The organism is Anaerorhabdus furcosa, assembly GCF_900167375.1.
GTDB lineage: Bacteria > Bacillota_I > Bacilli_A > Erysipelotrichales > Erysipelotrichaceae > Anaerorhabdus > Anaerorhabdus furcosa.
The window spans coordinates 1-57,671 of record NZ_FUWY01000007.1; the positions used below are offsets into that span (position 1 = coordinate 1).

The 57,671-nt window shown below is 33.9% G+C and carries 60 protein-coding genes, 1 tRNA gene, 3 rRNA genes and 1 other annotated feature (1 of these 65 running past the window's edge); of the genes, 47 read left to right on the top strand and 17 right to left on the bottom strand.

All coding sequences use genetic code 11. The features are described 5' to 3' along the window. Positions 1-109: 109 nt before the first annotated feature. The 14 genes from B5D14_RS09975 (at position 110) to B5D14_RS10040 (ending at position 14,942) form a co-directional block, all read left to right on the top strand. Positions 110-1,634: ribosomal RNA gene (locus tag B5D14_RS09975) — 16S ribosomal RNA — on the top strand. Between the two features lie 254 nt (positions 1,635-1,888). Then, positions 1,889-4,791 (top strand): 23S ribosomal RNA (locus B5D14_RS09980). A gap of 91 nt (positions 4,792-4,882) precedes the next feature. Continuing rightward, a 5S ribosomal RNA gene (gene rrf, locus B5D14_RS09985) occupies positions 4,883-4,996 on the top strand. The 16S, 23S and 5S rRNA genes sit together here, the layout of an rRNA operon. Positions 4,997-5,105: 109 nt before the next feature. Then, positions 5,106-5,378: a GNAT family N-acetyltransferase gene (locus B5D14_RS09990; protein ID WP_078712493.1), complete on the top strand. Its 273-nt coding sequence runs from the start codon at positions 5,106-5,108 to the stop codon at positions 5,376-5,378. Positions 5,379-5,420: 42 nt separating this feature from the next. Continuing rightward, positions 5,421-5,873 (top strand): tRNA (adenosine(37)-N6)-threonylcarbamoyltransferase complex ATPase subunit type 1 TsaE, encoded by a 453-nt coding sequence (gene tsaE, locus B5D14_RS09995; protein ID WP_078712494.1) that lies wholly within the window; start codon positions 5,421-5,423, stop codon positions 5,871-5,873. Next, the gene (gene tsaB, locus B5D14_RS10000; protein WP_078712495.1) at positions 5,870-6,469 is read left to right on the top strand and encodes a tRNA (adenosine(37)-N6)-threonylcarbamoyltransferase complex dimerization subunit type 1 TsaB; all 600 of its coding nucleotides are present in this window, start codon (positions 5,870-5,872) and stop codon (positions 6,467-6,469) included. The genes tsaE and tsaB overlap by 4 nt, the downstream gene beginning before the upstream one ends. Then, positions 6,470-6,919 (top strand): ribosomal protein S18-alanine N-acetyltransferase, encoded by a 450-nt coding sequence (rimI, locus tag B5D14_RS10005; RefSeq protein ID WP_078712496.1) that lies wholly within the window; start codon positions 6,470-6,472, stop codon positions 6,917-6,919. Beyond that, positions 6,912-7,919, top strand: a complete 1,008-nt coding sequence (gene tsaD / locus B5D14_RS10010) for a tRNA (adenosine(37)-N6)-threonylcarbamoyltransferase complex transferase subunit TsaD (protein WP_078712497.1) — start codon at positions 6,912-6,914, stop codon at positions 7,917-7,919. Before rimI ends, tsaD begins: the two co-directional genes overlap by 8 nt. A 57-nt stretch (positions 7,920-7,976) precedes the next feature. Beyond that, the gene (locus tag B5D14_RS10015) at positions 7,977-8,600 is read left to right on the top strand and encodes a redox-sensing transcriptional repressor Rex (protein ID WP_078712498.1); all 624 of its coding nucleotides are present in this window, start codon (positions 7,977-7,979) and stop codon (positions 8,598-8,600) included. 238 nt (positions 8,601-8,838) lie between these two features. Beyond that, positions 8,839-10,221, top strand: coding sequence for an asparagine--tRNA ligase (gene asnS / locus B5D14_RS10020; RefSeq protein WP_078712499.1), 1,383 nt, complete (start codon positions 8,839-8,841; stop codon positions 10,219-10,221). 91 nt (positions 10,222-10,312) lie between these two features. Next, a complete protein-coding gene (locus B5D14_RS10025; protein WP_078712500.1) occupies positions 10,313-11,125 on the top strand; it encodes a LicD family protein in 813 nt (270 codons plus the stop codon). A 9-nt stretch (positions 11,126-11,134) separates the two neighbouring features. Further along, positions 11,135-12,991, top strand: a complete 1,857-nt coding sequence (locus B5D14_RS10030; protein WP_078712501.1) for an ABC-F family ATP-binding cassette domain-containing protein — start codon at positions 11,135-11,137, stop codon at positions 12,989-12,991. Between the two features lie 74 nt (positions 12,992-13,065). Continuing rightward, on the top strand, positions 13,066-14,271 hold the full coding sequence (locus B5D14_RS10035) for a 6-phosphofructokinase (RefSeq protein WP_078712502.1): 1,206 nt from the start codon (positions 13,066-13,068) through the stop codon (positions 14,269-14,271). A gap of 155 nt (positions 14,272-14,426) precedes the next feature. Next, positions 14,427-14,942 (top strand): helix-turn-helix domain-containing protein, encoded by a 516-nt coding sequence (locus B5D14_RS10040; protein ID WP_078712503.1) that lies wholly within the window; start codon positions 14,427-14,429, stop codon positions 14,940-14,942. 218 nt (positions 14,943-15,160) lie between these two features. Here B5D14_RS10040 and B5D14_RS10045 read toward each other — a convergent pair whose 3' ends face one another. Further along, positions 15,161-15,595, bottom strand: a complete 435-nt coding sequence (locus tag B5D14_RS10045) for a GNAT family N-acetyltransferase (RefSeq protein WP_078712504.1) — start codon at positions 15,593-15,595, stop codon at positions 15,161-15,163. Positions 15,596-15,793: 198 nt separating this feature from the next. Here B5D14_RS10045 and B5D14_RS10050 point away from each other — a divergent pair, with 198 nt between their 5' ends. The 4 genes from B5D14_RS10050 to B5D14_RS10065 all read left to right on the top strand — a co-directional run bounded on the left by B5D14_RS10050 (position 15,794) and on the right by B5D14_RS10065 (position 18,188). Beyond that, positions 15,794-16,558, top strand: coding sequence for a helix-turn-helix domain-containing protein (locus B5D14_RS10050; protein ID WP_078712505.1), 765 nt, complete (start codon positions 15,794-15,796; stop codon positions 16,556-16,558). 67 nt (positions 16,559-16,625) lie between these two features. Next, the gene (locus B5D14_RS10055; protein ID WP_078712506.1) at positions 16,626-16,997 is read left to right on the top strand and encodes a metal-dependent transcriptional regulator; all 372 of its coding nucleotides are present in this window, start codon (positions 16,626-16,628) and stop codon (positions 16,995-16,997) included. Between the two features lie 94 nt (positions 16,998-17,091). Then, positions 17,092-17,775 (top strand): DNA alkylation repair protein, encoded by a 684-nt coding sequence (locus B5D14_RS10060; RefSeq protein WP_159443781.1) that lies wholly within the window; start codon positions 17,092-17,094, stop codon positions 17,773-17,775. Beyond that, entirely contained in the window at positions 17,772-18,188 is a 417-nt protein-coding gene (locus B5D14_RS10065; RefSeq protein ID WP_078712508.1) for a VOC family protein, read from the top strand. Before B5D14_RS10060 ends, B5D14_RS10065 begins: the two co-directional genes overlap by 4 nt. Positions 18,189-18,206: 18 nt before the next feature. Here B5D14_RS10065 and B5D14_RS10070 read toward each other — a convergent pair whose 3' ends face one another. Beyond that, positions 18,207-18,860, bottom strand: coding sequence for an HAD-IA family hydrolase (locus tag B5D14_RS10070; RefSeq protein WP_159443782.1), 654 nt, complete (start codon positions 18,858-18,860; stop codon positions 18,207-18,209). A gap of 150 nt (positions 18,861-19,010) precedes the next feature. Between B5D14_RS10070 and B5D14_RS10075 the strand changes: the two genes are divergently transcribed. Together B5D14_RS10075 and B5D14_RS10080 are read left to right on the top strand one after the other, a co-directional pair. Further along, complete coding sequence (locus B5D14_RS10075; protein WP_078712510.1) at positions 19,011-19,553, top strand: flavodoxin family protein; 543 nt, start codon at positions 19,011-19,013, stop codon at positions 19,551-19,553. 59 nt (positions 19,554-19,612) lie between these two features. Then, entirely contained in the window at positions 19,613-20,032 is a 420-nt protein-coding gene (locus B5D14_RS10080; RefSeq protein ID WP_159443783.1) for a cyclophilin-like fold protein, read from the top strand. Between the two features lie 60 nt (positions 20,033-20,092). On the opposite strand, the gene B5D14_RS10085 is transcribed toward B5D14_RS10080, so the two are convergent. From B5D14_RS10085 to B5D14_RS10115, 7 genes are all read right to left on the bottom strand, one after another. After that, positions 20,093-21,673 (bottom strand): tetratricopeptide repeat-containing diguanylate cyclase, encoded by a 1,581-nt coding sequence (locus B5D14_RS10085; RefSeq protein ID WP_159443784.1) that lies wholly within the window; start codon positions 21,671-21,673, stop codon positions 20,093-20,095. A 108-nt stretch (positions 21,674-21,781) separates the two neighbouring features. After that, on the bottom strand, positions 21,782-22,156 hold the full coding sequence (locus tag B5D14_RS10090) for a VOC family protein (protein WP_078712513.1): 375 nt from the start codon (positions 22,154-22,156) through the stop codon (positions 21,782-21,784). Then, complete coding sequence (locus B5D14_RS10095; RefSeq protein ID WP_078712514.1) at positions 22,149-23,027, bottom strand: damage-control phosphatase ARMT1 family protein; 879 nt, start codon at positions 23,025-23,027, stop codon at positions 22,149-22,151. Before B5D14_RS10095 ends, B5D14_RS10090 begins: the two co-directional genes overlap by 8 nt. A 47-nt stretch (positions 23,028-23,074) precedes the next feature. After that, complete coding sequence (locus B5D14_RS10100; RefSeq protein ID WP_078712515.1) at positions 23,075-23,599, bottom strand: GNAT family N-acetyltransferase; 525 nt, start codon at positions 23,597-23,599, stop codon at positions 23,075-23,077. A 73-nt stretch (positions 23,600-23,672) separates the two neighbouring features. Continuing rightward, positions 23,673-23,761 (bottom strand) — tRNA-Ser (locus B5D14_RS10105). A gap of 66 nt (positions 23,762-23,827) precedes the next feature. Continuing rightward, a complete protein-coding gene (locus tag B5D14_RS10110; RefSeq protein WP_078712516.1) occupies positions 23,828-25,594 on the bottom strand; it encodes an oleate hydratase in 1,767 nt (588 codons plus the stop codon). Positions 25,595-25,704: 110 nt separating this feature from the next. Further along, a complete protein-coding gene (locus tag B5D14_RS10115; RefSeq protein WP_078712517.1) occupies positions 25,705-26,247 on the bottom strand; it encodes a TetR/AcrR family transcriptional regulator in 543 nt (180 codons plus the stop codon). A 228-nt stretch (positions 26,248-26,475) separates the two neighbouring features. Here B5D14_RS10115 and B5D14_RS10120 point away from each other — a divergent pair, with 228 nt between their 5' ends. The 6 genes from B5D14_RS10120 to B5D14_RS10140 all read left to right on the top strand — a co-directional run bounded on the left by B5D14_RS10120 (position 26,476) and on the right by B5D14_RS10140 (position 32,421). After that, positions 26,476-28,131: an ABC transporter substrate-binding protein gene (locus tag B5D14_RS10120; protein ID WP_078712518.1), complete on the top strand. Its 1,656-nt coding sequence runs from the start codon at positions 26,476-26,478 to the stop codon at positions 28,129-28,131. A gap of 144 nt (positions 28,132-28,275) precedes the next feature. Next, entirely contained in the window at positions 28,276-29,241 is a 966-nt protein-coding gene (locus tag B5D14_RS10125) for an ABC transporter permease (protein WP_078712519.1), read from the top strand. After that, positions 29,238-30,416, top strand: coding sequence for an ABC transporter permease (locus B5D14_RS10130; protein ID WP_078712520.1), 1,179 nt, complete (start codon positions 29,238-29,240; stop codon positions 30,414-30,416). The genes B5D14_RS10125 and B5D14_RS10130 overlap by 4 nt, the downstream gene beginning before the upstream one ends. A 12-nt stretch (positions 30,417-30,428) precedes the next feature. After that, entirely contained in the window at positions 30,429-30,950 is a 522-nt protein-coding gene (locus B5D14_RS12380) for an ATP-binding cassette domain-containing protein (protein ID WP_342585680.1), read from the top strand. Beyond that, complete coding sequence (locus B5D14_RS12385; protein WP_342585681.1) at positions 30,910-31,467, top strand: ABC transporter ATP-binding protein; 558 nt, start codon at positions 30,910-30,912, stop codon at positions 31,465-31,467. Before B5D14_RS12380 ends, B5D14_RS12385 begins: the two co-directional genes overlap by 41 nt. A gap of 6 nt (positions 31,468-31,473) precedes the next feature. Then, positions 31,474-32,421 carry an ABC transporter ATP-binding protein gene (locus B5D14_RS10140; RefSeq protein ID WP_078712521.1) on the top strand — a complete coding sequence of 316 codons (948 nt, stop codon included), beginning with the start codon at positions 31,474-31,476 and terminating at the stop codon, positions 32,419-32,421. A gap of 121 nt (positions 32,422-32,542) precedes the next feature. On the opposite strand, the gene B5D14_RS10145 is transcribed toward B5D14_RS10140, so the two are convergent. Together B5D14_RS10145 and B5D14_RS10150 are read right to left on the bottom strand one after the other, a co-directional pair. After that, positions 32,543-32,914, bottom strand: coding sequence for a DUF3899 domain-containing protein (locus B5D14_RS10145; RefSeq protein WP_078712522.1), 372 nt, complete (start codon positions 32,912-32,914; stop codon positions 32,543-32,545). Positions 32,915-32,979: 65 nt separating this feature from the next. Next, positions 32,980-33,966: a helix-turn-helix transcriptional regulator gene (locus B5D14_RS10150; RefSeq protein WP_078712523.1), complete on the bottom strand. Its 987-nt coding sequence runs from the start codon at positions 33,964-33,966 to the stop codon at positions 32,980-32,982. A 456-nt stretch (positions 33,967-34,422) separates the two neighbouring features. On the opposite strand from B5D14_RS10150, the gene B5D14_RS10155 reads away from it, so the two are divergent. The 9 genes from B5D14_RS10155 to B5D14_RS10195 are packed head-to-tail and all read left to right on the top strand — an operon-like array spanning position 34,423 to position 42,846. Continuing rightward, positions 34,423-34,734 (top strand): hypothetical protein, encoded by a 312-nt coding sequence (locus tag B5D14_RS10155; RefSeq protein WP_078712524.1) that lies wholly within the window; start codon positions 34,423-34,425, stop codon positions 34,732-34,734. Between the two features lie 18 nt (positions 34,735-34,752). Continuing rightward, complete coding sequence (locus B5D14_RS10160; protein WP_078712525.1) at positions 34,753-35,790, top strand: V-type ATPase subunit; 1,038 nt, start codon at positions 34,753-34,755, stop codon at positions 35,788-35,790. Between the two features lie 12 nt (positions 35,791-35,802). After that, positions 35,803-37,626 carry a V-type ATP synthase subunit I gene (locus B5D14_RS10165; RefSeq protein ID WP_078712526.1) on the top strand — a complete coding sequence of 608 codons (1,824 nt, stop codon included), beginning with the start codon at positions 35,803-35,805 and terminating at the stop codon, positions 37,624-37,626. A 20-nt stretch (positions 37,627-37,646) separates the two neighbouring features. Continuing rightward, the gene (locus B5D14_RS10170) at positions 37,647-38,093 is read left to right on the top strand and encodes an ATP synthase subunit C (RefSeq protein WP_078712527.1); all 447 of its coding nucleotides are present in this window, start codon (positions 37,647-37,649) and stop codon (positions 38,091-38,093) included. An 11-nt stretch (positions 38,094-38,104) separates the two neighbouring features. Continuing rightward, complete coding sequence (locus tag B5D14_RS10175; RefSeq protein WP_078712528.1) at positions 38,105-38,413, top strand: V-type ATP synthase subunit F; 309 nt, start codon at positions 38,105-38,107, stop codon at positions 38,411-38,413. Positions 38,414-38,423: 10 nt separating this feature from the next. Then, entirely contained in the window at positions 38,424-39,008 is a 585-nt protein-coding gene (locus B5D14_RS10180; RefSeq protein WP_078712529.1) for a V-type ATP synthase subunit E, read from the top strand. Positions 39,009-39,028: 20 nt separating this feature from the next. Beyond that, complete coding sequence (locus B5D14_RS10185) at positions 39,029-40,777, top strand: V-type ATP synthase subunit A (RefSeq protein ID WP_078712530.1); 1,749 nt, start codon at positions 39,029-39,031, stop codon at positions 40,775-40,777. Between the two features lie 15 nt (positions 40,778-40,792). Further along, positions 40,793-42,211, top strand: coding sequence for a V-type ATP synthase subunit B (locus B5D14_RS10190; RefSeq protein WP_078712531.1), 1,419 nt, complete (start codon positions 40,793-40,795; stop codon positions 42,209-42,211). After that, positions 42,211-42,846 (top strand): V-type ATP synthase subunit D, encoded by a 636-nt coding sequence (locus tag B5D14_RS10195; protein WP_078712532.1) that lies wholly within the window; start codon positions 42,211-42,213, stop codon positions 42,844-42,846. The genes B5D14_RS10190 and B5D14_RS10195 overlap by 1 nt, the downstream gene beginning before the upstream one ends. A 56-nt stretch (positions 42,847-42,902) precedes the next feature. On the opposite strand, the gene B5D14_RS10200 is transcribed toward B5D14_RS10195, so the two are convergent. Further along, a complete protein-coding gene (locus B5D14_RS10200) occupies positions 42,903-43,109 on the bottom strand; it encodes a hypothetical protein (RefSeq protein ID WP_078712533.1) in 207 nt (68 codons plus the stop codon). 151 nt (positions 43,110-43,260) lie between these two features. Here B5D14_RS10200 and B5D14_RS10205 point away from each other — a divergent pair, with 151 nt between their 5' ends. The 5 genes from B5D14_RS10205 to B5D14_RS10225 all read left to right on the top strand — a co-directional run bounded on the left by B5D14_RS10205 (position 43,261) and on the right by B5D14_RS10225 (position 47,542). Continuing rightward, on the top strand, positions 43,261-44,448 hold the full coding sequence (locus B5D14_RS10205) for a helix-turn-helix domain-containing protein (RefSeq protein ID WP_078712534.1): 1,188 nt from the start codon (positions 43,261-43,263) through the stop codon (positions 44,446-44,448). A 177-nt stretch (positions 44,449-44,625) separates the two neighbouring features. Continuing rightward, a complete protein-coding gene (locus B5D14_RS10210; protein WP_078712535.1) occupies positions 44,626-45,294 on the top strand; it encodes a hypothetical protein in 669 nt (222 codons plus the stop codon). Between the two features lie 388 nt (positions 45,295-45,682). Next, on the top strand, positions 45,683-45,895 hold the full coding sequence (locus B5D14_RS10215; protein WP_078712536.1) for a hypothetical protein: 213 nt from the start codon (positions 45,683-45,685) through the stop codon (positions 45,893-45,895). 384 nt (positions 45,896-46,279) lie between these two features. Further along, positions 46,280-46,894, top strand: a complete 615-nt coding sequence (locus B5D14_RS10220) for a hypothetical protein (protein WP_078712537.1) — start codon at positions 46,280-46,282, stop codon at positions 46,892-46,894. Positions 46,895-46,981: 87 nt separating this feature from the next. Beyond that, on the top strand, positions 46,982-47,542 hold the full coding sequence (locus tag B5D14_RS10225) for a YdeI/OmpD-associated family protein (protein WP_078712538.1): 561 nt from the start codon (positions 46,982-46,984) through the stop codon (positions 47,540-47,542). 26 nt (positions 47,543-47,568) lie between these two features. Here B5D14_RS10225 and B5D14_RS10230 read toward each other — a convergent pair whose 3' ends face one another. Then, on the bottom strand, positions 47,569-48,048 hold the full coding sequence (locus tag B5D14_RS10230; RefSeq protein ID WP_078712539.1) for a GNAT family N-acetyltransferase: 480 nt from the start codon (positions 48,046-48,048) through the stop codon (positions 47,569-47,571). Positions 48,049-48,234: 186 nt separating this feature from the next. On the opposite strand from B5D14_RS10230, the gene B5D14_RS10235 reads away from it, so the two are divergent. The 5 genes from B5D14_RS10235 (at position 48,235) to B5D14_RS10255 (ending at position 53,036) form a co-directional block, all read left to right on the top strand. Next, the gene (locus B5D14_RS10235) at positions 48,235-48,642 is read left to right on the top strand and encodes a cell division protein SepF (protein WP_078712540.1); all 408 of its coding nucleotides are present in this window, start codon (positions 48,235-48,237) and stop codon (positions 48,640-48,642) included. Then, positions 48,632-49,387, top strand: a complete 756-nt coding sequence (locus B5D14_RS10240; protein WP_078712541.1) for a YlmH family RNA-binding protein — start codon at positions 48,632-48,634, stop codon at positions 49,385-49,387. Before B5D14_RS10235 ends, B5D14_RS10240 begins: the two co-directional genes overlap by 11 nt. Before the next feature lie 12 nt (positions 49,388-49,399). Continuing rightward, a complete protein-coding gene (locus B5D14_RS10245; RefSeq protein ID WP_078712542.1) occupies positions 49,400-49,879 on the top strand; it encodes a DivIVA domain-containing protein in 480 nt (159 codons plus the stop codon). Beyond that, positions 49,870-50,073, top strand: a binding site (T-box leader). It overlaps the preceding gene by 10 nt. Before the next feature lie 43 nt (positions 50,074-50,116). Then, the gene (gene ileS / locus B5D14_RS10250) at positions 50,117-52,834 is read left to right on the top strand and encodes an isoleucine--tRNA ligase (RefSeq protein ID WP_078712543.1); all 2,718 of its coding nucleotides are present in this window, start codon (positions 50,117-50,119) and stop codon (positions 52,832-52,834) included. Further along, positions 52,827-53,036: a DUF1653 domain-containing protein gene (locus B5D14_RS10255; RefSeq protein WP_078712544.1), complete on the top strand. Its 210-nt coding sequence runs from the start codon at positions 52,827-52,829 to the stop codon at positions 53,034-53,036. Before ileS ends, B5D14_RS10255 begins: the two co-directional genes overlap by 8 nt. Before the next feature lie 33 nt (positions 53,037-53,069). On the opposite strand, the gene B5D14_RS10260 is transcribed toward B5D14_RS10255, so the two are convergent. Further along, positions 53,070-53,744, bottom strand: a complete 675-nt coding sequence (locus tag B5D14_RS10260) for a Crp/Fnr family transcriptional regulator (RefSeq protein WP_078712545.1) — start codon at positions 53,742-53,744, stop codon at positions 53,070-53,072. 107 nt (positions 53,745-53,851) lie between these two features. Between B5D14_RS10260 and B5D14_RS10265 the strand changes: the two genes are divergently transcribed. Continuing rightward, positions 53,852-54,811, top strand: coding sequence for a DMT family transporter (locus B5D14_RS10265; protein WP_078712546.1), 960 nt, complete (start codon positions 53,852-53,854; stop codon positions 54,809-54,811). On the opposite strand, the gene B5D14_RS10270 is transcribed toward B5D14_RS10265, so the two are convergent. Next, the gene (locus B5D14_RS10270; protein WP_078712547.1) at positions 54,812-55,612 is read right to left on the bottom strand and encodes an endonuclease/exonuclease/phosphatase family protein; all 801 of its coding nucleotides are present in this window, start codon (positions 55,610-55,612) and stop codon (positions 54,812-54,814) included. A gap of 74 nt (positions 55,613-55,686) precedes the next feature. Between B5D14_RS10270 and B5D14_RS10275 the strand changes: the two genes are divergently transcribed. After that, positions 55,687-56,172 (top strand): PTS sugar transporter subunit IIB, encoded by a 486-nt coding sequence (locus tag B5D14_RS10275; RefSeq protein WP_078712548.1) that lies wholly within the window; start codon positions 55,687-55,689, stop codon positions 56,170-56,172. Positions 56,173-56,184: 12 nt separating this feature from the next. Here B5D14_RS10275 and B5D14_RS10280 read toward each other — a convergent pair whose 3' ends face one another. After that, entirely contained in the window at positions 56,185-56,979 is a 795-nt protein-coding gene (locus tag B5D14_RS10280) for a Cof-type HAD-IIB family hydrolase (RefSeq protein ID WP_078712549.1), read from the bottom strand. A gap of 36 nt (positions 56,980-57,015) precedes the next feature. Continuing rightward, a protein-coding gene (gene metK, locus B5D14_RS10285; RefSeq protein ID WP_078712550.1) for a methionine adenosyltransferase crosses the window boundary here: on the bottom strand, positions 57,016-57,671 show its 3' portion. Its footprint extends 430 nt past the window's final position; the window shows 656 of its 1,086 coding nt (coding positions 431-1,086); the start codon falls outside the window, past its right edge — the gene reads right to left on this strand; its stop codon occupies positions 57,016-57,018.

The following is a 57,671-nucleotide window of genomic DNA, read 5'->3' on the forward strand; positions in this document are numbered from 1 at the left end:
AGCGAACGATCTTTGAAAACTGAATAGGAAATTAAACAACGAACGTCAATTAAAAAGGAAACAAAAAGGATAAAACTGACAAAGAAGTCAGTGTCATAAATGAGCAATTCAAACGGAGAGTTTGATCCTGGCTCAGGATGAACGCTGGCGGCGTGCCTAATACATGCAAGTCGAACGAACGGAAGAGAGCTTGCTCTTGGAAGTTAGTGGCGAACGGGTGAGTAATACATAACCAACCTACCTATAAGGACTGGGATAACGTTTGGAAACGGACGCTAAAACCGGATAGGTCATTGGAAGGCATCTTCTGATGATTAAAGGTGAGAAACACAAATAGATGGGGTTATGTCGCATTAGTTAGTTGGTGAGGTAATGGCTCACCAAGACGATGATGCGTAGCCGGCCTGAGAGGGTGAACGGCCACATTGGGACTGAGACACGGCCCAAACTCCTACGGGAGGCAGCAGTAGGGAATTTTCGGCAATGGGCGAAAGCCTGACCGAGCAACGCCGCGTGAGTGAAGACGGCCTTCGGGTTGTAAAGCTCTGTTGTAAAGGAAGAACGGCCTGGATAGGATCTAGGAGTGACGGTACTTTACCAGAAAGCCACGGCTAACTACGTGCCAGCAGCCGCGGTAATACGTAGGTGGCAAGCGTTATCCGGAATTATTGGGCGTAAAGGGTGCGTAGGCGGTTGATTAAGTTTTAGGTGAAAGCGTGGGGCTCAACCCCATATAGCCTAAGAAACTGGTCGACTAGAGTACAGGAGAGGGCAATGGAATTCCATGTGTAGCGGTAAAATGCGTAGATATATGGAGGAACACCAGTGGCGAAGGCGGTTGCCTGGCCTGTAACTGACGCTGAAGCACGAAAGCGTGGGGAGCAAATAGGATTAGATACCCTAGTAGTCCACGCCGTAAACGATGAATACTAAGTGTTGGGGAAACTCAGTGCTGCAGTTAACGCAATAAGTATTCCGCCTGGGGAGTATGCACGCAAGTGTGAAACTCAAAGGAATTGACGGGGGCCCGCACAAGCGGTGGAGTATGTGGTTTAATTCGACGCAACGCGAAGAACCTTACCAGGTCTTGACATACCGGACAAGCCTATAGAGATATAGGGGAGGATGAAGGATACAGGTGGTGCATGGTTGTCGTCAGCTCGTGTCGTGAGATGTTGGGTTAAGTCCCGCAACGAGCGCAACCCTTGTCTTCAGTTACCATCATTAAGTTGGGGACTCTGGAGAGACTGCCGGTGATAAACCGGAGGAAGGTGGGGATGACGTCAAATCATCATGCCCTTTATGACCTGGGCTACACACGTACTACAATGGCAACTACAGCGTGAAGCCAGCTAGTGATAGCGAGCAAAACACACAAAGGTTGTCTCAGTTCGGATTGAAGTCTGCAATTCGACTTCATGAAGTCGGAATCGCTAGTAATCGCGGATCAGCATGCCGCGGTGAATACGTTCTCGGGCCTTGTACACACCGCCCGTCAAACCATGAGAGTTGGTAATACCCGAAGCCGGTGGCCTAACCTGTAAAGGAGGGAGCCGTCGAAGGTAGGACTGATGATTGGGGTTAAGTCGTAACAAGGTATCCCTACGGGAACGTGGGGATGGATCACCTCCTTTCTAAGGAGAAAGAAGTACAGTAATTGAGTTAAGCGTTTATTTCCTATTTAGTTTTGAGAGATCGGTGATTTCTCAGAAGTTCTTTGAAAACTGAATAACAGAGAAAGACAGATATTAAGGTCTTTCCGAAAAGTTGAAAAACTAGATTTCAAAAATCAGAACAGCAATGAAATGATTTTAGGAAAAACATAGTAAAAACAGTTCAATCTAAAAAAAGAAGTCCACGAGAAGAAATCTCAGTCTTGTGGCGAAGTGATTAAATGAAAAAGGGCGTACGGTGAATGCCTTGGCATAATGAGCAGAAGAAGGACGCAGCGAACGGCGAAACGCCTCGGGGAGTGGTAAGCACACAGAGATCCGGGGGTATCCGAATGGGGGAACCCAGCACTGGTAATGCAGTGTTATCCACAAGTGAATACATAGCTTGTGAGAAGAGAACGCAGGGAATTGAAACATCTTAGTACCTGTAGGAGAAGAAAATAAAAATGATTCCCTAAGTAGTGGCGAGCGAAAGGGGAAGAGCCCAAACCAGTCTAAGGACTGGGGTTGTAGGACCACAACGTGGTACTCAAACGGTTAGTCGAACGGCATTGAAAGGTCGGTCAAAGAAGGTGCAAACCCTGTAGACGAAAATCGAATGAGACCTAGTGGAATCCTGAGTACGGCGAGGCACGTGAAACCTTGTCGGAATTAGCCGGGACCATCCGGTAAGGCTAAATACTCCATTATGACCGATAGTGAACCAGTACCGTGAGGGAAAGGTGAAAAGAACCGCGGGAGCGGAGTGAAATAGAACCTGAAACCGTATGCTTACAAGAAGTCAGAGCCCGTTAATGGGTGATGGCGTGCCTTTTGTAGAATGAACCGGCGAGTTACCAATACGTGCGAGGTTAAGTTGAAGAAACGGAGCCGAAGCGAAAGCGAGTCTGAATAGGGCGACATAGTACGTGATGGTAGACCCGAAGCCGTGTGATCTAGCCATGATCAGGTTGAAGGTTGGGTGATACCAACTGGAGGACCGAACCGACCACCGTTGAAAAGTTGGCGGATGAATTGTGGCTAGCGGAGAAATTCCAATCGAACACGGCGATAGCTGGTTCTCCCCGAAATAGCTTTAGGGCTAGCGTCGAGGTAAGCAACCTGGAGGTAGAGCACTGAAATCATGATGGCCCCATCTAGGGGTACTGAATGGTATCAAACTCCGAATGCCAGAATTGTATACTCGGCAGTCAGACTGTGGGTGATAAGGTCCATGGTCAAAAGGGAAACAGCCCAGATCATCAGTTAAGGTCCCAAAATTTCTGCTAAGTGGAAAAGGATGTGGGGATGCACAGACAACTAGGAGGTTGGCTCAGAAGCAGCCATCCTTTAAAGAGTGCGTAACAGCTCACTAGTCGAGTGACCCTGCGCCGAAAATGTACCGGGGCTAAGCAGAATACCGAAACTATGGCAATGTCGTAAGATATTGGGTAGGGGAGCGTTCCAATCAGCGTTGAAGCCATACCGTAAGGAGTGGTGGAGCGTTTGGAAGTGAGAATGCCGGTGTGAGTAGCGAGATGTAGGTGAGAATCCTACACACCGATTGACTAAGGTTTCCAGGGGAAGGTTCGTCCTCCCTGGGTAAGTCGGGACCTAAGGCGAGGCTGACAAGCGTAGTCGATGGACAACGGGTTGATATTCCCGTACCCGCACTTGAGTGAAGGAATGACAAAGAAGGTTAGCAATACCCCTTAATGGATTGGGGATTAAGCGAAGTAGGAGACATGTAGGCAAATCCGCATGTCAATCCAAAAGCGTGACGACGAGTGAACGGGCGACCAAGTAGCGAAGTTTGTGATACCAGCTTTCAAGAAAAGTTTCTAGCGTTAATCAAGATGCGGCCCGTACCAAAACCGACACAGGTGGTCAAGGCGAGAAGCCTAAGGTGAGCGAGAGAACTGTTGCCAAGGAACTCGGCAAAATTGCCCCGTACGTTCGCAAGAAGGGGCGCTCTTGTAAAAGAGAGCCGCAGTGAAGAGGCCCAAGCAACTGTTTAACTAAAACACAGCTCTCTGCAAAGTCGCAAGACGAAGTATAGGGGGTGACGCCTGCCCGGTGCTGGAAGGTTAAGAGGATGAGTTAGTCGCAAGGCGAAGCTTTGAATTGAAGCCCCAGTGAACGGCGGCCGTAACTATAACGGTCCTAAGGTAGCGAAATTCCTTGTCAGGTAAGTTCTGACCCGCACGAAAGGCGTAATGATTTGGGCGCTGTCTCGGCAGCAGACTCGGTGAAATCTTAGTACCTGTGAAAATGCAGGTTACCCGCAACTAGACGGAAAGACCCCATGGAGCTTTACTGTAGCTTGATATTGAGTTTTGATTAACTATGTACAGAATAGGTGGGAGGCTAAGAAGTTGGGACGCTAGTTTCAATGGAGCCATCGTTGGGATACCACTCTTAGTTACTTGAAATTCTAACTTATGGCCCTGATCGGGTCAAAGGACAGTGTCAGGTGGGCAGTTTGACTGGGGCGGTCGCCTCCTAAAGAGTAACGGAGGCGCCCAAAGGTACCCTCAGATTGGTTGGAAATCAATCGTTGAGTGCAAATGCAGAAGGGTGCTTGACTGCGAGACTTACAAGTCGAGCAGGGACGAAAGTCGGGATTAGTGATCCGGCGGTGCAGTATGGAATGGCCGTCGCTTAACGGATAAAAGCTACCCTGGGGATAACAGGCTGATCTCGCCCAAGAGTTCACATCGACGGCGAGGTTTGGCACCTCGATGTCGGCTCATCGCATCCTGGAGCTGAATTCGGTTCCAAGGGTTGGGCTGTCCGCCCATTAAAGCGGTACGCGAGCTGGGTTCAGAACGTCGTGAGACAGTTCGGTCCCTATCTGTTGTGGGCGTAGGAAATTTGAGGAACGCTGTCCCTAGTACGAGAGGACCGGGATGGACGTACCGATGGTGTACCAGTTGTCACGCCAGTGGCATGGCTGGGTAGCTAAGTACGGACTGGATAAACGCTGAAGGCATCTAAGCGTGAAACCAATTCCAAGATGAGATTTCCCATTTCCTTGAGAAAGTAAGACCCCTTGAAGACGACGAGGTTGATAGGTCAGAGATGGAAGTACAGTGATGTATGGAGTTGACTGATACTAATAGGTCGAGGATTTAATCACGTCAAGAGTAAAACAAACACAACAACAATTCGGAAAGATACAAAAAATGTCTTAAACTGTTATTTAGTTTTGAGAGAATTTCTCTCACAAATCTGGTAATGATGGCGAAATGGTCACACCTGTTCCCATACCGAACACAGAAGTTAAGCATTTCAGCGGCGATTATAGCTATGCACGCCATAGTGAAACTAGCTCGTTGCCAGGTAACCTTGGATATCCCTTGCGGATATCCTTTTTTCTTGCGTTTTTGGAGCGTTTTAGTTGGAAAATAAGTGAAATAGGAATATAGTTTAGGTACACTCGGAGGTGACGGTATGCATTATGAAATGTTCAATAACCTTATTCAACTTCGAAAAGATGATCATGTACTCGCAGAAATTTCTTTTCCTGAAGTAGAACAAGGTGTTGTGGACATCAATCACACTTTTGTGGATGGATCATTAAGAGGACAGGGTGTCGCAGGTACAATGATGATGATGGTTGCGCATGAATTAAAGAATTCAAATCGCAAAGCATTGTGCTCCTGTAGCTTTGCCGTAAAATGGTTTAATGAACATCCCGAATTTAAAGCACTACTTCTAGATTAGTGCTTTTCATTTTGTGATATAATATTTTAGCGAGGATAATTTATGGAAATAAAAGTGATAACAAAATCTAAAGAGCAAACAAAAGAATTAGGATTAAAATTAGGTAAACTTGCGAAGCCACAAATGGTATTTACATTGACTGGTGATTTAGGTGCTGGAAAAACAACACTAACGCAAGGAATTGCGAAGGGTTTAAATATTGAGAAAACAGTGAGTAGCCCGACATTTACAATCTGTAAAATATATCATGGTAGAATGGATTTATTTCATTTTGATGCCTACCGTTTGGAAGGATTACATCAAGATTTAGGATTTGAAGAAATGATTCAAGGTGATGGATTAACTGTCATTGAATGGCCAATGTATATTGAAGAATTAATTGGTGATGAATACTTAGAAATTGAAATTCGTTTACTTGATGAAGATGAACGTGAATTTGTATTAAAATCAAATGGTAAACAATATGAAGAATTATTAGGAGAGTTAACAATATGATTACATTATGCATGGATACAAGTCATAAACATTTGACTTTAGCATTAATTCAAGATGATCAATTAATCAAGAAGTCAATGACCGAATGCTTCAAACAACAATCTGAAACTATTTTCCCAGAGCTAGTAAAACTTTGCGAAGAGGCAAAGATAAAACCAGATGATATTCAAGAAGTTGTTGTAACGACAGGACCTGGTAGCTATACCGGTGTTCGTATTGCGATGACAATAGCTAAAGTATTGTGTGCTACAAAAAACATACCATGTTATGCATTAAACACATTGCAACTTTATAGTGGTAATCATGCGAAGTGTTGTGTTTTACTTGATGCCCGTAGTAAACGAGCGTACTTCGCAAAATACAATCATGGAGAAGTAGTGCAAGAACCAGGCGTATTTACAATAGATGAAATACAAAATTTTATAAAGCCCGATGAAGAGATATTAGGAGATGGTTCACTTCTTGGAAAAGAAGATAACTATGTGGATTTAGCAGAGTCCTTTTTATCATTAAAACCCTATTGGGAAAAGGTGGAGAATATTCATTGCTTAGTACCTGAATACTTGAAATCATCAGAAGAATACTTGGTAAAATAAATGATTCGAGAAATGACTCATACTGATTTAAATCGTGTTTCAGAGTTGGAAAAAGAATTGTTTACACTTCCATGGGGAATTGAGGATTTTAAACACGAATTAGAGAATAATGAATTTGCACATTATTATGTATTATTAGAGGAAGATGAGATTGTTGGCTATTGTGGCTTTTGGACATTATATGAACAAGCCCAAATTACAACGATTGGCGTTACAAAAAGTGCACAAGGCAAAGGTTATGCATCCCAGCTTATGCAAGTCATTGAAGATTGTTCATGCAAAGAAGGATGCGAAACACTTTCGTTGGAAGTTAGAGTAAGCAATACTCCCGCACAAAAACTATATGAAAAATTTGGATATATCACGATTAATACAAGAAAATCATATTATAGTGATAACCATGAAGATGCTTTCTTAATGATGAAAGCGATAGGAGGTAGCAATGAGTGAGATCATATTAGCGATTGAGAGTAGTTGTGATGAGACTGCTTGTTCAATTATTAAAGATGGAAAAGAGATATGTTCCAATGTAGTTTCATCACAAATAAATGTTCACAAGAAATATGGTGGTGTTGTACCTGAAGTAGCATCAAGAATCCATGTTGAAAATATATCTGTAGTAATTGATGAAGCTCTTAAAACAGCTGGTATAACAATGAATGATGTTGATGCAATTGCCTTTACTCAAGGTCCAGGATTAATTGGATCACTACATGTGGGTGTTCAAGCAGCTAAAACATTAGCTTGGGCTTTCAACAAGCCACTTGTTCCACTACATCACATTATTGGTCATATTTACGCAAATGGGTTTGTGGATGAATTAGTGTTTCCACTACTTGCATTAGTTGTTTCAGGTGGACACACTGAACTTGTTTATATGAAAGATGAGTGGAGTTTTGATATTTTAGGAACAACTCAAGATGATGCAATAGGTGAAGCCTATGATAAAGTCGCAAGAGTTTTAGGTTTACCATATCCGGGAGGTCCAGCAATTGATAAACTTGCCAAAGAAGGGAAAGCACATTACATATTGCCTACTCCAAAAACAGAGAAAGAACTCGATTTTTCATTCTCTGGGTTAAAATCAGCTGTACTTCAATTAATTCAAAGAGAAGAAAAGAAAGGCGAAACGATAGTTCCTGCTGATCTTGCATATTGTTTCCAAGAAACAGCACTAGATACGCTAGTAAATAAAACAGAAAAGGCTGTACATGAATTTAAACCAAAGCAAGTAGTTCTTGCAGGAGGTGTTGCAGCTAACTCACGATTACGTGAAAAAATGACAGAAACGATTGGTGCAATTGAGGGAGTACACCTTACAATCCCACCACTTTGGTGTTGTACTGACAATGCTGCAATGATGGGTGCTGCAGGTTCTGTTGCTTATCGTCATAAGCTTTTTGGAGCGTTAGATTGTAGTGCGAATCCTTGTAAAGAAATTGATTGTTAAAAAAATAAATCTTTCACAAAGTATTTTCTTATGATATATTAAGGTTGGTGATGAACAATGGAAAAAAATAGAAATGTACCAAAAGCAACACTTCAACGATATCCTATTTATTTGAAGGCTTTACGCAAGTTACAAGATGATGGCATACAAAGAATCATGTCAAAAGACTTGGCTGCAAAAGTTTCAATTAAATCGACTACAATACGTCGTGACTTTTCATTTTTAGGAAATCTTGGTAAACAAGGATTTGGTTATGATGTAAGCAGTTTAATTCAAATCTTTAGTGATGAACTAGGATTAGGATTTGATGAAAAAATCATTCTTGTTGGGGCAGGTAACTTAGGAAAAGCACTTCTAAACTATAATCGTTGGAATAATGTTGTAGGTGAGATTGTTTGTGCATTTGACTTGATGCCTGAGCATGTCACTGGGGCATCTGTTCCAGTGTATCATATGAATGAATTAAAAGAAAAATTACCAGAAGGGTGTCGTATTGCGATTCTTTGTATCTCAAAGAACATTCAAGAAACAGTTGACCTCTTGATTTCTTATGGGATTACTGGTATAGTAGATTTTACTCATGAACACTTTCAAGTTCCTGAGAATATTGTAGTAAAAACAGTTGATGTTGTTTCAAGTATTCAAGAGTTAGTATTTGAAACAAATTCATTTAAAGATTAGGCGATGATAAAAAGGCGCTCTAGTGGACTTTCAAAGAGATTCTAGGATGGTGAAATCTAGAAAAAGAAAAGTAGAGATTGTAACAGTTTTTGAGCCAGGTTGGAGAATTAAGTAGACAACCTCGTTGACGGCGTTAACGTTTTAAAGGTATAACTTTCGTTATACGAAATAGGATGGCACCACGTGTTAATTACGTTCCTTGTTAGGGACGTTTTTTTTATTTAAAAGGAGAGAAACTATGTTAACATTCATGACAGTAAGAGAGCTTTATGAATTAGTTGTATCAGGGGATACAATGGAAATTGACCAAATTGAGTATGTCCAATGTGAAGGATGGATTCGCACAAATCGAAACAATGGATCTGTAGGTTTTATTGAATTGAATGATGGTACTTATTTTAAAAGTATTCAACTTGTATATTCAAGTTCATTAAAAGATTTTGATGCGATTTCTAAGTATTTAACAGGAACTGCAATTCAAGTAACTGGAAAATTTGTACTAACACCTGAGGCGAAACAACCTTTCGAATTACAAGTAACTGAAATCTTATTGGAAGGTGCTTGTGATAACGAATATCCACTACAAAAGAAACGTCATTCATTTGAATACTTGCGTGAAATTGGGCATTTACGTCCACGTACAAACACTTTTAATGCTGTATTTAGAATAAGATCAGTTCTTGCAATGGCAATTCATGAATTCTTCCAAAACCAAGGATTCGTCTATGTCAATGCACCATTAATCACTGGAAATGATGCTGAAGGAGCGGGTGAAGTATTTACTGTTACAACACGTAAAGATGATAACTATGAGGAAGATTTCTTTGGTAAACATGCAAGTTTAACAGTATCAGGACAACTTCAAGCTGAAGCATTTGCATTAGCATTTCGTGATGTTTATACATTTGGACCTACATTTAGAGCTGAAAATTCAAATACAACAACACACGCTAGTGAGTTCTGGATGATTGAACCAGAAATGGCTTTTGCAGATTTACTAGATGATATGGATTTAATTGAAGATATGGTGAAATCATGTATTGACTATGTACTTGATAACTGTCCAGAAGAAATGAAATTTTTCAATGAATTCGTCGATAAGACTTTACTAGAAAGATTAGAAAAAGTTCGTACATCTGATTTTGTACGCATGCCTTATACAGAAGCAATTGATCATCTTCTAAAAGCAGATGTAAAATTTGAAAATAAAGTTGAATGGGGTATGGATTTAAATTCTGAACATGAACGCTACATTTGCGAAAAAATAGTAAATGGTCCGGTTTTCTTAACTGATTACCCGAAAGATATTAAGGCTTTCTATATGCGTTTAAATGATGATGGTAAGACCGTAGCTGCATGTGACTTACTTGTGCCATCTGTTGGAGAATTAGTAGGTGGTTCTCAACGTGAAGAAAGACTTGATGTATTAAGACAAAGAATGAAAGAAATGGGTGTTGATGAAAAAGGACTTGATTGGTATTTGGATTTACGTCGCTATGGTGGATGTAAACATGCTGGATTTGGTCTAGGATTTGAACGTTTTATTATGTATGTTACAGGTATGCAAAATATTCGTGATGTCATCCCATTTGCAAGAACACCAAGAAACTTAAACTTTTAATTTGTAGCGATGTCTAATGACATCGCTTTTACTTTAAACAGAGCCTTTCATTTAAAGGAAATATGCATTACAATAGTAATCGAGGTGCTTTATGGAAAAATATGTATTAAAAACAAATGCAGATGGAAGCGAAATAACGGTTAGAGATGTACAAGATGTTTTGCTTGTAATGTTAAAAGACATTGATGAACTATGTAGACGCAATGATATTCCTTACTGGTTAAATGGTGGATCAGCATTAGGTGCTGTACGCCATAAGGGTTTCATTCCTTGGGATGATGATGCAGATATTGCAATGATGAAAGATGATTATATGCGTTTTATTGAAGTTCTTAAGAAAGAATTACCAGTAGAGTATACCTTTCAATGTTTTGATACAGACAAACGTTACAATGTACTAATTCCGGGAATGAAAATTAGGAAAAAAGGTACTTACTTAAAAGAAGTAAATACACTTTTGCCAAATCGTTGTACGGATAGTGATGGTTTATTCGTGGATGTTTTTGTTTATGATTACTGCACTCCTAATAAGTTTGTGGATTTACCTTTTCGCTTACTTAATCAAGCTTTAATGCCATTTTTGATTGGTATTGACATGCTTCATATCAACCCCGTGTTTTTGAAGCGCTGGTTTATGTCAAATGCAAGAATGTATGGTAATTTAAATAAGGGATCAGAGTATATTGGGTTTGATTTAACATGGACGTTTAAAACGCCATTTCATCCATTTATCTTTAAAAAAGAAGACATATTTCCTGTGCAATATGTAGATTTTGAAGATACAAAGTTACCCATTGCGAATCATCCACATGAATATTTGTGTACAGCAATAGCACCAAGTTATAATACATTACCTCCTGTTGAAAAAAGAGCACCGAAACATATTGTAGATATTGAATTATAGGAGAGAGATATGCTTTATCAAATAAATAAAGGATGTAAATATTTCGGAGCACAAACAGTCTTCGAGGACATCCAGTTTGAAATAAAGAATACTGAAAAGATAGCAATCGTTGGAAGAAATGGTTGTGGTAAATCAACTCTATTGAAATGCATGACGCATGAACTTGAATTGGATCAAGGTACAATTCATCAGCTAAGTGGTACAACAATAGGATATTTAGCACAAACAACTTTTAGTGATGAAGAAAGAACAGTTCAAGAAGAAATGAATTTAGTTTTTCAACCTATCTTTGACTGTAAGAAAGAATTAGAAGAAATAACAGAGAGAATGACAACCGATCATTCTGAGAAAATATTAGAAAAATTTGCACAAGTTCAAGAAAAGTTTGAGCAAATGAATGGTTATAACTATCAAGCAGAATTACTTCAAGTATTTACGAAGTTTGGCTTTACTAAAGAAGAATTAGATCGTAGAATCGAAACATTTTCTGGAGGACAAAGAACTCGGTTAGCTTTTGTAAAACTCTTACTTAGTAAACCAGATATCTTGTTGCTGGATGAACCAACGAACCATTTGGATTTAGAAACAATTGAATGGCTAGAAGGTTACTTGAAAAGATATGAAAAAGCAGTCGTATTAGTCAGTCATGACCGTACTTTCTTAGATCAACTTGCAGAAGTTGTGTATGAAATTGAGTATGGAGAAATGAGTAAATACATTGGTAACTATTCCTCTTATGTTGAACAGAAGAAGCTTGAATATGAGAAACAAGGTAGGGCTTATGAGCGTCAACAAAAAGAAATTGAGAGATTAGAAGCATTAATAGAAAAGTTTAGATATAAAAGAAGTAAAGCGGCTTTTGCGCAATCTAAAATTAAATACTTAGACCGTATGGAAAGAATTGATAAACCACAAGAAGGTAATACAAAGACATTCCATGCTCATTTTACTCCACATGCAAAGGGAGGTAAACGTGTACTTGAAGTAGAAGATTTAGTGATTGGTTATGACAAACCACTTAGCAAGATTAATTTAGAAGTACTATCTGGGCAACGTATTGCGATTCTAGGTGCAAATGGGACAGGCAAGTCAACTTTCTTAAAAACAATTATGTCAATTATCCCAGCTTTATCTGGTAATTATTTACTGGGGCATCAAATCGATGTGGGTTATTTTGATCAGCAATTAGCGCAATTTAACACAAGTAAAACTGTACTTGAAGAGTTATGGGATGATTATCCTGATTTAGATAGAACAACAATTCGTTCAGTATTAGGCCAGTTCTTATTTAGTTCAGACGAAGTTTTTAAAACAGTTGATGTATTAAGTGGTGGCGAAAAAGTTCGTTTATCGTTTGCTAAACTTCTCTTAAAACATTCCAATTTTTTAGTACTAGATGAGCCTACAAATCATCTAGATATTCAAGGAAAAGAAGCGCTCGAAGAATCATTAAAAGGATTTGAAGGAACCATTTTATTCGTGTCACATGACCGTTATTTTATTAAGAAGATAGCAACTTCTGTTTTGTTACTGGATGACTCAGGTGCTCATTTTTATCCTTATGGATATCAAGAATATTTAGATCATGGAAATAAACAAGAAGAAGTAAAACAAGCTCCGAAAATCAAGATTGAAGCAGAAAAACCAAAAATAAAACCAATTAATGCAAAACGAGAAATAGCGAAAATCGAAGGTTTAATTAGTGAAAAAGAAGAATTATTGGAAGCAAAAAGAGAACTACGATTTGACCCTGAATACTATCATGATTATGAAAAAATGAATGATTTAGATGAAGAAATCGACCAAATTCACAATGAGCTAAATCAATTGATGGAAAAATGGGAAGAGTTGAGTGAGTTTTCGTGAAAGGTTTAACAATTGTTGTTTCAAAGCACTATTGTTTAGTGTATAATAGTTTTGGAATTTAGGAGGAAAATTAAATGTCAAATTGTTTAGTAGCACAATCAGGTGGACCTTCATCAGTTATTAATGCAACTGTTGCGGGTGTTGTTAAAGCAAACCAATTAAACCCAGTTTATGATACTGTGTATGGTGGACTTAATGGTATTGAAGGAATTCTTAATGAAAGATTAGTTGATTTAACTCATATGAGTGAAAATGAAAATCGTATTCTTCGTCAAACACCATCAAGTGCATTAGGTTCTTGCCGTTATAAATTAAAAAGAGAAAATGTACAAGATTTCGAAAAATTAATCCAAGTTATGGAAAAATATGATATTGAAACATTGTTCTACACAGGTGGAAATGATTCAATGGATACAGTTGCAGCATTAAGTGAATATGCAGCAGCTAAAGGAATTACTAACCGTCGTTTTGTTGGTTGTCCAAAAACTGTAGATAACGATTTAATGGTTACTGACCATTGTCCAGGATTTGCATCAGCAGCAAAATTCATTGCAACTACTGCAATGCAAACTTGGTTAGATGTAAATGTTTATACTCGTCAAGAAGTATTTGTTCTTGAAACAATGGGTAGAGATGCTGGATGGCTTGCAGCTTCAAGTTGTCTAAGTGGAATTGTTGATTTAGTAGTTCTTCCAGAACAACCATTCAACAAAGAAGTATTCTTAGCAGAAGTTAAGAAATGCATCGAAGAAAAAAATAAATGTTATGTAGTAGTTTCTGAAGGTGTTCGTTACGCTGATGGAACTTACCTTGCAGCTGGTGAAGCTAAGAATGATGGTTTTGGTCATGCAATTCTTGGTGGTGCTGGTAATGCAATTAAAAACTTAATTCTTGAAACAGGTACAGCTTCTCGTTGTAAAGTTCAAGACTTATCAACTGCTCAACGTTGTCATGCTTCTGAACAATCATTAGTAGACGTTGAAGAAAGCTTCAAATTAGGTATGAGTGCTCATATGAGATCTATGGATAAAGCATTCACTGGAAAAATGGTTGGTGTTAAACGTAAAGATACAGCTGAATATGATGTTGAATTCTTTGCAACAGATGCTTCAAATGTAGCTAACCATGTTAAAAACTTCCCAGCAGAATGGATTCTTCCAAACTACCGTGGAATCAGTGATGCAGCTTATAGTTACTTACGTCCACTAATTCAAGGTGAACCAGTAATTATCATGGAAAATGGAATTCCTGCATACGTAAAACCTTATTACATGCGTTAATTAAAGAGCCTGCGGGCTCTTTTTTAGGTGAAAATATCGTTTTTAACTAGCAATTTAGAATTTGATGCAGTAATGACAGATGTTAATTTGTGTTGCTTGTGGCAACGGTTATATTGATATTTAATAGTTGTATCAACACAAAGGAGGAATAGGTTATGTTGAATGAAAATATTAGAAACCTACGAAAAGCAAAAGGACTATCGCAAGAAGAGATGGCTATCAAGTTAAATGTAGTAAGGCAAACAGTATCTAAATGGGAAAAAGGACTATCCGTTCCTGATTCAAGTATGCTTGTATCACTAGCTGATGAACTGGATACTTCTGTAAGTATCTTACTTGGAGAAACTGTACTGGAACAATGTTTGAATGAAGGAGATTTAAAGAGTATTTCAGAAAAACTTGAGGTTATCAATCTTCAACTTGCTAAAAGAAATGAAATGAGAATTCGGATAATTCGTTACTTGCTTACATCAGTATGTACAATTATTTTAGTATTATTTGTTGCTTTTGCAGCTATGCGTAGTGAATATTTGACTTGGGATTTTAATAATCCAGAGTTTGCAATTGCAGGTACTCTATTACATGGTTTTGAATTTTTATTTGTAAGAGTAGCACCATTCATTTTTATTGGATCTATCATTGGAATTGTATTCACTTATAAAAAGAGATAAATTTCAGTTTGTTGAGCAGTTAATCATATATAGATTGATTGCTTTTTATTTGTGATGAAAAAGCACTTCCCATGAAGTGCAAGTTCTTACATAATAAGTTAGTCATATCAAAGTTTATTCATATGTGGTAAATGCATTAATAGGTTACTCGCAATAGTTGCTAAATATAGATGTCATGCGGATAATTTATCTATAATAAAAAGCAGTCCGAAGATTGCTTAGTATTTCAAACACATAATATTCTCATGGCCACAAACTTGACCAGTGAATTCAAATCCAAAGGATTGATAGAGTTTCACTGCAATGTTATTTTCAGGTTCTACACCTAAATAAATACAATGTTTTGTTTTGTCAGATTGAATGCTTTGAATTATTAATTGTAAAGCTGCTTTTCCATAACCTTTACCTTGTAGTTGTGAATCAATCATAAGTCGATAAATCCAATACTCGTGGTCATCTCGATCGATACATGTCATTACAAAGCCTACTAGTTGATTAGCGTAGTAGACTGCTTGTGGTTTTAACTCTTTTTGAACATATGCTTGAGCGATTGATACAGCGTTTGATGCAACAAACTCTTTCTGTTCTTCTAAAACATCAAGAGAAATAACTTCCCAAAAATTTTCAATATTCACTTCTTTTAATTCAATCATTATTTTCCTCCATTTGATTGTGAGGATTATTTAACACAAATCCTCCCTGTGTTTAGTACGTACAATTTCATAAAACATCACTCCTTCCATTAGAATTAGTATAGTGTATAAAGATGAATTCAACAAGAATTCAATATTCTACTAACAGTCGGTTGAAAAATAAGATAAACTGAATATGCTTGTTGTAGGAGGGATAGTATGAATACAATTAACAATCAAAAGTTTGGTGAATTTCTTCAAGAATTAAGAAAAGAAAAAAACTTAACTCAAAAAGATGTTGCTGAACATTTAGGTGTATCAGATAAAGCTGTAAGTAAATGGGAAAGGGGATTATCTTTTCCAGATATTACATTGTTAGAACCAATAGCCAATTTCTATAATATTTCATTAACTGAACTTTACCATAGTGAGAAAATAGATATGAATGATACGTTGCATGTGGATGAAATAAATACCATTCTACACAATTCACTTGAAATTTCAAATAAAGAAAATGAATTCATGGATAAACGTCGTACATATAGAAATATCCTATTTTTAGTATCCTTGGTTATCATGGTTATGGAAATAACTTATCTTATTAATAACAATTATTTCCCAGAGACTTTATTGAAAAGTAGATTTCCAATGATGATAGTAGCATTACTTTTACTGAGTTATTTTACTTTCTTTGTAAAAACAAAACTACCGATTTATTATGATAATAATAAAATTAGTTTTTATAGCCAGTATGGGGTAAGATTTCATATTGCTGGCTTAGCATTAAATAACAATAATTGGCAAAAAATAATCGATACAGTATGTATTTCTACTGCAAGCTATATAATTATTGCACCTATCATTATTTATCTGCAAAGTGCCTATGTCTTATTTAATTATTCAACACTAGAGGCTATTTTAGGAGCTTATTTGATTTTCACTATAGTCATTCCAACTTATGTAGTAGGAAAAATGTACAAGTAGTCCATGGTTTGAATATGAAATTTGAATATGCTATACTCAAAGCAGTTATAAGTGTCGGAGGTATCAAGTGAAAATACAAGAATCTGCAGAAAACTACTTAGAGACTATTTTGGTATTGCATAAGAAAATGACAAATGTTCGATCCATTGATATAGCAAACGAAATGGGATTTTCAAAACCGTCTGTAAGTGAACAAATGAAAAAATTTAGAGAAAATGAGTTAATTCAAGTTGATGGGAATGGTTATATTACCTTAACTGAAAAGGGTGTAGAATTGGCTGAAAAAGTGTATGAACGTCATGAAATGGTAGCACAATTACTCATGGACTTAGGTGTTGATCAAGAAACAGCATATCAAGACTCATGTCGAATTGAACATGTACTGAGTGATGTTACCTTTGATTGTATTAAAAAGTATTATTTATCAATAAAGAAATAGAAGAGAAATCTTCTTTTTTTTCTTGTAATCACTTTCGTTGTGAAACTAAAATTTGCATGTTATAAATGAATTGTATCAAAAAGTAGGTGATATGATGAGTATTGATGAGATACTTGATGTTTTACAAACCCAATCCAATCCAACAAGAATCAAAGTGAATGAGAAAAATGGAAATTTGCTACCACAGTTTGGTGTTCCTATGGGAGTATTACGAAAACTGGCGAATGAAATTGGTATTAATCAGAGTCTAGCTATTTCATTATGGGCTATCGAAAATCTAGATACACGTATGTTAGCTGTAATGATAATGGATCCAGAGGAAATGAGTAAAAAAGAGATAGACATGTTAGCGAAGCAAATCGATTTCTGTTATTTAATGGATGAATTTGTTGACGATGTCGTATTTGAACATAAAGATAGAGAATACTTCTTAGATAAATGGAGTAAGAGTAAACAAGATATTTTAGGTAGAGGTGGCTGGTATCTAATTGTCAAAGAATTATTAGGCAATGAATGTTTGCCTCAAAAAATTGATGAATATCTTGATGTTATTCAAAAAGAGTTAAAAGACACTTCAATTAAAAAGCAAGAAGTAATGAATCGTGCTTTATGTGAAATTGGAATACATTATCCAAATTATACAAAGAAGTGTTTAAAAATTGGAGAAGAACTTGGTGTTTATAAAGAAATGAAAGTATCAAAAGGTTGTACATCACCTTATGCGTTAGAATGGATACGTGTGGGCTTAGCCAAAAAGAAAGAAAAGGTGAAAAAATGAGCGTAAATGTGTATTTTAATTTTGATGGAAATTGCGAAGAAGCAGTAAAATATTATGCAAATGTATTTGAAGTTGAACCTAAGATTATGAAATTTGGTGATATGCCTGGTAATCCAGGATATCCAATGTCAGATGATTTAAAAAATAGAGTATTACATGCAAATATGATGATAGAAGGAAGTCAATTGATGTTTTCTGATACGATGCCAGGAATGGAATTTATTGTAGGAAATAACTTGAGTTTGACGGTAGTAACAAAAGATGCAGAAAAGCTAACTCAATGGTTTAATAAGTTAGCTAAAGAAGGATTTGTCGTTATGCCACTTGAAGAAGCATTCTTCAGTGAATTGTATGGGTATGTAAAAGATAAATACGGCGTAGGATGGCAATTTAATCTTGAGAAAGAGCAATAGCTCTTTTTTTTTGAACATTCAATTCTTCAAGACTATTGGTTGATTAAAACAAATCGAATCAACTAAGGTAATCTCAAAGAGATTTGTAATTGTAAGGGTTGCGATTGATATAGGTGGTTTATTCTCATTGTTGTAAAAACAAGTATTGATACCAGCATTGAAACCAGACAAAATATCAAGCTCCCTATCCCCAACCATGATGGTTTCGCTTTTATCTAATTTGTATTTGGTAACTAAATATTCTATTCCATCAGGACTTGGTTTTCTATCAAATCCGTTTTCTTTTGTAATACATTTGGTGAAGAGCGTATCTAAATTATATTTTACTAATAATTCAAAAGTAGATGAGCCTCGGTGTGTGAATATAAAATTCTTTCCACCTTGATTCACTATGGCTTCGCATGTTTTATATGTATCTGGATAAGGGGCACATTTATCGTTTTCTATATTTTTACGTATTTCGTTAAATCGTGATATAAAAGAGGAACAATTATATTTTTTTGTGATATAGTCAGTAGCTGTTGAAACAGATATTTTCATTAGTGATTCGATTAGCTCTAAACTTTCATCAATATTAAATTCTTTCAATGCAAGATGAAAAGATTCCACCATTGCAGGATAGCTATCAAACAAAGTGCCATCAAAATCCCAAATTACATTTTTATATTTCATCTTATTCATCCTCAACATCATTATAAGGGAAACTATTGTGGTGTTCTAGCTTAAAAGTTATGCTTTTTAAGTATATCAACATATGAGTTATAAGTATTTGAATGAGTAATAGAATAACAATATACTTATCTTAATTAAAGGAGAAAACAGATGAGTAAAAAAATATTAGTTATATCGACAAGTTTAAGAAAAAATGGGAATTCAGAATTACTAGCAAATGAATTTTATAAAGGTGCTACAGATGCAGGACATGATGTTGAACAAATAAGTCTAATTGATAAGACAATTAATTTTTGTAAAGGTTGTCTTGCTTGTCAAAAGACAAAAGAATGCGTTATTAAGGATGATGCCATTGCAATTGAAAAGAAGGTACTTGAGAGTGATGTTTTAGTTTTTGCAACACCTATCTATTTCTATGAAATGAGTGGTCAAATGAAAACATTATTAGATCGTTTGAATCCACTATTTACAAAAGAGTATAAATTTAAGGATATTTATTTTTTAGCATCAGCTGCTGAAGAAGAGGATACCGCAATGGATTATGCAATTCAAGGATTGAAAGGCTGGATTGAATGCTTTGAAAGTTCAGCCCTTAAAGGTGTAGTAAAAGCGATTGGTGTCACAGATGTTGGTGATATGAAGGAACATTCAAATTATTTACTTGAAGCATACCAACTAGGAAAACAGGCATGATACAAGATATCTTTAAATCTTTTATTGTTCTAGGTTCTTGCTTCCTGCTTAGTGGATGTATGCAAAATCAAGTCAATCAAGATTTAAATGTAGAAGAAAATCAACCAGAAGAGTTTAATGAAGGAGTTGAACAAATGATGATAACTGCAACAATCAACGAAATTGAATATGAAATCATATTAGAAGATAACAATACAACAAGAGCATTCATAGATTTATTACCCTTAACTATTCAGATGGATGATTTAAACAATAACGAGAAATATTTTTATCTTGATGCTGCTTTGCCAAGTGATTCCTATAATCCAGAAACTATTCAACCAGGTGATTTTATGTTGTATGGTAATAACTGTATTGTATTATTTTATAAATCATTTCAAAGTAATTTTTCATATACAAAGCTAGGTACAATTAAAAATACCGATGGTCTTCAAGTAATTGCGGCATCAACATCAATTGAGGTTACATTTGCAAAATAGTCTTACACATTGTGTAAGACTATTTTTACTTATATAGATTTTATAGCAAATAAAATTGGATTAGCGAGCACTATATTTCTTAAAACAATTTCTTCCACAATCCTTTGCAGAGTACAATGCTTTATCTGCTTGTTTAATCGCAATCTCAAAATCATCATAAAGGCTTTGGCTTAGATTACTATATCCTATAGATAGTGTTAGTATGGATTCACATTCTGAATTTTCATGCGGTATTGATAGATTCTTGATACGGGATGCAACATTAGTGATGTAGTCTTCGATTTGTTCATCTGTTTTATTTAAACAGATACAAATAAATTCATCTCCACCATAGCGACAAGGTATAATGTTAGGAATTTCATATTTTTTAAGTGCAAATGAAACTTCACGAAGAGCAAAATCACCACTAACATGACCATAGGTATCATTGTATTGTTTAAAGTAATCGATATCGACCATAATAATTCCAAAGCGTTCTACTACTAAGTGATTTTGTTGTGTAACAAGATTAAAATATCTTCGATTATAAAGTCCAGTAAGTTCATCTAAATTTATTTCATCAGCTAGTCGCTCATTTTCTTTAAGCGTACTCTCGTGTTCTTTTATCATTTCAAGAAGATTAATCTTTGCATTCATTCCTAGAACACGAACTTCACCTTCCGCCTTTAGTACATTATGCATTGTTGCATAATAGTCTTCATAACTTTTTAAAAGTTCATCCTTTGGCGCAAAGGTTTGTGCAAACATAGTTTTTAAATCAATGAATCGTTGCATTAGTAATACTTCATTGATTGTGCAGTTTTCCGAAAGTAAATCAATACATCTTTTAGCACATTCAATATTTTTAAGTTTTACAGCCGCACGACCAATTGGTATTAAACATACGATTAATAAATAGCGATCATCAAGACCATATAAGTTACTATCTAGAATTTCGTTTGCGATATTGATTGCTTCTTCCGCATTGTTTTTAAATGATTCAAGAAGACAACGACCTGATTGGTAACAAAGTTTATGAAACGATTTATCTTCTTCACTTTCATAAGTTGATTGCTCACAAATGGTTAAATATCTTTGCATTTCATCTAACTTACCAAGATAACCATTCACAATGGAAAGATTGTATTCTAGCATGGTTATCAAACGATTATCTTTACAATCTTGTTCAATCATTGTTTTATATGCAAGTAAGTAGTAATGATTTGCTTGTTCATAATCATCATGTTGTTCATACATGTCTGCAATATTGTTCCAAGCATTACAGATTTGATATGTATTTCCTAATTCCTGTGCAATGGATTGAGATTCCATATAATATTGGATAGCGTTTTGTTCATCATTGATTAAATGATAATAGAAACCAAGTAGATGACATGTTTTCATGTAAAGCTCAGGATATGTTTTCGTACTACAAAAATTACGAGCAATTGTTAAATACTTTCCTGACTGAATTGAATCATTCATAGCTAAGTAGTAATCACCTAAATAAGTATAGGCAAAAGCCTTTGCATAAGTTGATCCTTCATGATTTGCGAATTCCAACAATTCTTCACAGCATTTTTTTTCTAGCTCTAAGTCAGTGAATCTAACTTTTAGTATAGTATCAATCAGTGTTCCTGCTTGAGTTAAGGTTGTATCCATAGTAATGCCTCCCATTGAATTGGTTTCTATAAGTAAGTGTAAACTAAATTTATTAAAAAGGGTAATTATGAATAAATATACTCGTATATCCTATGCAAAGCAAGTTTTCTATTCATCACTCTTACAAATACAGAATGGATGCCCAGAAGGATCAATCATAGTAATAAAATCTGTATCGCCATATTGATTTGAAGCAATGTGTGCACCAAGTTGAATTGCTTTTATTTTTGCTTCTTCAATATTATTAAATTGAAAGTCAAAATGAATTTGTTTTTGTTGCTTATTTTCTTCTTCTGGCCAAACGGGTTCTATAAAATCTTCTTCCTTTGAAAATAAAAACAAGATTCCAGTAGAACTTTTTATTCCAAGACATCCATATAAATTCACTTTTTCCCAATGCAATAACTGATGATAAAATTCTTGAAGAATTAAATCATCCTTACAGTCAATCATGATATTTCCTAGTTTTACTTCTTTATTCATGAGGATTCTCCTTATTGTTCATGCAAATTATGGATTGAGTAGGAACACCAATATCATTCGCAATAACATCACATTTTGTAACCAATAGAAAGTAAATATTTTTGTTTGTGACTTCACTTAAACTTTCATAATTGGCTTGTCCTTTGGATAGTATCATATCTACTTGATTAAACAGAGTTAGAAAATCTTCGCTTACTCTACTTAATACTGTTCCAAGCGAATCATCACCATTGCTGATTATGGTAGCAACTTCATCCATTCCTACATAGTAAGCGTCTTCCTCAATTGAATCATTTACTACTGGTGCACCACGCACACCAAAATAAATGGTTAGTTGGGGATTAACTTCCTTTATTTTCTTTATAAATAGTTTATCTAAGAAAATCTCACCACAATTGTCACCAAGGTAAAGAAGTGATTTACTATTTTTAATATCATGAATTAATTTATCTGAATGATTAATTGTAAATACTTTTTCATTTATCCTATCAAACCATTTTAATTTCTCTTCTTCTGTTGACTGATGAATTGGATTGAAATCAATAATATTACCGATAGTCGCAATCAGTAAAGCTTGATTAAAAGAGTTTGAGTTAGAATTGATTAGTGATTGAAAATAATCAGATTTGTTAAGAAATAAAGTATTATAATAATTTCTTATCTCTAAGTATGGATCCAAATTGGTAGTGTACTTCTTTAAGAGTCTAAAAGTATAACCAATCACTTCTGGATTTGATTTTGAAAAATCGAGTGTACTTAAATAAAGAAATAGGTCTTTATATAATTGCTCACGATTCTCAATCTTAGTGATTTCACATATTTTAATTGCTTGATTAACTAAGCAGGGTAAGCATTTTTCATTTATTTTCATATAGACCTCTTTTAAATTGTACCATGTTGATGATTACAGTGCGCTCATTATTTTGTATTGTCTATCCAATAACGATTGACTGTAATTCCATCCTCATCAAGTGCTTGATTTTCCAAAACACCACCGTTATTTAATATCACCTTTTGTGAAGCATAGTTATCAAAATCACACGTTACAAGAACTTTCTCTATACCCATCTCCAATAGCTTTTTTAATGCAAGCTTAAGAATGATATCACCATATCCAAATCCTCTAAATTCAGGGCATATACCATAACCCAAGTGTCCACCATCTATGATATTTGTATGATTAAGATAATGTCTTATAGATACTGCACCTAAGATTGCTCCATCATCGCGCTTAAGAAGAAACAATGTTTGTGGAACTTCTTCTCCAATATCTATGCCATTTTCCCAATTCGTTAAATACCTCAACCATTCAAAATAATTCCCATCAAAGTGCCAAAGCAATCCTGGATTCATTCGACCACCAAAAATTTTCCATCTTTCCATTAAATTGTGTATCGCATTTTCATCTGTTGAGTTCGGTTTTACTAAGCAGCATTTGTTCATAAAATACCTCCGTAAAATTTATTATATATAAATAACTTCAAGTAAATCATTTTAGTTAAATAATTCAATAAATTGGCGGAGAAAGAGGGATTCGAACCCCCGCATGCTTGCACATCTGCTGGTTTTCGAAACCAGTCCCTTCAGCCTCTTGGGTATTTCTCCGTATCTATAGTATAATGCAAGTCATTGGAAAATAAAATGATTGGAAATAAATCCAATCATCTTTCATTAAAGTAATTTGTAACGGTCTAATAATTCTTCAATCATTGTGCCTTTGACTTTACTAAATGCTTTCTTTTCAAACATCTTTACAATGAAGGGTACTTTAAGGCTAGTTATCTTTTCACCATCCATTAATTTTGATGTAGCATCAAGAAGACAACGTACATCATAACAAGATCCAAAGACTTCAGGCACACCACGGTCAATATCAAGAAGAGTGTATACAGCTTCCATAGCTGTTCTTACTGAGTATTCTGTTGTAAAGACACAATCTCTTTTTGTTTCTGCAAACTGTCCAATGAATGCAAAGTTAATAGCTCCATTTGGTACAACAAGAGGACGATCACCTTGAGTACGTGGCATAAAGAATGAAGTAATATAAGGCATCATGCAAGGGATACAAGTTGTTGATTCTGTAAATTCCTCAATACGATTTGTAGGGACACCAATATGATATAACCATTCCATCACGATTTCTTTACCAGTACACTCTTTCATTGGCTTCTTAATATAATCTCCGGGTACATTTGTATAAAGTCCATAGAACCAAATCACTATCTTATTGTCAGGTTGACTCTTGAAATGAGGTTGACGATTGATGGTCCAACTGCATAGCCAACTAGAATCTTTAACTGTAACAATTCCACCAGTTACAACTTTGCCACTATGGGGGTCACGTTTGCATATCTTTTCAATATAAGGTGTTATCTTATTGTCATTTAGTGTTATTGTTGCGGATTCCCAATTGGTTTTATCAATATCGGTGCAATATTTCTCAGGATGACCAAACGCATCATCTTGCGCAGCAATCTTCTTCCATAACTCCCAACAACCGCCAGGTTGTGTATTTAATATAGGTGCATGTTGATCATCACCCAAAGTTGAATTCTCAGTACAACTACCATTCGTAATAAAGACAAGATCAGTATCGAGTAAATCAATTTGACTTAGCTGGTTGTTTTGTTCAATAAGAATTTGTTTTGCGCGTTTTACTTCATCGGTAGTTTCGAATTTAATATCGATTACTTTTGTGTTGTATATAAAATGTACATGATGTGCTTCTAGGTATTTTTGCATAGGGAGAATAAGAGATTCATATTGGTTATACTTGGTAAATTTTAATGCTGAGAAATCTGGTAATCCTCCAATATGATGAATAAAACGTTGAATGTATAATTTCATTTCTAATGCACTGTGCCATTTTTCAAATGCAAACATGGTTTGCCAATACAACCAGAAATTTGATTTGTAGAATTCTTCATCGAAAACATCATCAATTGTTTTGTCATATAAATCTTCATCTTTTGTTAAGAATAATTTAGTGATTTGGATGGATGCTTCTTGCGATAAATTGAACTTGTTATTTGTTTTTGCATCTTCTCCTTGATGAAGAGTAGCTCGACATAAGGAATAGTTTGGATCTTCTTTATTCAACCAGTAGAACTCATCTAATACAGAGGCATCCGGTGTTTCTAATGAAGGAATAGAGCGAAATAAATCCCATAGACATTCAAAGTGGTTTTCCATTTCTCTTCCACCACGAATAATAAATCCTTTGTTGGGATCATTTATTCCATCGCAAGCACCACCTGCAATATTAAGTTCTTCAAAGATATGAATATTTTCACCTTTCATTTGACCATCACGTATAAGGAAACATGCTCCTGCCATTGATGCTAAACCACTTCCTACAAAGTATGCAGATTTTAAATCAACATCCTTTGGTTTTAAAGGTTTTGCGAAAGCTTCATAATTACCATTACTATAATACATATTATTTTCCTCCTTGGTTATGAATCAATAATAAAACGTATACTCAACCTAAAACATAGACAAAAAAAGAAGAGTGTCTAGTTTTTAGACAAACTCTTCAGTTTGTAGTATTAAAGCATATATTTTACGATGTCACCTGAGGTTATTTTGCTTATTCGAGTAATAATGAGATGATAGTCAGCTTTCATACCATTTCTTATCCACTCAAGGACATTACCAACAATTGCGTAAGCAATAAAACTCTCAATGAACTTTTTATCATCAACACTTAATATTTTATCTTGATCTAAATCACGAATTACAAGTTCAAGATAATGTATCTGTATTTGATAAAGATAACGTTCAATCATTTCTCTACTTACAGAATGATAGACATTCGTAAAGAAGTTTTTATTTTGAAGCATATAAGCAAATACATCTTCTAAACAAATTGTCCAGTTTTCATAATTTACCTCGGTTTGCATCGCCGCTTGTGTTTCTCTTATAAAAATCCAATCAAGCAATGCATAGATATCTTGAAAATGATAATAGAAGGTTTGGCGATTTACCCCACAATCATCAGCAACTTCAGTTACTGTGATACTATCTAATGTTTTTTCACTTAGCATTTTTTTCAATGATTCACCAAGAGCAATTTTAGTTAGTTCTTTCATGATTAACCTCTCAATCTTACGTATACTACTAGTTTAACACATAGAAATGTGGATTACAGTTGAGGTAAATGTGAAGAAAATGAATGTAAGAATGAAACATTTATGAAAAATGTAAAAATTTTCATAAATGTTTTGTGAAAAATATTTCATAATTGGTTGACTTTTGACTTGGAAATACTTTAAAATATAATAACAAATCTATGGATTGATTTGACGGAGGGAAAGAAAATGAAAAAGTTAGTTTTAGCATTACTTACTTTAGGTCTTGTGCTAAGTACTGCTGCTTGTTCTTCTAAACCAGCTGGTAATACAGGTGGTACAAGTGGTGGAACTCACACAATCCGTGTTCTTAATTACGAAAGCAAATCTGCTACAGTACTTATGGAATACGTTGTTCAACAATGGGAAGAATTATTTGGAGATTATCCAGTAGAATTCGTAATCGATACACTTCCTTTTGCTGAAAAATTACAAAAATGTACAGAGGGGGATTTTGAAATTTCATTCTCAGGATGGTCTCCTGACTATGCATGGCCAACTACATTCTTAAACATGTGGACAATTGGCAGTGAATACAACGAAGTTGGATACGCTAGTGAAGAGTATACTAAATTAGTTGATGGAACAGACAAAGATCCTGCTCAAGCATTTGCTGATTTACAAGCAGCTGAAAAAGTATTACTTGAAGATGGTATTTTAATTCCAGTTTACCAACGTGGTGGAACTATGGTTCAAAGCCCAGATGTAAAAGGAATTATTAAACATTCAATCGGTTTTGATTATAGTTACAAATGGGCTACAAAAGCTGATGGCTCAATGATTAATTTACTTGAAACAGAAAAAATGCCTTCATTAGATGCAATGCTTGCAACTGATGCAGTATCATTCTTAAACTTAGGAAACCTTTCTGAAGGTTTATTAATTCCAGGTGAAGCTGAAGGTTCAGTATTACCAGGGGTTGCTTCTGATTGGAACTTTGATGAAGCTACAATGACTTGGACTTTCAACTTACGTCCAGAAGCATCTTGGATTAACTCTAAAGGTGAAGTTGTACGTCCAGTAAGCGCTGAAGACTTTGAATATGCATGGAACCGTGTATTTGCTGATGATTCAATCGCACAATACAAATTCATGAAAGACACTGCTAAGATCGTTGAATATGGTGCTAAAGATGACCATACATTCACAGTTACAGTATCTGAAAACGTTCCTTATTTTGAATCATTAATGTCATTTGGTACATTCTTACCAGTACCAGTTGAATTTGTTGAAGAAAAGGGTGCTACTTATGGTACTACTCTTGATACATTCTTAAGTAATGGTCCATTCTATTTAAGCAAATGGGATCATTCAAGTGAAGTTATTTGGTCTAAAAATGAAAATTACTGGGATGCTGATGTAGTTCAAATTCCAGGTGTTACTTACCGTGTAATCGAACAATACGATCCAGCTACAGGTGTTGCATTATTCAATGATGGTGCAATTGACCGTGTAGGATTAACTGGTGAATTCGTTGATCAATTCAAAGATGATCCACGTGTTTGGAAATTTACTGAAGCTTCAACATTCTACTTCATGATTAACGTTGGAAACGCTAATGGTGTATTAGAAGCATACGATGCAGAAAATGGTGGAAACCCACTTCTTGATAATGTAAATGTTCGTAAAGCATTAGCATTAGCATTCGATAAAGCATTCATTGCTTACGAATTAGATAAGAATGGAAACATTCCTGCTGATTACTTCGTACCTTCTGCATTCTCAACTTATGAAGGTGAACCATTTGAAGCAGCTCGTGGTGAAGGATATATGCACTACAATACTGAAGAAGCTCTTAAATACTGGGAAGCTGGTATGGCTGAATTAGGTATTGAAAAGAAATAAGTATACTTATGATTATAGAAGAGCGCTGCATGCGTGTAGCGCTCTTTTCTATGATTTTTTCTTGTTTACTAATCTCTATTATTGTAAAATATGATAATAGACATTAGTAAATTAAGAAATAGTTAAGATAGAGAGGGAAGTAAAATGTTCAAATATGTATTAAAAAGAATTGGGCAAATGTTGATTACACTCTTTTTAATAATGACGATTCTGTTCTTATTATTAAAAATTACTCCTGGATCACCATTTAGTAACCCAAAAATTACTCCTACTTTACGTGCGCAATTAGAGGAAAAATATGGATTAGACAAACCAATATTAACGCAATATGGTATGTATCTTTCTAATGTGCTGCAAGGGGACTTAGGAGAATCAATCGTAATGATTAAAAACTATCCAGTTAAGGATATGGTTGCTGAGCCTTTAGCAATCACAATTAAATTAGGGGTTATTTCATTATTTGTTGGATCTGCCATCGGTATCTTTTTAGGGGCTTTAGCGGCATTAAACAGAAATCGATTCTGGGATTATTTCAATACGATTATTGCCGTTGTTGGGGTCTCGGTTCCAGCCTTTGTTGTGGCGATGGTGTTACTAATCCTGCGTCAGGATTATTTCCCATTTATACCATTGATTTTCTCGAAAGCTGATCCGATTAAAGGAGTAACTGCTTTGGATGAACTTGTATCTTTGACATTACCAGTTGTTTCACTTTCATTTGGTGTTATTGCTAGTATTTCAAGATATATGCGTACAGAACTTGTTGAAGTTTATAACACAGACTATATTTTATTAGCTCGTGCTAAAGGATTAAACAAGCGTCAAGTATTTACACGCCATGCCTTTAGAAATGCATTAGTACCTATTATTACTGTTATGGGTCCAATGGTTGTTGCATTAATGACAGGTAGTGTTGTTGTTGAGAAGTTCTTTGGAGTTCCAGGACTAAGTCAATTGACAATCAAATCAATCAATGTAAAAGATACATTCGTAACATTAGCATCAGAACTTCTATATAGTTTAATGTTTGTTGTTACTATGCTCATAGTAGATTTACTCTATGGGGTTATTGACCCTAGAATCCGCTTAAGTGGAGGTGACAAGAAATGAGTTGGTTTAAGAAAAATAAAAATGATATCGTTGAAACAAACGTTATCGAAGAAGTAGAAGTTAAAAAAGAAGATTTCGTCTTTGAAAAAGCGAGTGTAGTAGAAGCAGAAGGATTAATGAAAAAACCTTTAACATTCTGGAAAGATGCTTTTTTAAGACTATTACAAAATAAATTTGCAGTTGGATCAGTTATTGTTATCTTACTTATGGTTACGATGGCAATTGTAGCTCCAATGACTTCAAAGTATGATTTAAATAAAGCTGTAAGTAAAAATCAAACACTTGTAACTCAATTGCCTCCAAGAATTCCATTTGTTGAAAACTTAGGAATATTTGATGGAACATTGATTAAAGAAACAACTGAAGCTCGTCTTGCTACTGATTATCAACCAGATGAGTATAAAATTATAGATCGTTATACACGTGATGGTGTAGATTATGTAAAAGTTAAAGAATATACATATAAAATTAAAGGTCTAGAAAATGAATATTTCTATTTTGGTACTGACCAAATTGGACGTGATATTTGGACTCGTTTATGGTATGGAGCTCGAATTTCATTATTAATTGGTTTCTATGCTGCATTAATTGATGTCCTTATTGGAGTTGTCTATGGAGGTATCGCTGGTTTCTATGGTGGTAGTCGACTGGATGATATTATGATGCGTATCACTGAAATATTGTATGGTATACCATCAATCGTTATCTTATTTATTCTATTCATGTTCCTTGAACCAGGAATTGTTCCAATAGCCATTGCGATTGCCCTTACCGGTTGGATTGGGGTTGCTCGTATGGTTCGTGCACAATTCTTACGTTTAAGAGATCAAGAATTCGTATTGGCGGCAAGAACATTAGGTGCTAGTCCATTCAGATTAATTATGAAGCACTTGATTCCAAACGTAGTCGCTCAAATCGTAGTTATGGCATCATTCTCGATTCCAAACGCAATTTTCTATGAAGCATTCTTAGCGTTTATTGGTATTGGTATGAATGTTAAAACACCATCGTTGGGAACAATGATTGATAATGCCTTAGGTACTACTTATGGGGCAATGACTTATGTATATCAATTAATCATTCCTTGTGTTGTTTTATCAATACTTATGTTATCAATTAACTTACTCGCAAATGGATTACGTGATTCACTTGATCCAAGAATGCGCGGGAATTAGGAGGAGATTAATATGGAAAAACAAAGAGTACTCAATATTAAAAACCTTCGTGTTTCATTTAAAACTCATAACGGTTTAGTTAAAGCTGTTCGTGGAATTGATTTAGAATTATACGAAGGTGAAACGTTAGCAATTGTTGGTGAATCTGGTTGTGGTAAATCAGTTACATCAAAAACAATTATGGGTTTACTTGCAGATAATGCAGTTATCGAAAGTGGTGAAGTTGAATACAAAGGTGTAAATCTTTTAAAACTTCATGAAAATGAAATGGCTAAGTATAGAGGAAAAGACATTGCAATGGTCTTCCAAGATCCAATGACTTCACTTGATCCAGTTATGACGATTGGACGCCAAATCACAGAATCATTAATTCAAAACTTAAATATGAAAAAGGATGAAGCAAAAGCTAGAGCAATCGAACTTATTTCGATGGTAGGGATTGATAATCCTGAAAAACGTTTTAAACAATATCCTCACCAATTCTCGGGGGGGGATGAGACAACGTATTGTTATCGCAATTGCCTTATCATGTAATCCAAAAATCTTAATTTGTGATGAACCTACTACGGCACTTGATGTTACAACACAAGCACAAATTCTAGAACTTATTAAAGATCTTCAAAACAAACTAGGTGTATCTGTTATCTTCATTACACATGACTTAGGTGTTGTGGCTAACATGAGTGATCGTGTTGCGGTTATGTATGCTGGTAAAGTAGTAGAAGCAGGTTTGGTTGATGAGGTTTATTATAATCCTCAACATCCATATACATGGGGACTACTTGCCTCTATTCCTGCATTCCAATCTAAAGATCATAAATTGTATGCAATTCCAGGATCTCCACCACAAATGATTAATCCTCCAAAAGGTGATGCATTTGCGCTAAGAAGTGAATATTCAATGAAGGTAGACTTCATGTTTGAACCTCCTTACTTTAATGTAAGTAAAACACATTATGCTGCTACATGGTTATTACATCCATATGCGCCAAAAGTTGAAAAACCAATACAAATTCAACAACGCATAGATAGCATGCTAAAGAAAGGATAGTTTAAAATGGAAAAGAATGTATTATTAAAAGTCGATCACATTAAGCAATATTTTAAACTAGACAAGAAAAACATAGTTAAAGCAGTTGATGATGTTTCATTTGAAATCTATCAAGGAGAAACATTTGGTCTAGTAGGTGAATCTGGTTCAGGTAAAACTACAATTGGTCGATCAATTATTCGTTTATATAACATTACAGATGGTGATGTAGTATTTGATGGTAAAAAGATTACTGGGAAAATTTCAAAAGAAGATCGTTCTTTTGTAACACGTAATATGCAAATGATTTTCCAAGACCCTATGGCATGTCTTAATCCTCGTATGAGTGTTAAAGACATCATAGCTGAGGGAATTGATATTCATAAAATTGCGAAGACAAAAGAAGAACGTGATGAATTAGTTTACAAAATCCTTGAAAAAGTAGGATTAAGTAAAGAACATGCAGGACGTTATCCTCATGAATTCTCTGGTGGGCAACGTCAACGTATTGGAATTGCTCGTGCACTCATTACAAATCCAAAACTTGTAATCTGTGATGAACCTATTTCAGCACTGGATGTATCAATTCAATCTCAAGTAGTTAACTTGCTTAAGGAACTTCAAGCAGAACTTGGACTTACTTATTTATTCATAGCACATGATTTATCAATGGTACGTTATATCTCTGATAGAATTGCGGTTATGCATAAAGGTAAACTTGTAGAACTTGCTCCAGCAGAAGAATTGTATGTGAATGCACTTCATCCATATACAAAATCACTCTTGTCAGCAATTCCTAAGCCAGACCCAAGAAGTGAAAAAGTAAGAGTACGTCATGATTATGAACCTAATGAACATGATTATGAAAACGATAAACCTTCAATGAGAGAAATCAAACCAAACCATTTCATTTATTGTAATGATCAAGAATTTGAAGAATATAAAAAGGAAGTTGCAACTCAACATGAGGTTTAGTCAAATGACTAAACCTTTTTTTGTAAAAGAGATGAGATAGGACAACCAACTTTAATATTATTATAATAGTGTAATAGCTGCATTCATGTCATAATCATAAAATAAAAAACTCCCGAAGGAGTTAGAACCAAATCATATTAATAATTAAACTTGTGATGATATCAAGGAGTGCAACATAGAGAATAGCATTACTTCTTGATAATCGTTTTTGGCTTTTTTCATTGATGTAAGTATGAAATTCACTATAGAGTTCTTTATCCTCTGGTGTTAAATCTTTCTTTTTGATATGAAACTTAACGACTCTACCAAAAGTATAACCTATTACATCAAAGTAACCATTTCTTTCTAAATATAAGAATAAGCCCAAAATCAGTAAGAGTAGTCCTATAATTGTAAAGGTATTTGTTAGGTTTAACATGAAAGGATTATTGAAGAACGCAATCATGAGTGAAATCATAGCAGTTAAAAAGTAAGTAATACCAATTGTTTTCATTTGTGCACCTCGACTAAACAGTGTAAGTATAACGGATTATGACTTAAAAATCAAAAGAAAAGGAGTTAATCTTGCTCCTCATCTTTTGAATTTTCATTTGTTGTTACCTCTATATCAATTACATTTGGATCTTCCTTTACTTTTTTCTTCTTAAACAAGCGTTTGAAGTAATGAACTAAGTAATAGTAAACAGGAATAGTTACAAAGATAACCCATCCTGGATGCCAAGCACCATATGTAAATCCGACATATAAGAAGAATGTAAATGCTAACATAGAATAGTTGAAGCAATACAAATTTCTTCTCCTTACTGTTTTAGCGAAACTTGAATAGATTGGTATGGTGAAGAGTAAAATCCATGCAGGATGCCACATTCCTTCAAATACACCTAGGTATAGGAATACAAGGAAAACGATAACACCATAAGGAATATAATCTAAGAATGTTCTTGGATAAAATTTATGATTAAATTCGTAATCATCGTCATCATCACAGAAGATACTTCCTTCAACTTCATCATGAATCATATCTTCTAGGTCTTCGTCCCATTTCCAATGTTTTCCTTTATATTTTCCATTAACATAAACACCATCTCGTGTGGCTTTGAAAGATTCTTTATCTCCAGATTTGACATGAATTCCATCCCCATCTAATTTAACTTCATCTTTCTTTTTTGATTTAACATGAATTCCATTCCAAGAGATGTCAACTTGTTCATCCCCATCTTTTACATGAATTCCATCCCAACCGATGTGGACGTGACCTTTATCGGTTTTATCTTCATCAAAAGATTCTGTATTTTCTTCTTCCTTTTGCTCCTCTTTTGGTTCCTCTGGCATTGGTATTTCTTCATCTGTCTTTAACATATCATCAAGTGATACACCATATAATCTTGCCAGTAAAATAAGATTATCTGTATCAGGTGATGACTCAGCTCTTTCCCATTTACTTACTGCTTGTCTTGAAATCCCTAACTCTTGTGCTAGATCTTCTTGTGATAATCCCCTTTGTTTTCGTAATTCAACTAGACGATTTGCGATTTCTATATTCATAATCGTTTTCTCCTTTATTTACGAGTTCATCATACTAGATAATGACTGGTTGCCTCTACCAATTCTGCTTTTCATTGAGGCAACTATTGGTTTCATATACCTATTATACTGTATTTTTTGTACAATCTAATGTCTAAAATCAAGAATTTGATGGTTTGCAAAAATAAAGTAAATACGCTATAGAAAGAAATCAAAATACTTACTTTTATACTTTGATATGAAAGAATGAGTAAATAGCGAAGTGATTTTCAATGAGAATACGGATGACTATAAATAATAGAATGCCTACTACTTAAAGCAATATGAGATAATGAGGGTGAACTTGTGAAAAAACTAGCTTTCAAAAGGTTTAAACGGAAATAATTCATATGTAATTAAGACTCTGTATCCATTGAAATATGCTAAAAAAAGGAATATACTAATCAAGAACGGTTTTTGTTTGAAAGGAGACCAAAAATGGAATTGAAAGATATACAAGACTTAATTCATTCTGATGAACAAGCACGTAAAAATGTGGATGATGCTCATCAACGCAAATATGATTTAAAGCAAAAGATTGCGAGTGAGAAAAAACACATTAGTGATGAAGCTTGGGAACAAGTTAAGAAAGAAGTAGATCAAATCAAAAAAGAGCTAGATGAAGGAATTCAAAAAGCAACTGAAGATAATAATAAGGAATTTGAAGATGTTTCATCTAGAATCCAACAAGTCTATCAAACAAAAAAAGATGAGTGGTGCGAAACAATTATTCAACATTGTCTAGACTAAGCTTTAAAGGAGGGGACCATGTCAAATAAGGCAGCAGGTGCACTTACCGCAAAAGCAAAAGCAATGTTTGGTAAAAGGATACGTCCAGAAGATTATCAAGCAATGTTACAAAAGAAGACAGTAGCGGAAGTAGCATCCTATTTAAAAAATGATACTTATTTCAATGAGGTTCTAGCGGGTATTAACGAGAAATCAATTCATCGTGGTCAACTTGAAGCTTTGATACGACAAGATTTGTTTCAAAGATTTTCTAGTTTAATGCGTTATGCAAATTCATCAAAAGGTGGATTTTACCGTTATGGAATTATTGAAAATGAAATTCATCAAATCTTAAACTGCATACGATCTTTTGAATCAAGAGATTATATGCAATTTATTGAGAAGATGCCAACCTATCTTGAACTTCAAACATCGTTTAAGATAAGCGATTTAGCAAAAGTAAGAACATATGATGAATTACTTGATGTAATTAGTCATACAGATTATGCACAAATTGTAAGGCAATTTAAGCCATTACATATGGAAGACTTTGATTTCACAGGTTGTGAGAGTGCATTGAGAAATTACTATTTTGATACAGTACTTAAAATCATAGAATCAGATTTCTCTGGTAAAGAAAAAGAAGATTTAAGAGATATCTTCTTGACTCAAATCGAGTTAGAGAACATTACAAAGATATATCGTCTTAAGAAATACTTTGATACACCAAGTGATCGCATTAAAGAATTAATTTCTCCTGTGCATTTAAGATTTTCAAAAAAAGATTTAGATTATATTATTGATCATTGTAATGCGGATGAGTTATTTGATTACTTAGCAAAATCAGCTTATAAAAATTACACGGACAATCAAAGATTTATTTATATTGAATATCATACGAAGAAAATTAACTACAACATTAATCGGAAACACTTAGCATTTAGTAATAATCCAAATATTGTTTTATTATCTTACATGCTGTTGTCTGAAACCGAAGTTCAAAATATTGTAGATATTATTGAGGGTATAAGATATCGAATTGCGCCAGAAAAAATTGAGCGCTTATTAATTTATTAGAGGGGAGAATATATGTCGATTACAAAAATGAAACTAGTTAGTATTTCGGCGAGTGAGGGAAACTATGAAGAAATGCTTAAGCGTTGTGAAACTTCAAAATACCTTCATGCAGAAAATGCTACTTCAATTGTAAATGAAGAAAATGGTGGAAGACTTCTTTCTATAGAAAATATATATTCAGATTATGTGAATACACTAAAGAATATTGGTCATAGTATTGGCTTTGAAATGAAAGCAAAACCAACACTAGAAAAAACGTATACAAATGAAGAAATTGAGACATTCTTAAAGAATGTTGAAGAACAATTTAAAGTAGTGAGTGATTCAGTAGAATCGAATTCACTAACAGGTGATGATGAAATTGCACTTGAGACACTTCGTTTGCTTGATTTTACAGCAATGCACGATTGTCATTATATTTCATTTGGTATGGGAAGATTACCAATTGAAAGTGTTAAGAAATTAAACTTAATTCAAGATGCAAAATTCATTACTGCAAAGTTACATCAAACATCACAATATCAATGGATTGTTTATGCTACATCAAATACATATGCTCGTGAAACAAAGAAAATGTTTGATGGCTTGTATTTGGAAGAGATTAAAATTCCAACGATTGATAGTAAAAAAATTATTGCACAATATGAAGAAGAACTTACAAATGTTTATACATATTGTGAAGAAAGGAATCGCTTATATTCTTTACACCAATATGTATCAATCTTTGAAGATCATTATGTTGTTGTAGGATTTGTGCCTGAAAAAGATTTAGATAAGTTCAAGACTGAATTTAACGGGGTTGATGTAAGTGTGGATGCACACAATACAAGTGATGCACCAAATCTTACACCACCAACTCTACTTAAAAACAATTGGTTCTTTAGACCCTTTGAAATGTTTGTAACGATGTATAGCTTACCTGCTTATCGTGATATGGATCCAACTGTATTTGTTGGAATTACGTATTGTTTCCTATTTGGGATCATGTTTGGTGATTTAGGACAAGGGTTCTTGTTATTACTAGGTGGATTGTTCCTTGAATGGAAATCAAAGAATAAGCTTGCAGGAATTGTAGGTCGTGTTGGTATTACATCCATGATCTTTGGATTCTTGTTTGGTTCAGTATTTGGAAATGAAGAAATTCTAATTCCAGTACATCGTGGTTTATTCAATGTTCATGAAAAATTAATTAATGTAATGGATGGAAACTTCACAATGACACTTCTTATTAGTGCAGTTGTGATTGGGGCTGTATTAATTCTAATTACAATGGTTATGAATATGGCAATGCATCTTAAACATAAAGACTGGGGAGAACTCTTCTTCTCACAAAATGGACTTGCAGGATTTGCATTCTATGGTTATTTGTTTGTTGCAATTGCTGGTCAATTTGTTTTTGGATTTAATATATTGACACCGATGTGGATGATTCCGTTTATTGGGCTTCCTATTGTGTTGTTCTTCTTCAAAGAACCTTTATCTCACCTAATACAAGGTAAGAGTATTAAACCACATGGTGGTTGGGGTAATTTCGTCTTAGAAACATTCTTTGAAGTATTTGAAATCTTATTGAGTTTTGTTACTAACTCAATGTCTTACCTTCGTGTAGGCGGATTCGTTCTCAGTCATGCTGGGATGATGCTTGTTGTTATGACACTTGTTGAAATGACAGGAAATGCAGGACCAGTTGTCTTTGTAATTGGTAACTTATTCGTTATGGCACTTGAAGGATTAATCGTAGGAATTCAAACACTACGTCTAGAATATTATGAAATGTTTAGCCGTTACTTTGAGGGCGGCGGTAAGAAATTTAATCTTATTTCATCAGACAACTAATTGAGGAGGAAGAATTTATTATGTTATCTTTTGTTGAAATGTTTTTACCACTCATCGCAGTGGTACTTGTTATCTGTCCATTATTTTATATGGGTAAAAAAGGTGTTAATGCTAAAAATGCGAAGCATAAATTAATCGCTCAAATTTCAATCTTTGCAGGTGTATTTGCCCTTGCAATGGTATTCCAATTAAATGGTATGGTAGCTTTAGCTGCTGAGGGTGCAAACCCAGTTGTATCTATCGTTGGTACAAATGCACAAGGTATGGGATTCTTAGCTGCTGCATTATCTACTTCTTGTTCTGCAATTGGTGCTGGTATTGCCGTTGCTGCTGCTGCTCCTGCTGCTATTGGAGCTATTTCTGAAAATTCAGACAACTTTGGTAAAGCAATTATCTTCGTTGCATTAGGTGAAGGGGTTGCCATCTATGGTCTATTAATCTCTATCTTAATCATGAACAAACTATAGGAGAAAAAAACGTGAAAGTATTTTGTATTAGTGACAATGTCGATACACAAATGGGGTTACGACTTGCAGGTATTGAGGGTGTTGTTGTCCATGAGCGTCAAGAAGTTCTTGATGAGTTGGATCGCTGCATTATCGATCCTGAAATAGTAATTGTTTTAATGACGACTAAGATTGTGAATACTTGTCCTGACATTATATCTAATATGAAACTTAATTATTCAAAACCACTCTTGGTTGAAATCCCAGATCGTCATGGTTCAGCTAAAGTAGGGGAAACAATCGACAAGTATATTAGTGAAGCAATCGGTATTAAATTGTGAGGTGATAGGTATGATGAAAGAAAAAGAAACACTTGAAATCATTGAAAGTGATGTTCGTGAGCAAGTTAATTTAGTTATTGATCAAATTAATTATGAAGTTAAGAACATGGAAGAAGATCAAATTAACTTTTTTAAAGAAGGTTTAAAAAAGGAAATAGAAACATATAAGGAAAAAGAACTCAATGAATTGAGACTTTTTGCTGCAACACAAGCCTCACAAAATAAGTTGAAAACAAAACGTGATTTACTTCATTTACGTACTCAACTTGTTGATCAATTATTTGATGATGTAAAGAATAAATTAACAGCGTTTGTTGAAAGTGCTGATTATACAAAATTCATTGAAAAGAAAATTGAGCAATTAGGTGAAATTGATCATGATGGTTATTTTGAAGTTCGTAAAGAAGATGTAAGTCTTTTAACGGAAATATTAAAGAAGAAGAATTGTCAATGTAAGGTAGAGGAAACTCTAATACAATTAGGTGGATTTCGCTATGTTAATCCAAATAAAGGATTTGAAATTGATAATACATTAGATTTTAGTTTGCAAAATGAAATGACATGGTTCCAGAATAATTCTGGATTTACCATTTAGAAAGCAGGGGAGGAATTAATATGGATAATCGTATTTATTCTATCAATGGACCTGTTGTAACTGTAAGAAACTCAAGTGACTTTAGTATGCTAGAGATGGTAAATGTTGGAGATGCAAGATTACTAGGAGAAGTTATCGGTATTACTGGAGATAAAACTACAATCCAAGTTTATGAATCAACAACAGGACTTAGACCAGGAGAACCTGTATATTCATCTGGTTCACTCTTATGTGCACATTTAGGACCTGGTATCTTGAAAAATATTTTTGATGGGATTGAAAGACCTTTAAAAGATATTGCAGCTACACAAGGTGCATTCATTAGTGAGGGGAAAACAATTCCTTCGCTTGATGAAAATAAAAAGTGGAATGTGACAATGAAGGTAAAGGTAGGCGACACAGTAAAAGGTGGAGATATCTTTGCAACATGTCCTGAAACAGACTTAATTGAACACCGTAGTATGATTCCAGTGCATATTTCTGGGGTTGTTGAAACTGCAGTGGGTGATGGTGAGTATACTGTGACTGAAACTTTAGTCAAAATTAAAAATGATTTAGGTGAAGTATTTGAAGTTAAATTAGCACAAGACTGGCCAATTCGTAATCCTCGTCCTGTAAGCTATCGTAAACCAATCACACTACCACTAGTAACTGGACAACGTGTTATTGATACCTTATTCCCAATCGCAAAAGGTGGAGCAGCGGCTGTACCTGGAGGATTTGGAGCTGGTAAGACAATGACACAACACCAATTAGCTAAATGGTGTGATGCTGATATTATTGTTTATGTAGGTTGTGGAGAACGTGGGAATGAAATGACGCAAGTTCTTGAAGAATTTAGTGAATTGATTGACCCTAAATCTGGAAAACCTTTATTGGATCGTACAGTTTTAATCGCTAATACATCAAACATGCCCGTAGCGGCTCGTGAAGCAAGTATCTATACTGGAATTACCCTAGCTGAGTATTACCGTGATATGGGCTACCATGTAGCTATCATGGCAGACTCAACATCTCGTTGGGCAGAAGCTCTTCGTGAAATCTCAGGACGTCTTGAAGAAATGCCAGCTGAAGAAGGATTCCCAGCTTATTTACCTTCTCGTATCTCTCAATTCTATGAACGTGCAGGATACATTGAAACACTAAGTGGAAAAGAAGGATCAGTAACAATTATCGGAGCAGTATCACCTCAAGGTGCAGACTTCTCAGAACCAGTTACACAAAATACAAAACGTTTCGTTCGTGCTTTCTGGGCACTTGATAAATCACTTGCTTACGCACGTCACTTTCCAGCAATTAACTGGAACTTAAGTTATAGCGAATATTTAGATGATTTAGATCGTTGGTATTCACAAAATGTAGCACGTGACTTTACAGCACTACGCTCAGAAATGGTTCAAATCTTGCATGAAGAAAATCAATTGATGGAAATTGTTAAGTTAATTGGATCTGATGTTTTACCAGATGATCAAAAGCTTACAATTGAAATTGCAAAAGTAGTACGTGTTGGATATTTGCAACAAAATGCATTCCATCCAGATGATACATTTGTACCTTTTGCAAAACAATATAAGATGTTGAAAGTAATTTCATATTTATATGATGCATGTAAACCACTTATTCAAAAGAAATTCCCAATTAGTTCAATACTAAACACTGGAATTTTTGATGAAGTAATTAAAATTAAATATGATGTACCAAACAATAATATTGCATTATTGGATGAGTACTTCGATAAAATCGATAAAGCATTAAGTACAATCGAATAGAAAGGAGGAATTTTGATGGGTCTTCAATTATTAGGATTAGAAGAAATTAGTGGATCACTTGTAGCCTTAGATCATGTAAAGAATGTTTCAAATGAAGAAATGGTTGAAATTGAATTAGCAAATGGATCAGTACGTCAAGGACGTGTGGTTCAAATCGAAGGTGAAAAAGCGATGGTTCAGGTGTTTGAAGGAACAGCTGGATTATCAAAGAAAAATACAAAAACACGTTTATTGGGTCACCCAATGGAAATTGCCTTATCAAAAGAAATCCTTGGGCGTGTATTTAATGGAGCAGGGAAACCAATTGATGGTTTAGGTGATGTTTATGCTGAGAAATTTGCGGATATTAATGGTAAGCCATTAAATCCTGTATCTCGTCAATATCCTCGTAACTACATCAATACAGGTATATCTGCAATTGATGGATTAAATACATTAATTCGTGGTCAAAAGCTTCCTATTTTCTCAGGAAGTGGGATGCCACATGATAAGCTTGCGGTACAAATTGTACGTCAAGCACAAATCGCAGATGATGATGGTAAAGGTTTTGGAATTGTGTTTGGAGCAATGGGTGTTAAAAACGACGTTGCAGATTATTTCAAACGCTCATTTGAAGAAACTGGTGTTATGGAAAAAGTTTGCATGTTTGTTAACTTATCCAATGACCCAATCATCGAAAGAACACTAACACCACGTTGTGCTCTTACTGCAGCTGAATATTTAGCATATGAACTTGATATGCATATTCTAGTTATCCTTACAGATATTACATCTTATTGTGAAGCTCTACGTGAGTTCTCAAGTAGTAAAGGTGAAATTCCTGGACGTAAAGGATATCCTGGATATTTATATTCTGACTTAGCATCACTTTACGAAAGAGCTGGAATTATCAAAACATCAAAAGGTTCTGTAACACAAATTCCAATTCTAACAATGCCAAATGATGACATCACGCATCCTGTACCAGATTTAACTGGATACATCACAGAAGGACAAATCGTTTTAGATCGTAACTTACATCAAAATGGTGTGTACCCTCCAATTGGATGTCTTGCATCATTATCTCGTTTGATGAAAGATGGTATTGGGGAAGGATATACTCGTAAAGATCATCAAGATGTCGCAAACCAATTGTTCGCATCTTATGCTCAAGTATTAGAAGCTCGTTCACTTGCATCAGTTATTGGTGAAGATGAATTATCTGAAAGTGATAAACGATTCATGGAATTTGGACGTTTGTTTGAAAAAGTATTTGTTGGTCAAGGATTTGGCGTGAAACGTTCAATCATTGAAACATTGAATTTAGGATGGGCGCTACTATCAACTCTACCAATGAGTGCATTAGACCGTCTTGATCCAGAACTTATAAAAGCAAACTATGATCCAGAACGTGCAATGCGTACCATTAGTCTAGCTCTGCAAGGAGAAGAGTAATGGCTGCGCAAGTATTTGCGACCAAAGGAAATCTCATGGCAGCTAAAAAATCTTTAGTTTTAGCTAAAATGGGATATGATCTAATGGATCGTAAACGTAATGTACTTATACGTGAAATGATGATGTTGGTTGATAAAGTAAAATTACTTCGTGATGAAATTACTGATAGTTATCAAGAAGCTTATTATTTACTACAACAAGCAAACGTTTCAACAGGTATTATCACAAGCATTGCAAGCCAAGTAAAAGTAGACACAGGTGTACGCGTTACCTATCGTAGTGTTATGGGAGTTGAAGTACCAAACATTATCTACAAACCGGAAGATTTAGAAATCCAATATGGATTTGAACAATCTTCATCAAAAGTGGATGAAGCTTACATTCAATTCAATAAAGTAAAAGAATTAACAATGATTCTTGCAGAAGTTGACAACAGTGTTTATCGTCTAGCCAATGCAATCCGTAAAACACAAAAAAGAGCGAATGCATTAAAGAACATTGTTATTCCTGACTTTGAATCTCAAATAAAATTTATTACAGAGGCTTTAGAAGAAAAAGAACGTGAAGAATTCTCACGTCTTAAAGTCATCAAAGCAAATAAAGAAAGAGATGCAAATCAACATAAAGCAAACTAAGAAGTTGGAGACAACTTCTTTTTCACAAAAAAAATGTGCATTTGAAGTGCACATTTTTATATTGGACCACCTTGATGTGCTCTAGTTTTAGGAACACATGGTGTAGGGCTAGAAGGATCGAGATTACCATTAGAATCATAAATGCAAAACTTCAATTCATTTTGTTCTGAAGCTAAAACATTTAATCTAGGGAATGTAAAACATAAAAATAATGTTGAGAATGTCATGGCTGAAATTATAGTTTTTCTTAAAATATTTTTCATCTGAATTCCTCCTACTCTTATTATACTAGAATATTCAGTAAAAATATGTTCGAGAATAAATAAAAATAACCTTGATAAATAGCTAAAAACTAAAAAAGTTTCCAGCATTCTATTAAATTATCTATGTTAAAATGAATTTAGGGAGATTGATATGAAAAATAATAATTTAGGTATAATAATACGCAAAAGAAGAAAAGACCTAGGTCTAAATACCGATCAATTAGCTAAGAAAGTAAATTATTCCAGATCTTATATTTCCAGAGTTGAAAATGGAATCATTGATGTAAGTGATGAAACCTTTACTGTTATATTTGAAGCGCTAGGCATAACTTATAAAATAGATCAAGATTGCCGAGAATTCGAAAGAAATGTAGATAAAGTATTAACAATGTTTCTTTACTTGAATATAGATAGGGATTTTATAGATAGGGTTATAATGCAATCAAATGATTTTAATTGCACAAATGCATATTCAAAATTTCTAATAGCTAATTTAGTGTATAAGGTCAATTTTTTGTCAAAAGAAATTGAAACAGAAAGATATATTAAACAGATGGATAAAACATCTGAATTATACAATAATAAAGAAAAACAAATTATTTATGATTATATTGGATGTTATTATTTAGATTATAATTATGAATTAGCAAAAAAATATTTTGATAGAGCTTTAGAATTTGGAGAATATCCATATTCAACTAGCATTCTTTACTATCATTTAGGAATGTTGAATTATAAGTTTGGTAATTATTTTGATGCAAATGAATTTTGTAAAAAAGCGTTTGATAAATTTTCTTTGGAATTGAATTATAAACGAATGTTTTATACAAATCTTCATATTGCAATTATTAATTCAAAAAGTGGAAACTATGAAGCAGCATATGTGTTGTTTAATGAAATGATATTGAATCCAAATCTCTCAGAGGAGCAATTGGAGCTTATTTATGGTAATTTATGCTGGTTATTAATAAAGAAAAACGAATACGATGAAGCTTTAATATACGCACAAAAATCAAATATAAATTATTTAGATTATTATTTTCATCTTGCATTGATTTATTATAAATTAACTAGATTAGATGATGCAACGAAAATTATAGAAATAGGATTATCCAAATTTAAAGACTGTTTTCAAGAAAAACAGTTGATAATTATTTCGAAAATAATTACAAAGGAATGCAACACCAATGAATATGAGGACTTACTCGTAAAGACATTCAAACAAGCTAAAAAATCAGAGGATAGTGAGTCTGTGAAATTTATCAAAGATTTACTCATAGAGTTTTATGAGGCAAAGCATCAATATAAAGAAGTTTGTAAACTCATGAAAAGTTGCTAGCAACTTAATTTGAAATAGATGTATAAACCGGTAAATAAATAATTTGTCTCGAACAAAATCACTTTGAATTACATGTTAAAATGTAATTAACAAAGAAGATTAAGTATGGGAAGATACAAGAATGGAGATTAAAGAATTTGAATAGCAAAAAAATTAAATGAAAAGAAAGGAAATAATATGAAGAAAATAATTAGTATAATTACTGCTATTACATTGCTTTTCTGTTTTATACAAAAAATAGATGTTTATGCACAAGATGATAATACTCCGGGTCAAGTGATAAGTAGTAAATTTACAGAGTATCCTACTTATATAAAAGAAGAGACAAAGATATTAGAAGAAGGAAATATATTTGATGTTACAATACGATATAGTGTTGATAACAAAGCATATGTTGAAATTTATAAAAATGGAATGGCTGATAAAATTACTACAATTGATATAAATTATCTCAAAATCAGAAGTAACGTATTTCCTAAAATATCAATAAAAGCCAATGGAAATAGAGATGTTTATGTCGGAACTGTAACTAGTGTTGATTCTTTAGGAAGTGGTGACCAAACTACATTAGCTCTTTCGGTTTTAGCATTTATTGATCTTCCTTATGCTACAGCCTATGCGTTGATAGGAGTAGCAATAAGCATTTTTTCGAGTTCAACATTATTCTATTTATGGACTAAAACGGATACTTATGAGCAATGGACATGGGGAACTACATATGCACCTTCAAGTTTTTTGGGATATTATTGGATGAAAACAGAGGCACGTGCATATTCTAATCCTCAATGTACAGGAACATATGCTGTACGATATGGTGATTGGACAAGTACTACTCCAGGGTGGTAAATTCTCCATTGCGAATCAATATGATACCATATTTGATAACAAGCTTTATACAGCTTTTGGGATTTTTCATCTTACTATTTTTTTTAAGAAATAATAGTTTCTCTAGTCCTCCTTTTTACGCGGTTATGTTTTTTGCATTTTTTGAATTAATATTAAATTATATACGTGAAAATTATACATTTTCTAGAAAAAGCCTTAGATTATATGAAATTCCTAAAGTATTATTAATTTTTCTTATGCTAGTAATTTACTTTGGAATTATAATTTAACTTTATGAATAGCATTTGGTAGTGTTGATAATTCTATTGTTGGATTAGGAACTTGCGACTATTATTCATATGTTACAATGGCGTATAATGCGTGGAAGGATTTAGGAAGTCCTACTTCTGTGGCAGAGGTAAATTGTTACTATGGTTCATATAACAAAGATTGTAATACACTGGCATGGTATGGGGTTCGAACAGGGGTAGTTAATGGAAATTCTGTACAATTTAGGAATGCTCCACTTATTCAAAATCCAAGTCATACATGGAATGGAAGTCCATGGGATTATACACAGCCTTCAGGATGCAGAGTAGTTGTTAATAATTATCCATATTAATTTATTATGATTGGAAATAAAATATAATTATAATTTGTTAGAAATTTAGATTAATATGATGTAGTATAAAATAATATGTGTAAATACAAGAGGTAAGGAAAACAAGTATAGAAAATTGATATTTGGCTACCTATATTACTATTTTAAATTGCTAAAAAATAAATGCTTTCACTTCTTGATTCATGATTTAAATATGAATAAATATTACAAGAAAGATGAATTCAATTGTATTAAAGGACAATACAATAGACACTCATCTTTTTTAGATTGATAACATAAATTAAAAATGTAAAAATAATAATGAGATATTATAGATAAAATGGAAAGGTATATAGATAATCTTGAAGATATTTACTTGAATTTATTAAGGGAAGAGAGAGTCAGATGAATAATAATGCAAAAAAAGATAAAGAAAAAGATTTTCAATCGTTAATTAATATTCAAAAAGTGAATGAGAAAAAGTATGTGAAGTCATTTAATGGTGTGTTTTGGGTATCGTTTTCGTTACTACTCTTTTTTGGAACTTTTTCATTTTTAAATTCAAAAACAGTATCTGATATACCTTATATCTTTTCGATGGAAGAAATTGGATATGATAATAATAAAGTTGAAAAAGCGACTAAAAGAACGAAATATTCAGGTGATGTTATCTATGAATTATCAGTTTCTTCCAATTCAATTGATGGTGATGAATATAGTCGAGTAGATATTACGATTTATGATTTTATTTCAAATGATACTGCAGTTAAACTATATAATGACTTATATGAAGAAAATAATAAGAAGATTGAGAAATTAATTGGTCGTAGCTTGAGTGATTTTGGAGTTGAACATTCATATTCTTTGTATCCAATTGAAGAAATACCAGGAAATGGTCAAGAAAATAGCCTCTATTTATATAAAGATAATCGTGTTATTATTGTGAGAATAAACAGTGAGATTACACTTAATAATGAAGATTTAATAACAATAGTAAAATTATTTGATGAAGAATTGTAGTTTTGATATTAGTAATGTTTTTTATCAATATATGATAAACTAATGACATAAAAAATAGTGCTATAAATTTGTGGAGGTTAAATAGATATGGATAAAAATATAAGCTTCAAAGATAGAAAAGAATTCCATAAATGGTTGATGAAGAATCAAAATCAAGATGAAGGTATATGGATTGAGTTTGATAAGACGTTAAGTCAGAGTTCATTGAAAGCTAGTGATGCTTTAGAAGAAGCACTTTGTTTTGGATGGATTGATGGACAAATGAAAAGTGTTGATGAAAATACGTACATCAAATACTTTGCAAAACGAAGAAAGAATAGTAAATGGTCCCAAAAGAATAAACAGCTTGTACTTGAACTTGATAAAAAAGGATACTTGCAAGATTTGGGTAAACAAAAAATAGAAGAAGCAAAACAAAATGGACAATGGGATACAGACAATACAATTGAAGTAGTAAATAGTGATTTAGATTTATTGATTGAAGTTATTAAAGGAAATGAACCTGCTTATACAAATTTTATGGCAATGTCTCCATCAGTTAAAAAAACTTATACAAAAGCATTTATGGATCCTAAAACAGAAGCAGGGAAACAAAAAAGAATTGCTTGGATAATTGATCGATTGAATAAAAACTTAAAACCAATGTAATAAAAAAGTTATCGTGAGATAACTTTTTACATCGCTGCAACTTCTTTGATTTTATCTTCTGTTAAACGATAGACAGTCCACTCATCCATTGGAGTAGCACCTAATCGTTTTGTGTAGAAATCAATTGATGGTTGATTCCAATCTAAGCATATCCATTCCATGCGCCCACAGTTTTTATCTACAGCTACTTGGGCTAAATACTTGAAGAATTGCTTACCATATCCTTTTTTACGATATTCTTCTAATACAAATACATCTTCAACATATAATCCTTTTTTACCTACAAAGGTTGAGTAGTTAAAGAAATACAAGGCAAAGCCAACGATGTTTCCATCTTCTTCTCCGAATACTACATAAGCATTTTTTTCTACAAATAGCTCATTGTATAATTGCTCATCAGTCCATATAACTTGATCGCTCATTTTTTCATAAGCAGCGATATTACGGATATATTGTCCAATAATTGAACACTCTTCTTCTTTTGCAATACGAATATTAAATGACATATATTTCCCTCCGTTCATTGATGTTAGTATACAAAAAGTTGAAAAGAATATCTAGTTTTTTCAAAGAAGTAGAAGTAATTTACATAAAATCAGTTAAAATGGCTATAAATAAGGGCTAGAATGAAAAAAAACTTTGAAACAAAAGCAAGTGTGATATAATGATTATGTAAATTTGGAGGTCAAACAATGGGATTAAAAGATAAATTAATGGGCTTCATCGCACCAGTTGATGATGAAGATATGGAAGAAGAATTAGAATTCACTGAAGAAGAGGCTAGAACAATTAGCCAATATGAACAACCTAAATCAAAAGGGGTTACTAAAGTAAGCAGTGATACAAAAATGGTTTTATTTGAACCAAGAAGTTTTGAAGAAGCAGAAGAAGTAGGACGTCATTTAAAAGAAAGACGCGCTGCAGTAGTTAATCTACACCGTCTTCAAAGAGAATATGCTCAAAGAACAATTGATTTCTTAACAGGTGTTGTATTTGCACTTGATGGAACTATTCAAAAAATTGGTCATAATGTAATTTTATGTACACCTCGTACAATTGGTGTTCATGGTGAAATTAGTTTAGACCAAGATGAAAACTAACAATTCTTTGTTAGAACATTATAGAGGAAATGAATCATTTGTTGCGCGAGTGAATGATTGGATTGAACAATCGCAAAGATATCATAAACCAGTCATGACACCCTTTCTAAATGAAGCAGAATGTGCTTTAGTAGAAAAAATATGTGGTAAGAAAATTCCTTATCGCATGGATGGTGGTTATTTAGATGCAACTTTAAAAAGAGTCGTCTTCTTTGATGAAGATGACTTTTCTCTTGTGGTTTGTTTATCTGCATCATTTAATACAAAGTTTGAATCCATAGGACATCGTGATGTTTTGGGTGCTTTAATGAACATTGGAATAGAACGTAACCAATTAGGTGATTTATGGGTAAATGATGATTTAATTGTTTGTTATACAACTGAAAAACAAGCAGAATATATTATTCAAAATTGTACTAAAATTAAGCGTTCAACAATACAATTTAGGATTTCACCAAAACATTATGAACAAATTATTAAGAAAGAGAAGTTTACAACTACCATTAGTAGTGAGCGATTGGATAACGTAGTTGGTGCAATGATCCAAAAATCACGTAAAATAGCACAAGAATATATCCTAAGTCAAAAAGTTAGGGTAAACCATGAAGTACTTGAGGAAACAAGTAAATTGTGTAATAATGGTGATACGATTTCGATACGAGGAGTGGGGAAATTTATCTATTTGGGTAAACTTAAAACAACTCGAAAAGACCGTATTTTAATTGAATTTGAAAAGTATAGTTAAGGAGTGATTTTTGTGGCGAAGATTAAACCGGAATTTCGCATGATGAAAAATGGTTATGATCGATTTGCAGTAGATGATGCTATTGAAGAATATGCTACAGAAATTGAAACTTTAGAAAGTAAGCTTGCGCTATACGAAAAAGAGATTCAAGATTTATCTGAACAGTTGAATTCAGTACGAAATCGATATCAAGTCATTGTCAGTGAGTTATCAATAAAAGAGAAGGCTGCTGATGATATTGCTAGACTTGCATTAAAGGAAGCTAATATTATTATTGATTCAGCGCAATCCAATGCGGATTCAATTGTAAGAGAAGCACTTTCAACTGCTCGCATCATCTTATCTGATTTATCACGTATCTCTATTGATGCAAGTGTAATGAAAGATGAAATGCATGAGCAACTAACACAACTTATTCAAGCGATTGATGACTTTGAAATTCCAAAGTTACCAGAAGTTGAATGGATAAAAGATTTTGAATTTAAAAAGTAAAGATTAAGACATGCTACTTATAGTTGATGATAGAGAGTCTATGGTTGGTGGAAATAGATAGAGAGTATAAGATAGATATCACTTATGAACTGATTTCTTGAAACAAGTAGAGAAATTCGTATTCCGCGTTAAGGAATTGAGGGCATAGAGAAATCTATGAACTAAGGTGGTACCGCGTACAACACGTCCTTAGATGATAGGGACGTTTTTTTTATTTAATTAAAGGAGGAAGTAAATATGGATTACAAAGACACACTATTAATGCCAAAAACAGATTTTGAAATGAGAGGGAATTTACCTACAAAGGAACCTGGAATTTTAGAGAGATGGGAAAAAGATGATCATTACAACCAAATTCTAAAAGCACATGAGGGTGAACCATTGTATGTGCTTCATGATGGTCCTCCATATGCAAATGGAAACTTACATGCAGGAACTGGAATGAATCGTGTTATTAAGGATATTATTAATCGTTCGCATGCAATGCATGGGTTTTATACTCCATTCTTTCCAGGATGGGATACTCATGGGTTACCAATTGAAAATGCAATTCAAAAACTAGGGGTAAATAGAAAAGAAATGCCAGTAGCAGACTTCAGAAAGAAATGTGAAGAATATGCATATGAGCAAATCGAAATTCAAAAATCAACAATGAAACGATTGGGAACAATCGCTGATTTTGATCATCCTTATATCACATTAAAGAAAGAATTTGAAAGTAGACAAATCGATGCATTTGCAAAGATGGCTCTTGATGGATTAATTTATCAAGGACTTAAACCAATTTATTGGTCACCAGCTGCTGAAACTGCAATTGCTGATTCTGAAATTGTTTATATCGATAAGAAGGATCCTACAATTTATGTAGCTTTTGATGTATTGGATGGTAAAGGTGTACTTGAAGGTGATGAAAGATTTGTTATTTGGACAACGACTCCTTGGACAATTCCTGCAAACTTAGCAATCTGTTTAAATGAAGCATTTGATTATGCAGTTGTACAAACAGAAAAAGGAAAACTTATTTTCTTAGAAAATAAAGTAGATGAGCTATTAGCGAAATTTGGTTTAACCAATCAAGGCATTTTAAAAACATTTAAAGGTAAAGAGTTAGAATACATTACAGTTAAACATCCTTTCTATCCAGAGAGACCTTCACTTATTATCTTGGGTAACCATGTTACTGATGAAGATGGTACAGGTGCTGTTCATACAGCTCCAGGGCATGGTGCAGATGACTTCTATGTTGGAATGAAATATGGGTTAAAAGCATATTGTCCAGTAGATGAAAAAGGCTGCATGATGAAAGAAGCGGGTGATTTCTTAGAAGGTTTATTTGTTGATGATGCAAATAAAGTCGTAGGGCAAAAACTAGATGAACTTGGAAACTTAATTCACCTTGAATTTGTTACTCATAGTTATCCTCATGATGAAAGATTAAAAAGACCAATTATTTTCCGTGCAACAGTTCAATGGTTTGCATCAATTGATAAAATCAGAGAAAAACTACTTGAACAAATCAAATCAGTTCGTTGGGAAAACGAATGGGGAGAAGTTCGTTTATTTAATATGATTAAAGATCGTGGTGACTGGTGTATTTCTCGTCAACGTTTATGGGGATTACCAATTCCTATTATCTACAATGAAGATGATTCACCAATCATGGAGAAAGAAGTATTTGAACATATTTCAAAACTCATCTATGAAAAGGGAAGTAATGTATGGTTCGAAAGTGATGTAAAGGATTTATTACCTGAAGGATATACAAATCCTAAATCACCAAATGGTAACTTTAGAAAAGAAAAAGATATCATGGATGTTTGGTTTGACTCTGGAAGTTCACATAATGAACTTGAAGCTAGAGGATTACCATATCCAGCAGATTTATATTTTGAAGGATCAGATCAATACCGTGGCTGGTTTAACTCTTCATTAATCATCGGTACTGCAATTCATGGACAAGCACCTTATAAGAATGTACTATCTCATGGTTATGTATGTGATTCAAAGGGTGAAAAAATGAGTAAATCGATTGGGAATGTAGTTAATCCAATGGATGTAATTAATAAATTGGGTGCTGATATTTTCCGTTTATGGGCGACTACAGTAGATTTTAAACAAGATATGCGTATTGGAGATGAAAACTTGAAACAAGTTTCTGAACAATATCGTAAAGTACGTAATACGTTTAAATTTATGTTAGGAAATGTGAATGCTGAAGATTTTGATCCAAAGAAAGATCGAGTATCTTATGAAGATTTAACACCTGTTGATCAATACATTGAAGTCTTATTGAATGATGTTCTTAAAGCAGTAAGAGATAACTATATGAAGTTTGATTTCCTTGCAGCAGCAGGGGCATTGATGAACCTAATGACAAATGAGTTAAGTAGTTACTATTTAGACTTTACAAAAGATATTCTTTATATCGAGAAGAAAGATAGCTTACGTCGTAGACAAGTTCAAACAGTGATTTGGGATGCGATTGATACACTTGCCAAATGTTGGGCACCATCTCTTGTCTATACAATGGATGAGGTTTGGAGTATGTTTAGCAATGATGAAGCAGACTCTGTTCACTACACTCATTTCCCTGAAGTTAAACATTTTGATAATGCAGAGGTATTAAAAGATACATTTGCTAAAATGCATGAAATTCGTGATGAAGCACTGAAAGCATTAGAGTTAGCACGTGCGGATAAAGTAATTGGCAAACCATTAGAAGCTGAATTAACAATCGAATGTAGTAAAGAAGATCAAGACTTACTTGAAACTACATTGAATGGTAAAGTTGCACAATGGTTAATTGTAAGCAAAGTCACATTTGTAAATAAAGCAGAAAGAAAGATTACTGTAACTCCTGCAAAAGGAACAGTATGTCCTCGTTGTTGGAATATAACAGAAGATCACGAGGAAGATGGACTTTGTGTACGCTGCCAACATGTATTAAATGATTAAACCTGGGAAATATGTTCACTTCAAAGGAAAAGAGTATGAAGTGATTGGTATTGCAAAACATTCTGAGACGCTTGAAGAAATGGTTGTCTATCGACAACTGTATGGTGCACAAGAATACTGGGTTAGACCAGTCTCTATGTGGGATGAAGAAGTGAATCGCGATGGATATTGTGGTCCAAGATTTAGAAAAATTGAAGAATGAAAAAGATGGGGCTAGTATAAGTAGCCTCATCTTTTATGTGTGTTGTGTGTTGGGTGAGTGTATAGCGTTTTGCTTAAGTTGTTTTAAATCGTTGATAAGATAGCCATTTTCTTTTTTTATTAAGATTTTTTCATGGCATAATTCACTGAGTATTCTAAACATATGGCGATAGCTCAATCCTATTGAAGAAGCGACATCAGTTAATACATCACTGAAGATTCCTTTATGGGATGATTCGAGGATATAGGAACAAAGTCTTTGTTTTCCAGTATACAGTGAGGATGATACAAAGTTACTGGAACTTCTTACTAGATTAACTGAGAGTTGAGAACAAAGTTGTTCGATAAATATTAAACTTTGCTTTAGTACATGGATATTGGAATCAAATGGAATCGCAATGCATTCAAATTCAGTAAGAGCAATAAGAGAAGCTGTTGCATTGGGTGTGTTGGACATCATTTCTATACCACCAATGATTCCCGATGAAACAAAATAACATAGAACTAAATGATTACCATTGGGTGATGAACAACATACTTTTGCTTTACCACGCAGTACAATACCCAACCAAGTAATGGGATATCCTTCCTGATAGATAGTCTCACCTGGTAGATAATTTAGAACGAAAAGAGAACTCAATTCATTTGAATTAATTCCCATTTTTTTTAATAGGTCTTCATGACTTGTGGATAGATTTGACTTTCTCATAAGCTTTCCTCGTGCAATTATCATAACAAACTAATATAAGAAGTCATAGGACAAATGTCATATAAGCTGACCTCAAAGTTATCTTACAATGAGATAGAGGTGAAAATATGATTACATTATTAGCGTTATGTACAGGGTTTATTTTGGCTATTATGATTACACTAAACGGACAATTAACACAAACATACAATATGTTTCTTGCGATTGTCATTATCCATGTTGTAGGGGTGCTATTTGCACTTTGTCTATGTCTAATAAAGAAAATCAAATTAGATTTATTTTATGTTAAACCAAGATGGTTGTATCTGGGGGGAGCAATTGGTGTTTTTACTACGATTGCAAATAACGTATCATTTGGACAAATTAGTATGACCAGTATTATTGCGTTAGGATTATTTGGACAGTTGATGATTTCAGTTGTGGTGGACACTTTCGGTTTATTTAAAATGGAGAAAAGAAGTTTTAAAAAATCGAATCTTGTTATTTTAATTTTTGCATTACTCGGTATTTTAATGATGCTAGATAATTCAGTTTGGCAGGGTAAGGTTGCAGTATTCATGTCCATTGCAGCAGGTGTGTCAGTTGTTATGAATCGAACTGTTAATGCACAACTGGCTCAACACATTGGTGATTTACCTAGCTCATTGGTAAATCATCTTGTAGGATTACCCATTACAATCATTATTCTAGTTTTTGTTTATCAAATGAGATGGGTACCACTTAATTATTCACTGAGTCTAAATCCACTTATCTACTTGGGTGGAGCATTGGGTGTTATCACGGTTGTATTATCAAACATAACAGTATATAAAATACCAGCATTTAAACTTACTGTGCTCGTCTTTGTTTCACAACTGTTTACTGGTATTTGTGTTGATTTATTATTTGGATTAAACATAGACAATGCTTCTTTTAAGGGAGGAATTGTTGTTGCATTAGGAATTGTAATAGGTCTAATCATTGAAAGAGTTATGAAGGAAAGAGAAAGAAAAGAAGAAGAGAGCGAAGTAAGATTAAAAAGACTGGAAGAAATTCATTTTGAAAGGGTATATAAAAAGTTTAAGTAATCACTTAAACTCAATTTCTGTTACAACAGGATAATGATCAGATGGATATAAACCTTCAAATTCATCTCTAATAATATGTGTGGATAATACTCTAAACTCTTTTCCTACGAAAATATAATCAATTGGAAGCTTGCTTTCTTTTAATCGACCACTACCATAATGCATCGTATTGGATATATCTATATTTTTATAAACACTAAATAATGGATAAATTGGATTATTCAATAAGGCTTTTACAGCATTGGATTCAATGTTTGTATTCAAATCACCCATTAGAACAATATTCTTAATATTCGTATCTTTTGCAATACTTTCAATTAATATCTTTGTTTCTTTATTTCTATTAAAAGGCAAAAGATGATCAAGGTGCGTATTAAATATCCACAATACATCTTTTGTTTTCTTGTCTTCTAATTTAGCCATAGTACAAATCCTAGGGAAAGGTGAAAAGAACAGGCGACTTCCTTTCTTATCTGGGGAATTAGAAAGCCAAAAGGTTCGATATTCTAAACAATTGAATTTATCTTTTTTAAAGAAAATATCAGTTCTTTCGCTAGATTCTTTGGGTTTCTTATTCCTTGGAGAGCCAACAGTTGTATAGATACTCTTTAATGGTGCTAAGGATTTAGCCATTTCAATTGTATATTCTTGTACACCCAAAATATCAGCATCGATTTCCTTTATACACTCCATGACCGCGTCTTTCCGTGTTTGCCAACGAAGGAACTTACGAGTAAGGGGCATATCATTTTTAAGATTAAATGTTGCAATTCGATAAGTACTCATTTTTATCACCAACATTATTATACTCCTTCTAACAATGATTGACACATGACTTTTGAATGGCTATGATTACTATACAGGAGTTGATAAGAATGGAAATAGTAAATGTAAGAATTGATGAACGTTTAGTTCATGCACAAGTAGCTGCAGTATGGGCATCAGCATTAAATGCAACAAGGATCATTGTCATTGATGATGGTGCAGCTCAAGATGAAGTTCAACAAGTAGCATTAAAGATGGCTTGTCCTAAATCGGTTAAGCTAACTATTTTAGCTGCAGATCGAGCTGTAGAAAAGCTGAAAGAACCAGCTTATCCAGATGATCGTATTTTCATTGTTATGAAAGGAATTAAAACGTTAAATAAAATTACTAAAATGGGGTATATCTTCCCGGAAGTTAATATTGGTAATTTGAATGATAAAGAAGGTGGCATACAAATTCGACGTTCAGTACGTTTAAGTGATGAACAAATTGCACTAATTCTTGATCTACATGAAAAGGGTATTAAATTTGTATCGCAACTTGTGCCGTCCGAGGATAAAGTAAATCTAATTGATTTAATAAAAGAAAAGGTCTAGTTCATTTATGAATTAGACCTTTTGAATGATTTCTTTTATTTTGTTGATGATTGACCACTCATCATGATGGCCAATAACTTCTTTCGCAATTTTTTTAATATCGTCATGGGCGTTGCTTGGTGCATAGCTATGATCAGCATGTTCAAATAATTCTAAATCATTTAGATAATCCCCAAAGATAACAGTTTCATCGCGAGCAATATCCAATGCATTTTGAATTGTGATTAATCCATGCCCTTTATTTACTTCCTTGTTGACAACATCAACCCATACATCAGCCGATAAGACAACACGAGGGTTGTCACTAAAGGGTTGAAGCGCGGGATAAATATTATTTTCAGCACCACTTAAATCAAGGTAGCATATTTTTAACACATCTTCGTTTACTGCACATAAATCACTTACTTCTTCAAAATAAGAATAATAATGATTGATTTCTTCCATTGCTTTTTCAGGGATTTCATTTACATTTTCTACAAAAGCTCTTGTTGGTGCACAAACCGTCATATAAATACCTGGATATTTTCTTCCTTCTTGAACAAAGAATTTATATTTATCAGGATTTATATTAGAAGAGTAAAGAACTTTTCCTTTTGAGATAACATAAGCACCATTATCACAAATAAAACTAATCTTATCTTTAACAGGTTCAAACATTTGGGCAAGGCAACCGTATGAACGACCACTTGCAACAGCAAATTCCAATCCTTTAGCGTGAATTTCTTCGATAACTTGGAAAATATCTTGAGGTAATTCTTTTTTACTATTGAGTAAACTACCATCCATATCTGTTACTATTAATCGCATTATGTTACCTCACTTTACAAAATATTATAGCATAAATTACTTGATCGTGATAATTTGTTCCCAAGGTAAATAAGGCTTACCAAAATGACCATAATTGGTTGTTTGTGTATAGATAGGTTTACGCAAATCTAGTTCATGAATAATATTAGAAACTGAGAAATTGAAATTACGTTTTACGATTTCTAAAAGCTCTTCGTTTGTGTGTTTGCTTGTGTTGAATGCATCAATATTGATGGATACAGGTTCAGGACAACCAATTGCATAAGCTAGTTCAATTTGACACTTCTTACAAAATCCATTTGCTACTAAATTCTTACATACATAGCGAGCATAATAAGCAGCACTTCGATCTACTTTTGTAGGATCCTTTGAACTGAAGCAACCGCCTCCAATAGGAGCACTTCCACCATAAGTATCGACAACAATTTTTCTTCCTGTTGTACCACTATCTCCAAAACTTCCTCCTAATACAAAAGAACCACTTGGATTAATAAGGAACTTAGTTTGATCATCAATCAAATTAGGATTAACTATCGGTTGAATGACATCTTCAATAATTAGTTTTTTCAATTCTTCTTGTGAAATGTCAGCTGAGTGTTGTGTTGATACAAGGATGGTATCAATTCTTATTGGTTGATCATCTTCATATTCAACGCTAACTTGAGTTTTCCCATCAGGTTTTAGTAGGGGGT

Coding starts and splice junctions, on each gene's coding strand:
- B5D14_RS09990 (WP_078712493.1), top strand. CDS start 5,106: ATGCATTATGAAATGTTCAATAACCTTATTCAACTTCGAAAAGATGAT.
- tsaE (WP_078712494.1), top strand. CDS start 5,421: ATGGAAATAAAAGTGATAACAAAATCTAAAGAGCAAACAAAAGAATTA.
- tsaB (WP_078712495.1), top strand. CDS start 5,870: ATGATTACATTATGCATGGATACAAGTCATAAACATTTGACTTTAGCA.
- rimI (WP_078712496.1), top strand. CDS start 6,470: ATGATTCGAGAAATGACTCATACTGATTTAAATCGTGTTTCAGAGTTG.
- tsaD (WP_078712497.1), top strand. CDS start 6,912: ATGAGTGAGATCATATTAGCGATTGAGAGTAGTTGTGATGAGACTGCT.
- B5D14_RS10015 (WP_078712498.1), top strand. CDS start 7,977: ATGGAAAAAAATAGAAATGTACCAAAAGCAACACTTCAACGATATCCT.
- asnS (WP_078712499.1), top strand. CDS start 8,839: ATGTTAACATTCATGACAGTAAGAGAGCTTTATGAATTAGTTGTATCA.
- B5D14_RS10025 (WP_078712500.1), top strand. CDS start 10,313: ATGGAAAAATATGTATTAAAAACAAATGCAGATGGAAGCGAAATAACG.
- B5D14_RS10030 (WP_078712501.1), top strand. CDS start 11,135: ATGCTTTATCAAATAAATAAAGGATGTAAATATTTCGGAGCACAAACA.
- B5D14_RS10035 (WP_078712502.1), top strand. CDS start 13,066: ATGTCAAATTGTTTAGTAGCACAATCAGGTGGACCTTCATCAGTTATT.
- B5D14_RS10040 (WP_078712503.1), top strand. CDS start 14,427: ATGTTGAATGAAAATATTAGAAACCTACGAAAAGCAAAAGGACTATCG.
- B5D14_RS10045 (WP_078712504.1), bottom strand. CDS start 15,595: ATGATTGAATTAAAAGAAGTGAATATTGAAAATTTTTGGGAAGTTATT.
- B5D14_RS10050 (WP_078712505.1), top strand. CDS start 15,794: ATGAATACAATTAACAATCAAAAGTTTGGTGAATTTCTTCAAGAATTA.
- B5D14_RS10060 (WP_159443781.1), top strand. CDS start 17,092: ATGAGTATTGATGAGATACTTGATGTTTTACAAACCCAATCCAATCCA.
- B5D14_RS10065 (WP_078712508.1), top strand. CDS start 17,772: ATGAGCGTAAATGTGTATTTTAATTTTGATGGAAATTGCGAAGAAGCA.
- B5D14_RS10070 (WP_159443782.1), bottom strand. CDS start 18,860: ATGAAATATAAAAATGTAATTTGGGATTTTGATGGCACTTTGTTTGAT.
- B5D14_RS10075 (WP_078712510.1), top strand. CDS start 19,011: ATGAGTAAAAAAATATTAGTTATATCGACAAGTTTAAGAAAAAATGGG.
- B5D14_RS10080 (WP_159443783.1), top strand. CDS start 19,613: ATGCAAAATCAAGTCAATCAAGATTTAAATGTAGAAGAAAATCAACCA.
- B5D14_RS10085 (WP_159443784.1), bottom strand. CDS start 21,673: ATGGATACAACCTTAACTCAAGCAGGAACACTGATTGATACTATACTA.
- B5D14_RS10090 (WP_078712513.1), bottom strand. CDS start 22,156: ATGAATAAAGAAGTAAAACTAGGAAATATCATGATTGACTGTAAGGAT.
- B5D14_RS10095 (WP_078712514.1), bottom strand. CDS start 23,027: ATGAAAATAAATGAAAAATGCTTACCCTGCTTAGTTAATCAAGCAATT.
- B5D14_RS10100 (WP_078712515.1), bottom strand. CDS start 23,599: ATGAACAAATGCTGCTTAGTAAAACCGAACTCAACAGATGAAAATGCG.
- B5D14_RS10110 (WP_078712516.1), bottom strand. CDS start 25,594: ATGTATTATAGTAATGGTAATTATGAAGCTTTCGCAAAACCTTTAAAA.
- B5D14_RS10115 (WP_078712517.1), bottom strand. CDS start 26,247: ATGAAAGAACTAACTAAAATTGCTCTTGGTGAATCATTGAAAAAAATG.
- B5D14_RS10120 (WP_078712518.1), top strand. CDS start 26,476: ATGAAAAAGTTAGTTTTAGCATTACTTACTTTAGGTCTTGTGCTAAGT.
- B5D14_RS10125 (WP_078712519.1), top strand. CDS start 28,276: ATGTTCAAATATGTATTAAAAAGAATTGGGCAAATGTTGATTACACTC.
- B5D14_RS10130 (WP_078712520.1), top strand. CDS start 29,238: ATGAGTTGGTTTAAGAAAAATAAAAATGATATCGTTGAAACAAACGTT.
- B5D14_RS12380 (WP_342585680.1), top strand. CDS start 30,429: ATGGAAAAACAAAGAGTACTCAATATTAAAAACCTTCGTGTTTCATTT.
- B5D14_RS12385 (WP_342585681.1), top strand. CDS start 30,910: ATGAGACAACGTATTGTTATCGCAATTGCCTTATCATGTAATCCAAAA.
- B5D14_RS10140 (WP_078712521.1), top strand. CDS start 31,474: ATGGAAAAGAATGTATTATTAAAAGTCGATCACATTAAGCAATATTTT.
- B5D14_RS10145 (WP_078712522.1), bottom strand. CDS start 32,914: ATGAAAACAATTGGTATTACTTACTTTTTAACTGCTATGATTTCACTC.
- B5D14_RS10150 (WP_078712523.1), bottom strand. CDS start 33,966: ATGAATATAGAAATCGCAAATCGTCTAGTTGAATTACGAAAACAAAGG.
- B5D14_RS10155 (WP_078712524.1), top strand. CDS start 34,423: ATGGAATTGAAAGATATACAAGACTTAATTCATTCTGATGAACAAGCA.
- B5D14_RS10160 (WP_078712525.1), top strand. CDS start 34,753: ATGTCAAATAAGGCAGCAGGTGCACTTACCGCAAAAGCAAAAGCAATG.
- B5D14_RS10165 (WP_078712526.1), top strand. CDS start 35,803: ATGTCGATTACAAAAATGAAACTAGTTAGTATTTCGGCGAGTGAGGGA.
- B5D14_RS10170 (WP_078712527.1), top strand. CDS start 37,647: ATGTTATCTTTTGTTGAAATGTTTTTACCACTCATCGCAGTGGTACTT.
- B5D14_RS10180 (WP_078712529.1), top strand. CDS start 38,424: ATGATGAAAGAAAAAGAAACACTTGAAATCATTGAAAGTGATGTTCGT.
- B5D14_RS10185 (WP_078712530.1), top strand. CDS start 39,029: ATGGATAATCGTATTTATTCTATCAATGGACCTGTTGTAACTGTAAGA.
- B5D14_RS10190 (WP_078712531.1), top strand. CDS start 40,793: ATGGGTCTTCAATTATTAGGATTAGAAGAAATTAGTGGATCACTTGTA.
- B5D14_RS10195 (WP_078712532.1), top strand. CDS start 42,211: ATGGCTGCGCAAGTATTTGCGACCAAAGGAAATCTCATGGCAGCTAAA.
- B5D14_RS10200 (WP_078712533.1), bottom strand. CDS start 43,109: ATGAAAAATATTTTAAGAAAAACTATAATTTCAGCCATGACATTCTCA.
- B5D14_RS10205 (WP_078712534.1), top strand. CDS start 43,261: ATGAAAAATAATAATTTAGGTATAATAATACGCAAAAGAAGAAAAGAC.
- B5D14_RS10210 (WP_078712535.1), top strand. CDS start 44,626: ATGAAGAAAATAATTAGTATAATTACTGCTATTACATTGCTTTTCTGT.
- B5D14_RS10220 (WP_078712537.1), top strand. CDS start 46,280: ATGAATAATAATGCAAAAAAAGATAAAGAAAAAGATTTTCAATCGTTA.
- B5D14_RS10225 (WP_078712538.1), top strand. CDS start 46,982: ATGGATAAAAATATAAGCTTCAAAGATAGAAAAGAATTCCATAAATGG.
- B5D14_RS10230 (WP_078712539.1), bottom strand. CDS start 48,048: ATGTCATTTAATATTCGTATTGCAAAAGAAGAAGAGTGTTCAATTATT.
- B5D14_RS10235 (WP_078712540.1), top strand. CDS start 48,235: ATGGGATTAAAAGATAAATTAATGGGCTTCATCGCACCAGTTGATGAT.
- B5D14_RS10240 (WP_078712541.1), top strand. CDS start 48,632: ATGAAAACTAACAATTCTTTGTTAGAACATTATAGAGGAAATGAATCA.
- ileS (WP_078712543.1), top strand. CDS start 50,117: ATGGATTACAAAGACACACTATTAATGCCAAAAACAGATTTTGAAATG.
- B5D14_RS10255 (WP_078712544.1), top strand. CDS start 52,827: ATGATTAAACCTGGGAAATATGTTCACTTCAAAGGAAAAGAGTATGAA.
- B5D14_RS10260 (WP_078712545.1), bottom strand. CDS start 53,744: ATGAGAAAGTCAAATCTATCCACAAGTCATGAAGACCTATTAAAAAAA.
- B5D14_RS10265 (WP_078712546.1), top strand. CDS start 53,852: ATGATTACATTATTAGCGTTATGTACAGGGTTTATTTTGGCTATTATG.
- B5D14_RS10270 (WP_078712547.1), bottom strand. CDS start 55,612: ATGTTGGTGATAAAAATGAGTACTTATCGAATTGCAACATTTAATCTT.
- B5D14_RS10275 (WP_078712548.1), top strand. CDS start 55,687: ATGGAAATAGTAAATGTAAGAATTGATGAACGTTTAGTTCATGCACAA.
- B5D14_RS10280 (WP_078712549.1), bottom strand. CDS start 56,979: ATGCGATTAATAGTAACAGATATGGATGGTAGTTTACTCAATAGTAAA.